Source organism: Photobacterium satsumensis (assembly GCF_050336935.1).
Lineage (GTDB): Bacteria > Pseudomonadota > Gammaproteobacteria > Enterobacterales > Vibrionaceae > Photobacterium > Photobacterium satsumensis.
Genome location: NZ_JAKJSK010000010.1, coordinates 1 through 57,671 on the forward strand (window position 1 = coordinate 1; position 57,671 = coordinate 57,671).

General features: G+C 45.5%; 49 protein-coding genes and 1 pseudogene (1 of these 50 running past the window's edge). 18 read left to right on the forward strand and 32 right to left on the reverse strand.

The window, feature by feature from the left end; genetic code table 11:
• Positions 1 to 168: 168 nt before the first annotated feature.
• The 3 genes from L4D79_RS20020 to L4D79_RS20030 all read right to left on the reverse strand — a co-directional run bounded on the left by L4D79_RS20020 (position 169) and on the right by L4D79_RS20030 (position 5,480).
• Positions 169 to 816 (reverse strand): murein L,D-transpeptidase catalytic domain family protein, encoded by a 648-nt coding sequence (locus L4D79_RS20020; protein WP_428653629.1) that lies wholly within the window; start codon positions 814 to 816, stop codon positions 169 to 171.
• A gap of 531 nt (positions 817 to 1,347) precedes the next feature.
• Positions 1,348 to 4,497 carry a chitinase C-terminal domain-containing protein gene (locus L4D79_RS20025; protein ID WP_428653631.1) on the reverse strand — a complete coding sequence of 1,050 codons (3,150 nt, stop codon included), beginning with the start codon at positions 4,495 to 4,497 and terminating at the stop codon, positions 1,348 to 1,350.
• 326 nt (positions 4,498 to 4,823) lie between these two features.
• Positions 4,824 to 5,480, reverse strand: coding sequence for a YccT family protein (locus L4D79_RS20030; protein WP_428653633.1), 657 nt, complete (start codon positions 5,478 to 5,480; stop codon positions 4,824 to 4,826).
• Between the two features lie 212 nt (positions 5,481 to 5,692).
• On the opposite strand from L4D79_RS20030, the gene L4D79_RS20035 reads away from it, so the two are divergent.
• On the forward strand, positions 5,693 to 6,454 hold the full coding sequence (locus tag L4D79_RS20035) for a sulfite exporter TauE/SafE family protein (protein ID WP_428653635.1): 762 nt from the start codon (positions 5,693 to 5,695) through the stop codon (positions 6,452 to 6,454).
• Positions 6,455 to 6,522: 68 nt separating this feature from the next.
• Here L4D79_RS20035 and L4D79_RS20040 read toward each other — a convergent pair whose 3' ends face one another.
• Positions 6,523 to 7,713 carry a class I SAM-dependent methyltransferase gene (locus tag L4D79_RS20040; RefSeq protein WP_428653637.1) on the reverse strand — a complete coding sequence of 397 codons (1,191 nt, stop codon included), beginning with the start codon at positions 7,711 to 7,713 and terminating at the stop codon, positions 6,523 to 6,525.
• A 124-nt stretch (positions 7,714 to 7,837) separates the two neighbouring features.
• Positions 7,838 to 9,238 (reverse strand): methyl-accepting chemotaxis protein, encoded by a 1,401-nt coding sequence (locus L4D79_RS20045; protein ID WP_428653639.1) that lies wholly within the window; start codon positions 9,236 to 9,238, stop codon positions 7,838 to 7,840.
• A gap of 90 nt (positions 9,239 to 9,328) precedes the next feature.
• Here L4D79_RS20045 and yccX point away from each other — a divergent pair, with 90 nt between their 5' ends.
• Positions 9,329 to 9,601, forward strand: coding sequence for an acylphosphatase (yccX, locus tag L4D79_RS20050; RefSeq protein ID WP_428653641.1), 273 nt, complete (start codon positions 9,329 to 9,331; stop codon positions 9,599 to 9,601).
• 119 nt (positions 9,602 to 9,720) lie between these two features.
• Here yccX and tusE read toward each other — a convergent pair whose 3' ends face one another.
• The 11 genes from tusE to L4D79_RS20105 all read right to left on the reverse strand — a co-directional run bounded on the left by tusE (position 9,721) and on the right by L4D79_RS20105 (position 25,616).
• A complete protein-coding gene (tusE, locus tag L4D79_RS20055) occupies positions 9,721 to 10,050 on the reverse strand; it encodes a sulfurtransferase TusE (protein WP_428653643.1) in 330 nt (109 codons plus the stop codon).
• Between the two features lie 117 nt (positions 10,051 to 10,167).
• On the reverse strand, positions 10,168 to 10,833 hold the full coding sequence (locus L4D79_RS20060) for a Bax inhibitor-1/YccA family protein (RefSeq protein WP_428653645.1): 666 nt from the start codon (positions 10,831 to 10,833) through the stop codon (positions 10,168 to 10,170).
• A 268-nt stretch (positions 10,834 to 11,101) separates the two neighbouring features.
• A complete protein-coding gene (locus L4D79_RS20065) occupies positions 11,102 to 11,827 on the reverse strand; it encodes an amino acid ABC transporter ATP-binding protein (RefSeq protein ID WP_428654095.1) in 726 nt (241 codons plus the stop codon).
• Positions 11,828 to 11,916: 89 nt separating this feature from the next.
• Positions 11,917 to 13,014, reverse strand: coding sequence for an amino acid ABC transporter permease (locus L4D79_RS20070; RefSeq protein ID WP_428653647.1), 1,098 nt, complete (start codon positions 13,012 to 13,014; stop codon positions 11,917 to 11,919).
• 12 nt (positions 13,015 to 13,026) lie between these two features.
• Complete coding sequence (locus tag L4D79_RS20075) at positions 13,027 to 14,193, reverse strand: amino acid ABC transporter permease (RefSeq protein ID WP_428653649.1); 1,167 nt, start codon at positions 14,191 to 14,193, stop codon at positions 13,027 to 13,029.
• Positions 14,194 to 14,285: 92 nt separating this feature from the next.
• Entirely contained in the window at positions 14,286 to 15,506 is a 1,221-nt protein-coding gene (locus L4D79_RS20080) for an amino acid ABC transporter substrate-binding protein (protein WP_428653651.1), read from the reverse strand.
• Positions 15,507 to 15,817: 311 nt separating this feature from the next.
• Positions 15,818 to 18,214 carry a cytochrome-c peroxidase gene (locus L4D79_RS20085; protein ID WP_428653654.1) on the reverse strand — a complete coding sequence of 799 codons (2,397 nt, stop codon included), beginning with the start codon at positions 18,212 to 18,214 and terminating at the stop codon, positions 15,818 to 15,820.
• A gap of 457 nt (positions 18,215 to 18,671) precedes the next feature.
• A complete protein-coding gene (locus tag L4D79_RS20090) occupies positions 18,672 to 19,895 on the reverse strand; it encodes an L-lactate MFS transporter (protein ID WP_428653656.1) in 1,224 nt (407 codons plus the stop codon).
• 333 nt (positions 19,896 to 20,228) lie between these two features.
• On the reverse strand, positions 20,229 to 20,465 hold the full coding sequence (locus tag L4D79_RS20095; protein ID WP_428653658.1) for an HP1242/YdcH family protein: 237 nt from the start codon (positions 20,463 to 20,465) through the stop codon (positions 20,229 to 20,231).
• A 166-nt stretch (positions 20,466 to 20,631) separates the two neighbouring features.
• Positions 20,632 to 21,855 carry a sodium/glutamate symporter gene (gene gltS, locus L4D79_RS20100; RefSeq protein WP_428653660.1) on the reverse strand — a complete coding sequence of 408 codons (1,224 nt, stop codon included), beginning with the start codon at positions 21,853 to 21,855 and terminating at the stop codon, positions 20,632 to 20,634.
• A gap of 626 nt (positions 21,856 to 22,481) precedes the next feature.
• Positions 22,482 to 25,616: a sensor domain-containing protein gene (locus L4D79_RS20105; RefSeq protein WP_428653662.1), complete on the reverse strand. Its 3,135-nt coding sequence runs from the start codon at positions 25,614 to 25,616 to the stop codon at positions 22,482 to 22,484.
• Between the two features lie 472 nt (positions 25,617 to 26,088).
• Between L4D79_RS20105 and galE the strand changes: the two genes are divergently transcribed.
• The 7 genes from galE to L4D79_RS20140 all read left to right on the forward strand — a co-directional run bounded on the left by galE (position 26,089) and on the right by L4D79_RS20140 (position 32,681).
• Positions 26,089 to 27,099: a UDP-glucose 4-epimerase GalE gene (gene galE / locus L4D79_RS20110; protein WP_428653664.1), complete on the forward strand. Its 1,011-nt coding sequence runs from the start codon at positions 26,089 to 26,091 to the stop codon at positions 27,097 to 27,099.
• 103 nt (positions 27,100 to 27,202) lie between these two features.
• Positions 27,203 to 28,270, forward strand: coding sequence for a UDP-glucose--hexose-1-phosphate uridylyltransferase (locus L4D79_RS20115; RefSeq protein ID WP_428653666.1), 1,068 nt, complete (start codon positions 27,203 to 27,205; stop codon positions 28,268 to 28,270).
• A 33-nt stretch (positions 28,271 to 28,303) separates the two neighbouring features.
• Positions 28,304 to 29,467 carry a galactokinase gene (galK, locus tag L4D79_RS20120; RefSeq protein WP_428653668.1) on the forward strand — a complete coding sequence of 388 codons (1,164 nt, stop codon included), beginning with the start codon at positions 28,304 to 28,306 and terminating at the stop codon, positions 29,465 to 29,467.
• Positions 29,468 to 29,496: 29 nt separating this feature from the next.
• Positions 29,497 to 30,582 (forward strand): galactose-1-epimerase, encoded by a 1,086-nt coding sequence (gene galM, locus L4D79_RS20125; protein ID WP_428653670.1) that lies wholly within the window; start codon positions 29,497 to 29,499, stop codon positions 30,580 to 30,582.
• Between the two features lie 261 nt (positions 30,583 to 30,843).
• Positions 30,844 to 31,545: a DUF899 domain-containing protein gene (locus L4D79_RS20130; protein ID WP_428653671.1), complete on the forward strand. Its 702-nt coding sequence runs from the start codon at positions 30,844 to 30,846 to the stop codon at positions 31,543 to 31,545.
• A gap of 180 nt (positions 31,546 to 31,725) precedes the next feature.
• A complete protein-coding gene (locus tag L4D79_RS20135) occupies positions 31,726 to 32,283 on the forward strand; it encodes a hypothetical protein (protein ID WP_428653672.1) in 558 nt (185 codons plus the stop codon).
• A gap of 197 nt (positions 32,284 to 32,480) precedes the next feature.
• Positions 32,481 to 32,681 carry a hypothetical protein gene (locus tag L4D79_RS20140; RefSeq protein ID WP_428653674.1) on the forward strand — a complete coding sequence of 67 codons (201 nt, stop codon included), beginning with the start codon at positions 32,481 to 32,483 and terminating at the stop codon, positions 32,679 to 32,681.
• Positions 32,682 to 32,770: 89 nt separating this feature from the next.
• On the opposite strand, the gene L4D79_RS20145 is transcribed toward L4D79_RS20140, so the two are convergent.
• Complete coding sequence (locus L4D79_RS20145) at positions 32,771 to 32,959, reverse strand: hypothetical protein (protein ID WP_428653676.1); 189 nt, start codon at positions 32,957 to 32,959, stop codon at positions 32,771 to 32,773.
• Between the two features lie 496 nt (positions 32,960 to 33,455).
• On the opposite strand from L4D79_RS20145, the gene L4D79_RS20150 reads away from it, so the two are divergent.
• A complete protein-coding gene (locus L4D79_RS20150; protein ID WP_428653678.1) occupies positions 33,456 to 34,595 on the forward strand; it encodes a patatin-like phospholipase family protein in 1,140 nt (379 codons plus the stop codon).
• 75 nt (positions 34,596 to 34,670) lie between these two features.
• Here L4D79_RS20150 and L4D79_RS20155 read toward each other — a convergent pair whose 3' ends face one another.
• On the reverse strand, positions 34,671 to 36,302 hold the full coding sequence (locus tag L4D79_RS20155) for a methyl-accepting chemotaxis protein (protein WP_428653681.1): 1,632 nt from the start codon (positions 36,300 to 36,302) through the stop codon (positions 34,671 to 34,673).
• A gap of 371 nt (positions 36,303 to 36,673) precedes the next feature.
• On the opposite strand from L4D79_RS20155, the gene L4D79_RS20160 reads away from it, so the two are divergent.
• Entirely contained in the window at positions 36,674 to 38,059 is a 1,386-nt protein-coding gene (locus tag L4D79_RS20160; RefSeq protein WP_428653683.1) for a serine hydrolase domain-containing protein, read from the forward strand.
• A gap of 66 nt (positions 38,060 to 38,125) precedes the next feature.
• On the opposite strand, the gene L4D79_RS20165 is transcribed toward L4D79_RS20160, so the two are convergent.
• Entirely contained in the window at positions 38,126 to 38,842 is a 717-nt protein-coding gene (locus tag L4D79_RS20165; RefSeq protein WP_428653685.1) for a GntR family transcriptional regulator, read from the reverse strand.
• 232 nt (positions 38,843 to 39,074) lie between these two features.
• Here L4D79_RS20165 and L4D79_RS20170 point away from each other — a divergent pair, with 232 nt between their 5' ends.
• Positions 39,075 to 40,499: a glycoside hydrolase family 1 protein gene (locus L4D79_RS20170; protein WP_428653687.1), complete on the forward strand. Its 1,425-nt coding sequence runs from the start codon at positions 39,075 to 39,077 to the stop codon at positions 40,497 to 40,499.
• A 24-nt stretch (positions 40,500 to 40,523) separates the two neighbouring features.
• Here the strand turns inward: L4D79_RS20170 and L4D79_RS20175 are convergent, their stop codons facing one another.
• From L4D79_RS20175 to L4D79_RS20185, 3 genes are all read right to left on the reverse strand, one after another.
• Positions 40,524 to 41,876 carry a heavy metal sensor histidine kinase gene (locus L4D79_RS20175; protein WP_428653690.1) on the reverse strand — a complete coding sequence of 451 codons (1,353 nt, stop codon included), beginning with the start codon at positions 41,874 to 41,876 and terminating at the stop codon, positions 40,524 to 40,526.
• Between the two features lie 10 nt (positions 41,877 to 41,886).
• Positions 41,887 to 42,567, reverse strand: a complete 681-nt coding sequence (locus L4D79_RS20180) for a heavy metal response regulator transcription factor (protein WP_428653692.1) — start codon at positions 42,565 to 42,567, stop codon at positions 41,887 to 41,889.
• A 101-nt stretch (positions 42,568 to 42,668) separates the two neighbouring features.
• Positions 42,669 to 43,049, reverse strand: coding sequence for a DUF3316 domain-containing protein (locus L4D79_RS20185; protein WP_428653694.1), 381 nt, complete (start codon positions 43,047 to 43,049; stop codon positions 42,669 to 42,671).
• Positions 43,050 to 43,177: 128 nt separating this feature from the next.
• Between L4D79_RS20185 and L4D79_RS20190 the strand changes: the two genes are divergently transcribed.
• The 5 genes from L4D79_RS20190 (at position 43,178) to L4D79_RS20210 (ending at position 45,993) form a co-directional block, all read left to right on the forward strand.
• Positions 43,178 to 43,606 (forward strand): VOC family protein, encoded by a 429-nt coding sequence (locus L4D79_RS20190; protein ID WP_428653696.1) that lies wholly within the window; start codon positions 43,178 to 43,180, stop codon positions 43,604 to 43,606.
• 25 nt (positions 43,607 to 43,631) lie between these two features.
• Positions 43,632 to 44,027 (forward strand): GFA family protein, encoded by a 396-nt coding sequence (locus L4D79_RS20195; RefSeq protein ID WP_428653698.1) that lies wholly within the window; start codon positions 43,632 to 43,634, stop codon positions 44,025 to 44,027.
• 12 nt (positions 44,028 to 44,039) lie between these two features.
• Positions 44,040 to 44,246: a DUF3565 domain-containing protein gene (locus L4D79_RS20200; protein WP_428653700.1), complete on the forward strand. Its 207-nt coding sequence runs from the start codon at positions 44,040 to 44,042 to the stop codon at positions 44,244 to 44,246.
• Positions 44,247 to 44,409: 163 nt separating this feature from the next.
• On the forward strand, positions 44,410 to 45,159 hold the full coding sequence (locus L4D79_RS20205; RefSeq protein WP_428653702.1) for a DUF481 domain-containing protein: 750 nt from the start codon (positions 44,410 to 44,412) through the stop codon (positions 45,157 to 45,159).
• Between the two features lie 525 nt (positions 45,160 to 45,684).
• Complete coding sequence (locus L4D79_RS20210; RefSeq protein WP_428653704.1) at positions 45,685 to 45,993, forward strand: hypothetical protein; 309 nt, start codon at positions 45,685 to 45,687, stop codon at positions 45,991 to 45,993.
• Between the two features lie 146 nt (positions 45,994 to 46,139).
• Here L4D79_RS20210 and L4D79_RS20215 read toward each other — a convergent pair whose 3' ends face one another.
• Complete coding sequence (locus tag L4D79_RS20215; RefSeq protein ID WP_428653706.1) at positions 46,140 to 46,733, reverse strand: HD domain-containing protein; 594 nt, start codon at positions 46,731 to 46,733, stop codon at positions 46,140 to 46,142.
• Between the two features lie 37 nt (positions 46,734 to 46,770).
• Positions 46,771 to 47,769 (reverse strand): substrate-binding domain-containing protein, encoded by a 999-nt coding sequence (locus L4D79_RS20220; protein ID WP_428653708.1) that lies wholly within the window; start codon positions 47,767 to 47,769, stop codon positions 46,771 to 46,773.
• A gap of 356 nt (positions 47,770 to 48,125) precedes the next feature.
• On the opposite strand from L4D79_RS20220, the gene L4D79_RS20225 reads away from it, so the two are divergent.
• Complete coding sequence (locus L4D79_RS20225; RefSeq protein ID WP_428653710.1) at positions 48,126 to 49,400, forward strand: DUF5666 domain-containing protein; 1,275 nt, start codon at positions 48,126 to 48,128, stop codon at positions 49,398 to 49,400.
• A gap of 256 nt (positions 49,401 to 49,656) precedes the next feature.
• Here L4D79_RS20225 and torA read toward each other — a convergent pair whose 3' ends face one another.
• The 8 genes and pseudogenes from torA to punC form a co-directional block, all read right to left on the reverse strand.
• The gene (gene torA / locus L4D79_RS20230) at positions 49,657 to 52,119 is read right to left on the reverse strand and encodes a trimethylamine-N-oxide reductase TorA (protein WP_428653712.1); all 2,463 of its coding nucleotides are present in this window, start codon (positions 52,117 to 52,119) and stop codon (positions 49,657 to 49,659) included.
• 22 nt (positions 52,120 to 52,141) lie between these two features.
• Positions 52,142 to 53,326, reverse strand: a complete 1,185-nt coding sequence (torC, locus tag L4D79_RS20235; protein WP_428653715.1) for a pentaheme c-type cytochrome TorC — start codon at positions 53,324 to 53,326, stop codon at positions 52,142 to 52,144.
• Between the two features lie 45 nt (positions 53,327 to 53,371).
• Complete coding sequence (gene torE, locus L4D79_RS20240; RefSeq protein WP_428653717.1) at positions 53,372 to 53,548, reverse strand: trimethylamine N-oxide reductase system protein TorE; 177 nt, start codon at positions 53,546 to 53,548, stop codon at positions 53,372 to 53,374.
• Between the two features lie 537 nt (positions 53,549 to 54,085).
• Positions 54,086 to 54,757 (reverse strand): arginine ABC transporter permease ArtM, encoded by a 672-nt coding sequence (gene artM / locus L4D79_RS20245; protein WP_428653719.1) that lies wholly within the window; start codon positions 54,755 to 54,757, stop codon positions 54,086 to 54,088.
• A gap of 92 nt (positions 54,758 to 54,849) precedes the next feature.
• Positions 54,850 to 55,518 (reverse strand): annotated as a pseudogene (gene artQ / locus L4D79_RS20250) (arginine ABC transporter permease ArtQ); the annotation flags it as partial.
• A 3-nt stretch (positions 55,519 to 55,521) separates the two neighbouring features.
• Positions 55,522 to 56,253 (reverse strand): lysine/arginine/ornithine ABC transporter substrate-binding protein, encoded by a 732-nt coding sequence (locus tag L4D79_RS20255; protein ID WP_428653721.1) that lies wholly within the window; start codon positions 56,251 to 56,253, stop codon positions 55,522 to 55,524.
• Between the two features lie 77 nt (positions 56,254 to 56,330).
• Positions 56,331 to 57,059, reverse strand: coding sequence for an arginine ABC transporter ATP-binding protein ArtP (artP, locus tag L4D79_RS20260; RefSeq protein WP_428653723.1), 729 nt, complete (start codon positions 57,057 to 57,059; stop codon positions 56,331 to 56,333).
• Between the two features lie 416 nt (positions 57,060 to 57,475).
• Positions 57,476 to 57,671 carry the 3' end of a purine nucleoside transporter PunC gene (punC, locus tag L4D79_RS20265; protein WP_428653725.1) on the reverse strand. Its footprint extends 1,013 nt past the window's final position, so only the last 196 of its 1,209 coding nucleotides appear in the window; its start codon lies off the right edge, out of view; the stop codon is at positions 57,476 to 57,478.

Genomic DNA, 57,671 nt, shown 5'->3' on the forward strand with positions numbered 1-57,671 from the left:
CCAATAGCCAATAGCCAATAGCCAATAGCCAATAGCCAATAGCCAATAGCCAATAGCCAATAGCCAATAGCCAATAGCCAATAGCCAATAGCCAATAGCCAATAGCCAGATATAAAAACAGCAGCTTATTTAAGCTGCTGTTTATTGAACATTATTACAGGAGAGACATTAAGCGTGGGCGTAGATAACACTGCCGCCTTTAATTATGTCGATAATTTCCCTAGAAAGGTTAGTCGGCAATGCGGGACACCCCCAACTACGACCTAAATACCCATGACGGTTAATAAAGGACTTGGTCGCGTAATCTGCTCCGTGGATAACGATGTAGCGCTTCCTCGCTTTGTCATTAACACCGGGTGTCAAACCATCAAGGCGAAGTGAGTAACCATTACCGCCATAGTAGGTGGTATCTGTTAGGAAGGTCCCCAGAGATGTCTGGCGAGAATTGACGGTGTTAGAAAAGCGAGTTGCATTTTTACCACCGCTGTTGACGCCGTGTGAAACAAAGGTGCGATAGAGCAACTTATTCCGTTGCAGGTCGACGACAAAGAACCGCTCTTTTGTGGAGGGTAAGCTGTAATCAATGATAGTTAGGACTGGTTTCTTGCGTCCTTTAGTATTGTAATAAGCCTCGTAGGCCTCTTTAAATACTTGATAATTAATCACTCCATTTAATTTTGCTTTGTTATACACATCTTTAACTAAGATGTCAGCGTGTTGGTTATTAGTATAAGGCTGACTTTTTATAACACTGGCAGTCGCCTGCAATGGCAGAATGATTAATGCCAATACAAATAGTACGGTTAGCTTTTTCATTGTCCCTGTAAAATGTTCAATTTTGTTGTGTGGTTGGTTGAGGCTGACTTTAACACAAAAAAAATGACATTTAATGCTATGTCATTCGAGGTCGGGGAGAGTGGTTAAAGCAAAAAAATCCTGTTTTATTGTTTGTGTCTGCTCAAAAAATAATGGATTACAAGTAATTAAAAGCGATTGTCATTTTTATATGAAATATTGTCTCAAAGGTGAAAAAATCATCCAAATCTGTCATTGTTACAATTGTCAATAATATAATGTGTTGTTTGTAATAACTAAATGGGGTGTCATATTTTGAAAACAAAGAAATGTTAGCGCTTTGACTGTTTGGTTGAAAAATGAGCGCCTTATCGCAGTTTTTTACTCCTTGCCTGCTGGAAGTATTCATTGCAAGAATGAATGTTGTGTCCAAAGCGTCAGTTTTGCATGACTTATATGTTCTTTTTTAAATGATGATCTCACTGTTTTTGCAAATATTTGGAGAAAAAATGCGCAGGAAAAGCCCTGCGCATTATATTTATCGCTTAATGGTTAAATTGCACACACGGTTGACCAGCTGCCGTCACTGCCTGGTGTTGAACTGCTCCACCAATTGGCTTGGTACACCACACCGCTATGGATGATCTTATCACCTTGGTTAGCATGGCTTGGGTTACCCGCCCAATCGGTTTGTGGCCAGTTAGGGTAAGTGTTGATACCCGTTGTGTTACAGGTTCCGTCGCCACCACCAGTATTGCCCCCGCCATTACCGTTACCGATAGTGCCAAGTGGTAAATCAGGCTGCTCAGACTTGAACGCGTAATCCTTGCCATTTACGCTAACGCTATAGTTGGCTGGGCCAGAGATCGGTAGGTAGTACACCATATCAAGCTCATAGGTACCGCCTGCAGGAAGGCTCTTCCAAGCCGGGAGGGTGAAGGCGACTCGGTGCATCACGCCGTCGAGGCCACCGATGTTATCGGCACGGCTATGACCTGATGCAATCACGGCTAAGCCACCGCCAGATTGATCCTTAGCATTATCTGGTGCCGATGTTGGGATATCGAACTGGAATTCAGTTCCTCCAGGGATATCTTGACCGGTGTTATTGGTAAAGGTCACTGTAGGGTTGATCGGGTAGTTTTGATCGCCCACCTTAAAGCCTGATACGTTTACAGCGATATCGAGTGCCTCAGTCGGGATAGCACCAGTGGCAACTTTGTTGCCGTATGGTGTTGCAGACTTGAACTTCTCGTAGATGGCTTTGGTCATGGTATTACCCATGTGGTATTCACCATTGCCCGTTTTACACGCATTCTCTGTTGTATCGATAGATGTGCGGTTGCCGTTAGCATCGAAGACGTAGCAGTTATAGTCCCCAGCAAGCTCCCAGAACATGATCCCGCCGATTTCCTTGTCAATAACATAGTCCGCTTTGACATTGATGGATGCTTTGTCTTCTGTCGATAGGAAGACTTTTTTGTCTGCATTCCATAACCATGGTGCGACGGCAACGCTGTCATAGTGGCGGGTATAGTTCCCCGTTAGCTGATGAGCTGGATTGTTAGCTGGGTCAAGGTTGTAAGCTGTGCTGTAGCTACCGAAAATACCTTGGGCAAGGTTCATAGCATGCCACATTGGATTTGAACCCGCTCCCATTTCATCACCAGCAGCATTCTTGTCATGCCAAAGGTTATCTATGCCCTCGGCACCGTAGCCACAGTTGTTCTTTTCACCTTCCCCGGTACCTGGTGCACACTGAGACTGGTTAGGCAGTGCTGCTCGGCCCCATAGTCCGTTATCGCCACCAGTTACACCTTGCCAGCCTCGGGTATAGTAAGGTACCCCGATGTTGATACGGCCTGCTGGCATAGATCCACGGAAATAGTGGTATGCCCAATCAGTGTTTAGATAGCCAATACCGCCATAAGCGGCAGTGCCATATACGTTCCACTGTGCCAACTCGGAGTCTTTACCCGTGTCAAACAGTGCCGCATTGTGGCCGACGTGATCGTTCCACGCACCATGCAGGTCGTACGACATGATGTTGACATAGTCGAGGTACTTAGTGACATCAAAGTCTTCCATGCCACGCAGCAAGTAACCTGACGAAGGTGCTGCGATCGTTAGCATGTAATGGATACCATCCTGCGATGATGCACTATCCAGTTTCTGGCGAAGTACTTTCATTAGCTCTTGATAAGAAGCCCATAGATAAGCACGACGAGGTTCCATAAAGGCTTTGTCATCAGGGTTACCGGCACCAGCCATAGAGGTTGGGTATTCGTAGTCGATGTCCAGACCATCGAATTGGTACTGACGCATCATTTCAACCGCTGAGGTGGCAAATTTCTCGATACCCGCATGGTTGATAGAACCATCCGCATTAGTGGTCATCGTATAGAAACCACCGTCAGCAACCCGGCTACCGTCAGCGCCGAAATGACCACCGGTTTCAGCCCAGCCACCGATAGAGATCAGAGTCTTGACGTCATGTTTCTTTTTGTAGGTAGCGAGCGCACCAAAGTGCCCTTTGAAGCCTAAAGTGGGGTCAATTTCTACCCCCGGCCACTCCTTACCTGTTGCCGGGTTGGTAGGATCGGCAATATTACCGACATTCACTTTGCCATCGCTGCCAATACTGACAAAGGCGTAGTTGATATGGGTAAGTTGATCCCATGGAATATCATTGACTAGATAAGCCGCTTGCGGATCATCGCCACTGCGCCAGCTGGTGAAGTAGCCGATGACACGACGTGGGTGATCGGCACCCATGATTTCACGGCCTTGATCATCATAAATTGTACAATATGGGACCGTGATCCCTTCAGTTTGATATAAACCGTCAGGTCGACAACTCTGCGTAGTTACCCCTCCGTTAACGGCTAGGGTTGCCGAGCTAGAATCCGACGTTGCGCCAAGGTTGTCAGTGGCACGGGAAAAAATGGTGATATTGCCAGATTGAGATGGCGTGTAGTCCAGCGTGTAAGGGGCGGTGGCAACGGTGCCGACTAAGGCGCCGTTGGCAAAAAAGTCGACCTTCTCAATAGTACCATCGGTGTCATCAGCCGCGGAGCTAAGGGTAATTGAGCCGCCAAGTTCGATAGTGGATGCAGAGAGGGAAAGGTTGACCGTTGGTAGGCTATTAGCGGTTTCTTGCACAGTAACGGCAACTGATGTTTCGGTTGAGCCACCTTTGTTATCAGTCACAATCGCCCTGAGTAGCTGGTTGCCAGTGACGGCAGTCCAGTTAATTTGATATGGAGGCTGGATTGCTGAGACAAGCTTTGATGAACCGACATAGAAGTCAACACTTGCGACTGTCCCGTCTTGGTCAGCCGCGTCAGCCGCAATGGTTACGGTGTCTCCCGTAGTGATTGCTGTGTTAGCGCTAGGAGAGGTTATCGTGACGGTGGGAAGCTGATTCGTTGCACCAGTTGTGCAGTCATCGATAAACGACCACTCTTGGCTTGGACCGGAGTGGGCGGAAGGTGTATTCCCCTTAGTCCACCAGTTTGCTTTATACACTTTATTCGCTTCTTGAACCTGAGCACCGCCACTATAGGCCACGGCGCTATTCCATGTTTCGATGGTTTCACATTCCATTGCTGCATGGGCATTTATTGCTGCCATGCATGAAACGGCGAGGGTACTGAGCTTAAGTGCCCTAGTTATCGCCTGTCCTTGTCTCAGGTGTTCCATTGAGTATTTCCTTTATTATTGAAACGCGTTAGTTGAATTGATTACGGCATCTTGGTCTTATGTTGCGCCGTGAAAAAAGTATAAGGGGAATATCAAGGTTGGCAGGGTAAATTGTTATAAATCACATGTTGTCTCGCAAAAAACTGCTTGATTCATGTAATTTAAATCGTGTTATTTTGCACCGATAACTAAATTTCAGGCGAATTCTGTTTAGTGTTAGGTAAAGGTATCGACCGTTGAGCGTAGCTTGGGGGAAGGTGCCGAGATGACAAATAAAAAAAGAGCCCGAAGGCTCTTTTTGTCGCAAGTATTACACCGTAGGCGTCTTACTCTTGGTTGATTTTTGCCTTGAATCGCGCTTTTGTCGCTTCGTCTGCTTGCTCGTACCAGTAGTTCAGCATGTTTTCAGCGACATTGCGTGTCTGCTGCTGATCGACAGGCGGTTTTGGTGATGTAGATGACGGGGTAGCGGCTGGAAGTGTTACAGGTACTACCGCTGCTGCAGGCGCTGTTGTTACCACGGCAGCGACTTTGCCTGATTGGTTATAAACCGCAATTTCCTTTTCAAAATCGCGGCCAAGCTGTAGACCTGATTTAATCAGTTTATCCTGCTCAAAGCTGACTTTTTCTCCATTAGCCGCAACCAATGAGAACTTCGGCGACTTATTAAACTTACGAGCATCTTGTGCAGTGCGTAGTTTTGGAAGATCAAGCTTTAAGGCTTCATCACTGGCATCAAACTTAAACACGATAACGTCAGATTTATACAGGTAGTCATCGCCATTATTACGGAGCGAGTCAACATAAGTAAAGGCCAACTGGTTGACACCATTTGGTAGCGTTAATGTGTCGTTGCCGTCTTGCTCTACGCCATTAACCAGAACAAGATCAGCTTGGTATGGGAGGTCAAGCTTAACGTCAGCAAATGAGGAGAAGCTGATGCCGCATGCTGCAATAGCCATTAACGCGGTACGAAATTTCATAGCGGTTCCTTGAAAAACAATGTCCGAATTAGATTGTATTTATCGGTATTATCCCAGCAGTTTGTCGCTTGGAGGCTGAATAAGAGCTGAATACTGACTTTGATGCCCTGCTAATACTCAATAAATTAATCGGTAAATATAACATTTTGTTTAGTGTATTGGGTATATTGGTTATAGACAAAATACGTTACTGCTATGGATAGAACAATACAATGGATATGTCGTTATTGCAGGCCTGCTTGCTGATTGGAACCGGGTTCCTGGCAGGGATCATCAATACATTAGCGGGTGGTGGCTCTAACCTAACCTTACCGGCATTAATGGTCATGGGCATGCCAGCAGAAGTGGCCAATGCGACCAACCGAGTAGGGGTTGCGGTGCAAGGCTTAACAGCCCTGTTTGGCTTTCGCCGGCATGGTAAGCTCGATACATCAGATGCTGGTCCTATCTTATTACCAACAATCATCGGTGGCTTGTTGGGGGCGGTGGGAGCAGCTTATGCCCCTTCAACGTGGATCAAGCCACTGTTGCTTGGCACCATGTTAACCATGGCGCTGGTGATTTTACTCCGTCCTTCGATTGTTGCTCCTGCTATGGGCACGGAGCCCAGAAAAGTGAGAAATACCCCAAGCTCATGGTGGGGACTGTGTTTGGCAGGCTTCTATGGTGGCTTTGTTCAAGCTGGGGTTGGCTTTGTCTTGTTGGCAGCGCTGGCTGGTACGCTTCGTTATGACTTAGTGCGAGCAAATGCGTTGAAAATGCTATGCACGCTGGTTTTTACCGCTGTTGCTTTGGTTCTTTTTGTCGTAGAAGACCTGGTTTTGTGGGGGCCGGGTCTGATTTTGGCGGGGGGGACAATGGTGGGATCGCATCTTGCTGTGAAAATGGCTATTTCAGCGAGGCCGGAAACATTGAAGTGGTTTTTGTTCTTGATGACGCTATGTGGTTCGGTTGCGGCGATGTTAACAGACTAAAAAAATAAGAAGCCAGCATTATGCTGGCTTCTTTAATGTTGCTTATATGCGGTAATGCTAAACCACGATTACTTCACGTAGCAGGCGAAACCTTTCAGGTAGAAACCTTCTGGGTATGCACTGTCTAGAGGGTGATCAGCGGCTTGGCCGAAACGCTCGATAAACTGTACTTCACGCTTAGCATCAAGGGCTGCATCAGCGATGATCTTCTGGAACAGGTTGTTGTCCATCAGGCCTGAGCAAGAGTACGTCAACAGGGTACCACCCGGCTTTAGGATCTGCATCGCAAGCATGTTGATGTCTTTGTAGCCACGGCACGCGCCGACTAGCTGGGATTTAGACTCGGCAAACTTTGGTGGATCCATGATCACAACATCGAACTGCTCACCGCGTTCACGGTATTCACGTAGCAATTTGAACACATCAGCATTAAGGAATTCAGCATTCTCAAGCGGGTAGCCGTTAGCTTCGGCGTTCAGGCGTGCTGTATCGAGAGCGGGTTGCGAGACATCTACGTTCACGACATTGCTTGCGCCGCCTTTTAGTGCGTACAGGCCAAATCCACCGGTGTAACAGAAGCAGTTAAGAACGCGCTTGCCGTTGACATATTTAACAGCGGCTTCGCGGCTGTCACGTTGGTCAAGGTAGAAACCTGTTTTGTGACCACCAACGATATCGACATTGATTTTAACGCCGTTTTCTTCAATGGTGACAAACTTAGGTGGTTCCTCACCAGACAACACACCAGTGCGTTGCTTAAGGCCTTCCTTCTTGCGTACTGACACGTCCGAACGCTCGTACACGCTACATTCTGGGTAGCAGATGTTAAGCGCTTCAACCAATGCGTCTTTCTGTGCTTCAGCACCTGCACTCAGCAGCTGACAGACGAGGAAATCCTGATAGCGGTCAATGGTGATACCCGGTAGGCCATCAGATTCAGCGGCGATAAGGCGGTAACCGGTCAATCCGTCACGGGCAGCAAGAATATCACGCAGGCCCTGAGCGGATTTAAGGCGGTTGACGAAGAAATCCACATCGATTTGTTCATTTCGAACAAAGGTCCATACTCGAACACGGATCTGAGATTGCGGAGAAAATGCACCGCGTGCTAACCACTCACCGTTGTGGTCGAAGATATCAACGGTTTCGCCAAGCGATGGTTTACCTTCTACGCGTTGAATACCGCGTGAGAAAACCCAAGGATGGCGGCGGCGAAGTGATTTTTCACGGCCTTTAACCAGATAAATTGAAGCTGTCATGACTTGCCCAGTATGGAGTAAGGAATGGGGGCGTATTATGTTGTTGAAACCACATAAAATCAAATTTATATGGTCTATCAATAGCGGCAGTGCCTATTGAAGAGGCACTGCCCGACGGGAAGGGTTAGGCTTTCAGGCCTCGCATCAGCGACTCTAGCATTTCAGCTTGTTTGTTCAGCTGTTCGATATCATTGGCTGAGGCATTGATCGCTGTGCAAATTTGGTGTGATTGGCTGCGTACTTGCTCAACATTGGTGGCGATGTCGTCAGCGACGGCACCTTGCTGCTCGGCGGCAGCGGCGATTTCGGTGCTGCGATCCGAAATATGCCTGTTACGCTCGGTAATATGTGATATCTCACTGTCTACCGACTCCATCAACGTTTCGCTGTTCTGGGCATTATCAACGGTATTTTTCATTACCGACATTAGCTGCTGGCTATTTTGCTGGAGCGCTTCGATCATCTGCTGGATTTCAACGGTCGCACTTTGGGTTCTACCTGCCAAAGTACGCACTTCATCGGCAACAACGGCAAAGCCCCGGCCTTGTTCTCCGGCACGAGCGGCTTCGATGGCGGCATTTAAAGCCAGTAGATTAGTTTGCTCTGATATGCCATTGATGGTGGTAACCACATCATCGATTTTGGCGGCGTTGGAATCCAGTTCGGCAACAGCATTAGCCGCTTGACTGATTTCTTCACTTAGCTGGCTGATGGCATTGCGTGTTTGGTTGACTTGGACACGACCTTGTTCCGACACATCCTGCGTTTCGCGGGTTTGCTCAGAGGTTTGATGGGCGTGGGTCGCGACTTGGCGGATGGAGGTTGCCATTTCTTCGGTCGCACTGGCTAGGGAGTCAAGGTGCTGCTGTTGTGAAGTAGAGAGTTGTTCACTGCCTTGGCTACGCTGGCGCAAATTACTGCTGATTTGCTGCATTAAAGCTGTAGCTTGTTGGGATGCCTGTACCAGTTGCTGTTCCCGCTCGCTAACCCGATCAATGGTAATTGCGATGGTACTAAATTCATCGCGAACCTTGAAAAAGTTGAGGCGGTTAGTTAAATCACCATCAGCAAGGCTTTGCAGCGCTTTGTTAGTAGTAAACATCGCACCGCCAATAAAGGTCATGATGTAATATATCGCTGCCAGTGTGACGAGCAGGATAATCGCCATGATTGCCCATTGGCCTGAGCTGACATGTGAAAACAGGCCTGCAGAGGTATCTGAAGAGATGCTGTAATTCATACCACTGACAAATACGGTGTTATCACCTTGGCCAACGTGAAGGTTGGTGTTAGATAATAGCTGGTACGCTTCTGATTGGCTAACTTGTTGCTGAGAGAGGAGGGAGGCGGTAGTTTCTAGTTGTTGTGTCGTGATTTCAATACGTTGTTGACTAGCGCTATCAGCTAATATTGTTGTTACGCTTATCAGCGCAATAATTGGCAGCAGGAATAGTAAGTAGAACTTTTCCTGCAAGGTGATATGGATCAAGTAGCGGTCAATCCATCTAAAGGCAACTTCTTTCATATTAATTCCTAAAAACAAAAGCTTAAAGCATTTTTTTGCGAGCAATATTATATTGTTATCGGGTGAAAAGCAGGAAGCTTGAGGTGATATATGTCACAAACTTGTGTAAAGGCGTTAGTTACGGGCATGGTCCAAGGTGTGGGGTTTAGATTTCATACCGCACATGAAGGGCTGAAGTGTGGTTTGACAGGCTATGCCAAAAACTTGCCCGATGGTAGTGTCGAGGTAATGGCTTGTGGAGCAGAGGAGCAAGTAAAGCAACTGCTTGATTGGCTAGAAACAGGGCCAAGGACATCCAGTGTCGACAGTGTGAGCTGGGAGCAACTTGACTGGCGACATTATGATGGCTTTGAGATTATGTAGCCGAGGCACGAACAGGGAAATTACGCTGTGGTGTGTAAGGTAATGAGGTGATAGGCGAGAGGATACCGCTCGCCCATATTCGCTATCACCTGTAAATATTAACTATCACCTGTTAGAGGTTAGATACACTTTACAGGCTTTGGCAGGCCGGCTAGCTTCGTTGCTTGTTTTGCTGGTCCTTTCGGAAACAGTTTGTACAAGTAGCGTGAACTGCCTTTTTCTTCGCCGTATTTTTTAGCCATCGCCTTCACCAGCATTCTAATGGCCGGTGAGGTATTGAATTCCTGATAGAACTCGCGAACAAAACGGACGACTTCCCAATGGGCTTCGCTCAGGGGGATCCCTTCTTCTTCAGCCAAAAGAGGAACCAGAGCCTCGCTCCAGTCGTCGGTGTTTTTCAGATAACCGTGGGCATCGGTTTCTATTTGTTTACCTTCAAATTCAAGCATGTTTGCCTCGCATATAGAACGGCCAAAGCATAGTGATATTCAGGTTTGGCTGCAAGGTTGCAGCGACAAAAAAAGCGCCTTTCGGCGCTTTTTAGTTATCTATGACTGAATCAGAGATTAGTCGTTGCTACCCATGATACCTAGGATTTGCAGTAGGCTCAGGAATAGGTTGTAGATAGAAACATACAAGGTAACAGTTGCTGAGATGTAGTTTGTTTCACCGCCGCGAACAATGTTCTGTGTGGTAAGCAGGATAGCTGCTGACGAGAACAGAACAAACATACCGCTGATGGCCAGTGATAGCATTGGCAACTGTAGGAAGATGTTTGCAACTACCATAACGATAATGGCTACAAAACCTGCCAATAGCATACCGCCAAGGAAAGACAGATCACGCTTCGTGGTCATTGCATATGCTGAACACGCCATGAAGGTCAGAGCCGTACCGCCTAGTGCAGGGACAATCGCGTGACCCATGCCAGCACCAATGTACATATTGAGGATTGGCCCCAATGTGTAGCCCATAAAGCCAGTTAGCGCGAAGGTGAATACGACACCCAAGCTGTTGTTACGGTTTTTCTCTGTCAGGAACATCAGACCGTAGAAGCCAACCAGTGTGATGATTAAACCTGGGTGAGGCATATTCATCGCCATTGCAAAACCTGCAACGACAGCTGACCATACAAGCGTTAGAGACAGAAGAAAATAAGTGTTACGTAGAACCTTGTTCGTAGAAAGTACGCTTTCGTAAGCTGTGCCACGATTGACCATACGATCGTTCATAAATAGTCCCCTCAGGGTTAGATATGTGATTGCTAATATAAATGTATATTGGGGCATTTCATCGCTATTGCAAGCCGTTTGTCAAATTAATGTGGCTGTCCCCAAACAATAATCACTAGTGTAACGATATGACCTGAATGATACTTAACAATTCCTTATCTTTGTGGTCAAAGTTGTAAACGAATGTTACAGCACATACTTGTTGCGCCTCAGTAAGTGTCTGTTTTCCCTTAGACTCAGGCCTTTTTGGTATCAATTTTTATACGGTTCAGTGCAGGATCTGGTTCAAGAACAGCTGTGTTCTGTCTGATTGTGGGTTGTCGAAAAAGGCTTGCGGGGTGTTTTCTTCAATGATCTCACCCATATCCATGAAGATAACCCGGTCGGCTACCTGGCGGGCAAACCCCATTTCGTGGGTGACGCAAATCATTGTCATCCCCTCATTGGCAAGCTCAACCATGACTTCCAGTACTTCCCGAACCATCTCCGGGTCTAGGGCTGATGTCGGCTCATCAAACAGCATTATCTGAGGCGTCATGCATAACGATCGTGCTATGGCAACGCGTTGTTGCTGGCCGCCAGATAGCTGTCCGGGGTATTTGTTCGCTTGCTCTGGTATTTTCACCCGCTCAAGGTATTGCATGGCGATTTTCTCGGCGTCTTTCTGCGGCATTTTCTTTACCCAGATGGGAGCTAAGGTGCAGTTTTCGAGTACAGTGAGGTGCGGGAAGAGGTTAAAATGCTGAAAACACATGCCCACTTCACGACGAACCAATTCGATATTTTTCAAGTCACTGGTGAGTTCGTTGCCAGCAACGATGATTTGCCCCTGTTGGTGCTCTTCAAGGCGATTAATGCAGCGGATCAACGTGGATTTCCCTGAGCCAGAAGGGCCGCATATCACTATCTTTTCACCTTGTTTGACAGAGAGGTTGATGTTTTTTAAAACATGGAATTCGCCATACCATTTGTTGACCTCATCCATGGTGATCATCGTTGTGGAGTTATCTATCGGTGTACTACTTATTGGGGTACTGATGTTTGGATTACTGCTGTCTGTCATACCAAATCCCTCTTGATGACTTACCGTTTATGACCGGTATGAAGTTTGTTTTCCAAATATATGCTGTATCGTGACATACCAAAGCAAAACACCCAGAACACGAGTGCGACAAAGACATAGCTTTCTGTGGCAAAACCCAACCACCGAGGGTCGGTATTGGCTGCCTGACCGATGCCAAGCACATCGAACATACCGATGATGAGCACCAAGCTGGTGTCTTTAAACAGTCCGATGAAGGTATTAACAATAGCGGGAATACTGATCTTCAGTGCTTGAGGCAATACTATCAGGTACATTTTCTTCCAATAGCTCAGCCCGAGTGCATCGGCGGCTTCATATTGCCCGGAAGGAATGGCTTGTAACCCTCCTCGTACCACTTCTGCCATGTAGGCCGCACTGAACAAAACAACCCCAATCAGTGCCCGGAACAGTTTGTTGGTCTCGGTTTCAGCGCTGAGGAATAGCGGAAGCATCACGGAAGCCATAAAAAGAACGGTGATAAGCGGTACGCCGCGCCATACCTCGATATACACGGTGCAAAGACTGCGGATCACCGGCATATTCGAACGTCTACCCAGTGCCAGTGCGATACCAATGGGTAGCGACACGACAATGCCGACAATGGCAATGATTAAAGTGATCAGCAAGCCGCCCCACAGGTGGGTTTCAACGATGGGTAATCCGAAAATCCCGCCGTAGAGTAAACCAGCAATAATGAAAGGGTAGATGTTGACGAAGAACAACCATATCCATGTGCGTCCCGGTGTCTTCTCATAGGCCAGTAGCGTAATGAATATCGCGAGGGTGAAGTAAAAAAGCTGAGGCCGCCACAGCTCTTCTTGCGGATAAAAGCCAAACATGAATTGTTCGAACCGAACTGAAATAAAAACCCAGCAGGCCCCATTTCGTTGGCAGTCGTCTCGGGTAGTACCTACCCAGTCAGCATTGAGAAAGGCCCAGTCAGCGATATTCCAAAGGGCTATGATAGCGAAGTAGGTTAGAACAAGCGTTAGGCATGTGTTAATGGTATTGGAAAACAGGTTTTTGTGTAACCAGCCGATGATACCAACAGTGTTGGCCGGAGGAGGTAAGTCTGGGCGAAATTGGTGTTGATGCATTCCCTCGTCCTCCTAGCGCTCGACCAGCGCAACTTTGCGGTTATAGATATTCATTATCAATGAAGTCAGTAGGCTCAGCGCAAGGTAAACGGCCATGGTCATTGCAATGATTTCGATGGCCTGCCCGGTTTGATTGAGTGTGGTGCCAGCAAAAACTGATACCAGATCCGGATAACCGATAGCCATTGCCAAGGATGAGTTCTTGGTCAAGTTGAGGTATTGGCTTGTCAGTGGTGGAATAATAATCCGCAAAGCTTGTGGGATGACCACCAAGCGCAGGGTTTTACCTTGGGGTAGGCCTAGCGATAAGGCAGCTTCTGTCTGTCCGTGGCTAACAGCATTGATACCTGCACGAACTATTTCAGCGATAAATGATGCCGTGTAGACACTCAAGGCAAGTAGTAAAGCTGCCAGCTCGGGAATGATGCTGATCCCCCCTATGAAGTTAAAGCCTTTTAGTTCAGGGGACTCCATGTGAACAGGCTGCCCACTGGCGAAATAACTGATTAATGGGAGAAGGATCAGTAGGCCTAACGATACCCAAAGAATTGGGGATTGTTTTCCTGTCGCTTTTTGTTTTTGCTTTGCATAAATCGTGTAGCCAATACTCAGGACTATCGCCGCGAGAAGTGCAATGCCTATCCAGTAGGCATCTTGCTCGAAAACAGGTTTGGAAAAATACAAACCTCGAACATTGAGGTAGACACTTTCGCCGAGGCTGATGCTGTTACGGGGAGAGGGGAGCGCTTGTAATACAGCGAAATACCAAAAGAAGATTTGTAGCAACAGGGGAATATTACGGAACGTCTCGATATAAACTGCCGCAAAACGGCTAACCAACCAATTAGAAGAAAGTCTAGCGATACCGATAAGGAACCCAATAATCGTGGCAAGTAAAATACCCAGTACAGAGACCAGAGCAGTATTGAGCAAACCGACAAAGAAGGTACGTCCATAACTATAGGTTTCATCGTAATCAATTAGACTCAACCCGATACCGAAACCCGCTTGTTCCGTGAGGAAGCCAAACCCAGTTGCAATTCCACGCTGCTCCAAATTGACCAATGCATTGTTGATAATTGAATAGATAAAAAAGGACAGCGCTGCAGCGGCAAGTGCTTGAAAAAGTATTGCACGAAAAGTGGGGTTATATATCAGGTTAGTTTTCTTCGCTGCCAAAACGTCACATCCTGTGTCGGTGATTTTTGAAAGGTGGAGAGAGGTTTCCTCCACCTTTGGCCGCTAATATTTTTTATTTGCAAACTGGGCGGTTAGCGAATTGGTGGAGCATACTGCATACCACCGTCAGTCCATAGCGCGTTAAGCCCGCGTTTAATTTCAAGTGGGGAGCTCATGCCGACAGTACGTTCAAAACTTTCGCCGTAGTTACCGACTTGCTTGATAATTTGGTATGCCCAATCATCATTAAGCCCAAGTCCTTTACCTTTAGGACCATCGAGGCCCATAAGGCGGCGGATATTAGGATCATTTGATTTATTCATATCATCGATGTTGTGGGAGGACACACCTAACTCTTCAGCATGGATCATGGCATTGAGTGTCCACTTCACAATATTAAACCATTGATCATCCCCCTGGCGGACCGCCGGGCCTAAAGGTTCCTTAGAGATAATCTCTGGCAACACGACTGCCGATGATGGATCTTGTAGATTCAAGCGCAGGGCATAAAGTCCCGATTGGTCTGTGGTTAGAACATCACAGCGGCCAGCTTCAAAGCCTTTGACTGTTTGAGCGGCTGTATCGAACACAACAGGGGTGTATTTCATTTCACGATAGCGGAAGTAATCGGCCAGGTTAAGTTCGGTGGTGGTGCCAGACTGAACACAGACCGCGGCGCCATCGAGATCTCTAGCACTCTCCACTCCGAGTTCTTTCTTGATCATGAAGCCTTGGCCGTCGTAATAGTTAACACCAGCAAAATTGATACCCAAGGCGGAATCACGATGCAGGGTCCAAGTTGTATTACGGGATAACAGGTCAATCTCACCAGACTGAAGGGCTGTGAAGCGCTCCTTGGCGGTCAGTGGAATATATTTCACCTTGGCTTTATCACCGAGTGTTGCGGCGGCAACGGCTTGGCAAAACTCGACATCGATACCCTCCCATTCGCCTTTCTCATTCGGGTTTGAGAAGCCTGGTAAACCCGTCGTCACACCACACTGGATGTAACCCTGCTTTTGAATTTGAGCTAGCGTGTCAGAACTTGCTGAAGTTGCTGGCGCACTACCATCAGACTTGCCCGCAAGTTGCTTTTCAAGTTCAGCAATTTTCGCTTTGAGTTCTTCTGCTCCTGACTCAACGGCAGCAACAGTACCACCTGAAGCTTGGGCCAGCTGCTGCTCAAGTGTTTCGACTTTGTCTTGTAGCGATTGGATCATTTCTTTGTCTTGGCTGCTACCACCGCTATCACAGCCACTAAGAATGAGAGCAAGAGTAGATACTGCCAAGGTAGAGGTAAAGGTTCGCTTCATAATTACGTCCTGTTATTCCTTATCAAGAGACATTGACGTTTCTTATCGTCGTTATCAGCAGTTTTATCTAAAAGGGTACCACCGTGCTTTATCCATCTAATAGGCACTTTCTTTCAGTTGTAAAAAATAACTGCCTGTTTTTGTGTCACTATTTAGTATAGAAACACTTTGAAATAGTTCTAGTAAATAAGTTGTTAACGATTAGGTTGGGAGAAAAAGCTCGTAAGGATGTTAGTCGTGGATAAGATAAGAAAGCCCCGCACAGGGCGGGGCTTGAGGTTGTTGAAGCTATGTTATTTAGTCAGGACTAACTAGCGGTATACATTAAGGTTGATAGTCGCTACGTTAGATTCATAACCGCTGCTGTCTTTGACAGAGTAGGTAATGCTCATATCGTAGTCCTTCAGTGGTGTCACAGTAATGCTACCGTCAGTATGGATGTAGTAGCGGCAATCTCGGCTGCTAGGTGCATTGTGAATCACAATACTTCTAGGATCGATGTCGTAACTACCCACTACATCATTATCTAGCGGCTTGATGGTTGTTGAACGGCCGTATCTGGCTGAGTAAGAATCATCCTTCGCCTCTAGGTAGCTAGGAGAAGGTGTAGAGCCTGAACCGTTATCATCGTATGATGAATTAACACCATCTAGGAAAGGTTTCAGTGGTGCTAGACCTTTCGCTGCACGACCGTAAGCGCCGACCATTGGGATTTCAATCCACTCTTCGCGAGATGAACCGTTAACGTTGGTTTCGGCATAGTTCTCATCACCTTCAACACCATTCGGAACGAAGATTTGTGGGTGATCAAACGGTGCTTTCTCTTGGCGTACACGTTCATCCGTTAGCGCTTTCATGAAGGCTACCAGTGCTTTCTTCTCGTAATCCGTCAATTCTAGGCTGCGAATATCTGGGTCAAGGTTAGAAGAAATATCACCAAAGCCTGATGAGTCACCAGTACCTTCGCTGGTACGGTTACCACCACGGTTGTAGAACTCAACCACTTGCTCAAGCGTTGCCATACTACCATCGTGCATGTAAGGACCGGTTAGCTCAACGTTACGAAGCGTTGGGGTCTTGAATGCACCATCGACAGCACTCTTCTCTTTTCCTTTGATCAGTCGGTTTCTCAAGCGATTCGTTTGCTTAGTTGAATTACAAGGGTCTTGTTCAAACACTAGCGCTTCAAAGGCCTTACATGGGTCAACCTCGAAGTCATCATGCACGTCTTCACCTAACAGTTTTTGAAAATACTGCTTGGTATGTGACAGTGGATTACCCCATGGGTCTTCACCACCTAAGCCAAGGTCTTCTTTGGTTGGTGTTACACCGATGTTGTAGAAGCCGTTATCGTAGAGCGAAATGGTTTCATCACCCATGTGCATCCGCTCGACTAGCCCTTCTTCTTGCTCTTCGGCAATCAGGTGTGTCATGGCTTTCGAGAACTCCGGACCACTGTGACAGTTAACACATTTACCTTTGTCGACAAACACTTCCATGCCGTACTGTTCAAGCTCATTGAGTGCATAGCTGTCGCCATCCATGAAACGGTCAAAGCGTGAATCATCAGAGATTAAGGTTTTCTCGTATAGCTGGATAGCCAAGCCCCAGAATAGGCTGAAATTCTCTTCCATCTGGTTGTAACCATCAAAGTCTTTATTAGAGCCCCAGTACTCAATGTTGAAGGCATCTTTGATCATGTCTTCATATCGATTACGAAGCCCATCGTTTGGATAACTTGAGTGAGGCCCCAATACACTGTCTGAACGGTCAACTTGCTGTAAGCCAAGAGGTTTCAAGCCAAGTAGCTTTTTACCCATGTCTTTGAAGGCTTTATCAGCACACGTCATCTCGAACGCACTGCCTGGAGGCCCAACAGCTTGTGAAGCGGCACTGGAGTTGATGAGGTTCACCTCTTTCAGGCTGACATATTCGGTGTAAGGGTCGAAATGCAGTACTCGCGCATCGACGTTACGGCGTCCGAATGGGTCAACGCCATTGAAGGTGTTATTAGCACGGCCGTCCAAGAAGTTTCGGAAGTTGAAAATAGCATTGATGACGGTCGGTGTATTACGTGGCTCGACCCTGCGAGTGCTCACCCCTCCGACATGGAAGATATCTGTGACTAATTCACAGCCTTCACGTCGGTCGGAGTACCTTGGGTCACCATAAGTACCGCCATAAAGCTCATCGAATACCGCGCCAAATACACCTTGTGAAGAGGCGACATCGTCGGTATCGAATAAGACTTCTGAATCGCGATCATCCGGATCTGCATAAACACGGAATGGGAAGTCATTAGCTACTAGGTTGTAGTTTGGTCCTCCAGCCCCAGTCCGTGTCGGATCGAAAATCTCACGTTTAGCCGGGTCGGTATGGTTTAGCCCCGGGCTGATTTGGTTTTTAGTTCTGTTATCGGCACCTGCAGCGAAGTGGCAACTACCACAGGCTTGCCCTTGGCTACCAGCCTGCATGTCCCAAAACAATGCTTTACCAAGTAATACTGCTGCTTTTTCGTCTTTTACGTATTCATCGAGCCCTGGTACAGGCGCCGGATTAATGCCTTTAAGGGAGCCGATTCCAGAAAAATCTGGAGCTTCGACCTCTTCTTCGGCATGAACACTGGCGATACCGGTAGCCAACCCTAACATTGAAGCTGCTACTAAGGCTGTTAGTCGATGACGTTTATATAACGTTTTGTTTTTCATCACTCACCCCTAACGTCCATTGCGATATGTTGCTTTTATGTACGAGAAGTTCTCGTGCAATAAAGATGGGCGAAATTTGAGGTCTTAATTATCACTTTTGTGAAACTCATAAAGGACAAAAAAAACGCTCTAATACTTTTGAGCAAGTGGGGGGTCGTAAATTGGAATACAGTATAAAAATGATACAGTTCTTAAAAATAAACGAAAGAAATAGCAAAGAAGTGCAAAGGATATATGAATGAATTTATGGGGGGTAAAGATATAAAGTGCAATTATAACAATAATCTAATTCAAACTTGCCTTAGAAGTGGCACACAGGTGTTGAATTTGCACAATTAATATTTGATACAAAAGAGAAGAAATTATCTTGAAAGATTGAATAGGAAATCTTGAGTGAGAAAGAAAAACAAAAAGCACAGCGAAGCTGTGCTTTTTTTATGCTTGTGTACCGAAAAGATTAGGCGTTTGCTAATTTCTTCTCTAGTGCTTCAGCATCAACAGGCTTAGTGATGACAGAAAGCAGCACGTTAAATGCCAGCATTACAGCACAGATTGAGTATGCAAGGGTGTAGTTGCCAGAAGCGCCCATGGCGATAGCCGTGATTGCTGAACCGATGAAACCGCTCACGCCCCATGCAGTGTATAGCACACCGAAGTTCGCGCCATAGTTCTTCAGGCCGTAGAACTCAGCCGTTAGCGTTGGGAATACCGCCAGTAGCGTACCGTAACCAACACCCGCAAGGGCAGCACCAATCATTAGTGTGAAGCTAGAGTCAAAGCTAGCAAACAGTGCCATGTTGATACCCTGCATAATGAAGGCGATAGTCAGTGTACGCAGACCACCAATTTTGTCAGCCAGTATACCAGCAACAACACGGCCACCTGAGTTGAAGATAGACAGAACAACAACCAGGAAAGCGGCTTCAGTAATGTTTGCCTGCTGTGAAGCAATCAGAGTGATATTACCGATAACCATTAGCCCTGCAGATGACGCAAGAGCGAACATTACCCACAGTGAGTAGAACTGAGGCGTTTTCAGCATTGCACGCCACTGGATGTCTACCGGCTTACCTGCTTTCGCTTTGTAGTTAGCAGGTACTTGTGGTTTGTAGCCTTCAGGTGGGTTGGTGATAGTGCTTGCCAGTGGAACGGTAATAAGCAGGATCGCTACGCCTAGGATCAAGAAGCTGGTGCTAATGCCGAAAGAGTCAATTAGCAGAGATGTTAGCGGTGCAAGGTATACTGCAGCCAAACCAAAACCTGCAGCGATTAAACCGTTCACCAAACCTTTCTTAGAAGGGTGGAACCACTTCATTGCAGAAGGCGCAAGACATGCGTAGCCAAAGCCGATACCTGCACCAGTCATTAGACCGAAAGTGATAAGCAGCAGCATTGGGCTAGTTGCGAAGCTTGAGATGATCATGCCTGAACCAACTAGCGTAGTACCCAAGATAAGGATCTTACGCGGGCCCATGCGGTCTTGAAGTACGCCAGCGACTAAAAGAGATAGAGCAAATGTGATGACAGCAACTGAGTATGGCATAGAAGCATCAGCATCTGACCAGCCCATATCTAGAACTAGCGCCTGCTTGAATACACTCCAAGCATACAGGATGCCCATACATAGGTTGATACAGAAGCCTGCCAGCAGGATCTGTTTTGCTTTATCGAATTTAGTCATTGTTTTCTCTGTCACTACAAGGGAAACAGTATGGGTCACATACTGTGCTCAAAAAATTTTTGTCTTTATTAACAAAAGTTGATTGTCACTAAAGGTGCGCGGATTCTATCAACATTTTTTGAATAGGAAACCACTAGAAATATCTGGTTACAAATGTTTCTGTGGTGATTTTGTCTATTCACATGCTGTTAATAATGATTTTGTCATTTATTCAATGGCTTATGTGTATTTTTGGCAGGCGTTTCATATTGGTAGGAAAGTGTGAATATATGTCCAGTTCACAGATTGTAAATCAGTGAACTGGACATAATAAGCAATACGCACATGGTAGGATCAGTGTGAAAGAATACTGTAGATTTTATCTTTCAATTGGACGCGTTCTAATTTCAATTGTGAGAAGTGATGATCGTCGGTGGGAATGTTGCTACCTTCGAGGCCTCTAATTTTATGATCCAGCTGGTGGTAACGGTCAGCCATTTGCTTGAAGTATTGGTCGGATTGTTTTAGCTCCTTAATTCTATCTTGATGCTCAGGGTATTCGATAAACAGTGCATGATTTTCACCTAACATATTGATACTCCCACGCTCTTTACGGTCCTACCGAATTTGACGATAGGCACAGATTCAATATTCTCACCACAGAAGCAGCAGTAAGAAGAGAGGCCAATAAATTAATAATAGCTTGGAGATGCCGAACGGCAAAGCCGGGCCTTGTTAGGCCCGGCAGAAGGGAAGTTTACTGGATGAAGCTAATGTAGGTCTGCAGTACGATCAGGTTAGCAATGTCGATAAAGAAAGCGCCGACGATTGGCACGACCATGAATGCTTGTGGTGATGGACCATTTCGAGAGACAAGCGCACCCATGTTCATCACTGCAGTCGGTGTTGCACCCATGCCGAAACCACAATGGCCGCCTGCAATAACCGCCGCATCATAGGTTTTACCCATCAGTCGGAAAGTGACAAAATAGGCAAAAGCAGCCAGCGTGATTGTCTGTACCGATAGGATCACAATCATAGGCAAGGCAAGGCCAAGCAGCTCCCACAGTTGTAGACTCATTAGCGCCATGGCCAAGAACAGGGACAGCGAAATGGTACCGAGTGCATCGACGGTTTCATTATTGATCTTGTAGACTTTGGTTGTCTCACAGACGTTAGTAATGAAAACACCGATAAAGAGGGCGTACACAAAGTCAGGAATACGCAGCCAGGTGATACCAAAGCTGTCGACGAGATCCTTGACGTGTGCAGCACCGGCAACACAAATCAGCAAGATAAAGAGTACTTCAATGGTGTTCTTGCCGGTAATGCGATCTTCTTCGTTATCACTGTATGTGACTAAGTCTGGGTGTTCGATATGGTGTTTTTCACCGGTACCAAATTCAGACTTTAGTGAGAACTTGTTAATTAGGCGCTGTGCGACGGGTCCACCGATGATGCCACCCATGACCAAACCAAACGTTGCTGCAGCCATAGAGAGCTCTAGGGTATGCAGGCCATAGATATCGGCAAAGGTCTGTGACCAAGCAGCACCTGTGCCGTGCCCACCTGACAGGGTAATAGAGCCTACCATCAGCCCAAGCAGAGGATCGAGACCTAGCATGGTGCTTAGGCTTACACCAACCGCGTTCTGGATAATGATGTACAGTGTTGCGATCGCAAGAAATAAGAAAACCCGCGAGCCACCTTTGGCCAACAGCTTAAAGCTTGCCGCCAAACCAACCGTAGCAAAGAACATCTGCATTAACGTGTCTTTGAGGCTTAGCTTGAAGGTAATGTCGATACCTTGAGTATGTAAAACTGCAATTAGTATGGCAACAATCAAACCGCCAACAATCGGCTCTGGAATATTGTACTTCCGGAATACCTTTACTTTGCTATTAATGAAGTAGCCAAGAAAAAGCACAATAATCGCAATGAGAAACGACTCAAGTTCGCTTACTTGTATAACTGAATTCATGATTATGTCTTTTCATTGTTTTTTAGGCGTTAATTTTACCCCCTAAAATGGCGACTGCCTATATTGCCATTTCAACTCCAATAGTGTAGACCCGTGGTTGCGGGTTAGTTGTTTATGTTTTGATTATGATGTTTATGTGTATTAACTGACAAAGCCATTGGGTGCTTTGTTATTGGTATGTTCTTATTGGTGGGTTGGTGGTTTTTTATTGATAATAAGGTTTAAAAACAAGAAAAGTCTCATAGCAAAAACATGTCTGCTTTAAAATCAGCAGGCTAATACTGAAATGATGAATATCCATACGAAAAAAGCGGAATATATAAACCAATAATTATTGTAATTAATATGTTACAGCACTAAATTTGTCGACTATTTAGTAAGCAAACTAGAAGGTTGGGCTTAATAGTCACCTTTACGAATGCTTTTTTATCGATATTTTTTTGATTTTTTTTATCTAGGGCTCTCTATAACCACTGCTTTGATTGTTTTATTGGGAGTGCTGATTAATAAAACAGCGTATATAATCTGCATGAGATCAATTTTTTTGCTGTTTTATGGCTACCAAGGGTTAGAATTCGAATAATCAGGCTATTGCCGCATATTATTTATGCGGCAATAGCCTTTCCTTACACTGTGCTCTTATCTTTGTGTAGATAATGTTGTTCAAACTCACGAACAGGTTGGGGGCGGCCGAAGAAGAACCCTTGGAATTCTTCCACGCCGACACTGGTTAAAAAGTCACATTGGGATTGTGTTTCGACACCCTCCGCAACGACCTGCATATTCAGGTTGTGGGCCAGTTCTACAATTGAACGGGTGATGGCAATGTTATCTTTATTCCAGGGGAGATCTTTAATGAACTCACGATCAATTTTGAGTATATGGATAGGGAAACGGCTAAGGTAAGCCAACGAGGAGTAACCGGTGCCAAAATCATCGATTGCAATCTTTACACCCAGTGCCTCAAGTTTTATTAATTTGTCGAGAGCGGTATCGACATCTGACATGATCACGGTCTCGGTGATTTCTACTTCGAGATACTGCGGATCACAACCACTCTGGATGATCGCTTTATCAATAGTCTCGACAATATTTGAGCCTAATAGCTGTTGGGCTGAGATATTAAGAGCAAAATTGAAGTAAATACCATTGGATTGCCACGCTTTCAATTGACAGCATGCTTTTTTAATCAGGTACTCTCCAGCCTCAATAATGACACCAGAGCGCTCAAGAATGGGAATAATATTAAGTGGCGACTCATGCTCACCATATTCATTGCGCCATCTAAGCAAGGCTTCCACACCGCATACACTATGATCACTGGCATTCACTTTGGGTTGGTAGAAAAACTCATAGCGATCTGAACCTACCGTACGACGAAGTTCTGACTCCAGTTGAATTTGCAGAACACTGTTAACCCCCATTTCTGGTGTATAGAAACAAAACTGATTGCGTCCTTGCTCTTTTGCTCGGTATAGGGCGATATCGGCATACTTGCTGAGATTTTCTGCCACATCAGAATCATCAGGAAAGAAGCTGATACCGATACTTGTGGTCAAGAATAGCTCTTTGCCTTCAATGACCAGAGGGGCAGAAATGTGCTTAAGGATACGAGTGGCTATCGTGGTGACATCCTGTAGGTTGGCACTCTGTGTTAGCAAAATAGCGAACTCATCACCACCGAGCCTAGCAAGGAAATCCGTTTTTCTTAATAAGCGCTGGATACGCATGGCTGCAGTTTTGATCACCTTATCGCCAACGGCATGGCCTAAGGAATCATTGATCTGCTTGAAGTAATCCAAATCCAGCGAGAGAAGGGCGATATTTTCACCCGTGTGCTTATTGCATTTCACTGCTGCGCAGAGTTGCTGTTGCAATAGAGTGCGGTTTGGCAATTCAGTCAATAGATCGTAGTGAACCAATCGATGTAAGCGGTTTTCGAACAAGACGCGCTCAGTTATATCCTTACCTGTGGATATATAGTGGCTGATCTTTCCTCGACTATTTCGGATAGGGGCAATGGTTTTCTCTTCGTAGATGATTTGATCATCACCTTGCTTATGCGCAATAACCCGCTCGATGACATGACCCTCTTTTAATTGCTTTTGGACATGTTTGACGTCGTTGAGGTTATTGAGTGTATTTCTCAGCAGTTCAATAGACTGCTTGCCGATAATTTCTTTAGATGTTATCCCGTTATGCCTTTCGAAAGAGCGGTTTACATATTCCACTACGCCTCTTCTGTCTGTAATGATGATGGCGTCATTACTTTGTTCAAGTGCCCGAGACATGCTCTTGAGCTTCTCTTCCCGTTCAATCCAGTAAGTCACATCTCGAAGATTGAGCAAAATTTCCCGGCTTGAACTGTAGGTTGTTTCAGTGGCGATAATCTCTATATGCTTCGTTTTCAAATTGTTAAATTGCAATCGGATCTTAATGGTTGGCTGCTTCTTCTCCCGCAACTGGTGAAGTTGCTCAATAATGGCTTCAACCTGCCGCCTTGATTGCGTCCCGGGCAATAGTTTTGTCAAGGAACAACCGAGGATCTCTTTATTGCCAAGGGATAGGATTTGTCTGGCAGCGCTATTGGCGGTGACAATTCTCATGTCTTGATCAAGCGTCATCAGACCGTCGGGAACATGGCGCAATACCGTTGCATACTGCAAGGCTGTGTCTTCTATCTTTAGCGTCATCTTACGCTGTGCATTAAGTAGTTGAGACAAATGCCAAGCCAATACCAAGCAACCAGATGCCAAGCTGATGATCAATCCCGTGAAGATGACCAGCTTTAATATTCGCTTTTTTGTAAAAGCCAATTCGGTGACCGCTTCTGTCATGTTGACGCGTGAAATGATCGTCCACGGTAAATCCGAGCCTTGGAAAGGTAGGGTGAAGCTGTCTTCACCACTGAAAGCAGCGCCGGAAAAAAAACGGGTAAAGGTATAGAGGTGATCATCAATAATGACCTGCCCCGAATCTTTAAGGTTAATGTCTTGCCATAGTTGCGGGTAGCGGGTGTTGAAATCTTGCTGTTCAGGCTTGCTGAGAGAGGGCATGAACTGCCATGCACTATCGGATGTAGGCCCCAATAGCCATTGCCCGTGGTTATTCACCAACCAGTTTTGTACTTGGTCCCAACCGTATTGCCCCTTGAGCTCTTCAAGGTAGTCCATACCCAAATAATTGAGGGTTATTAGCCAGCTTTGCCCATTAATTTTGAAATGGCTGACAAAGCGCAGCATAGGCTTATGGGGTAATTCGATTTGGCCATTTTCCTGGTTCAAGTCGAACTGGGATGTGTAAAAGCCGCCAGGCTGGACCTTTAACGCTTTTTTGACATAGTCACGCTGGCTTTTATTTTGGAGTTCACTGGGAGGGACGGCTGTTGCCGTATCACCGACCTTATTGACCCGGATAATTTCCTGGCCCTCGTTATTGAGGAGCCGAACCTGATCGTAATAATGGCGTGTTGTTGACAGGCGTTGGAAACTGGCAGTCAAAATCTCGTGTTGTCTTTCTATGCTTAATGACGTCGTGGAAAGTTCTCTGGCTTTCTCTGTCAGGTATCTCAAATCCTCAATAATCGGAGCGAAATGCAGGCGGGTAATATGCAACGAGGACTGATGACGGCTGTTTTCTCGATCTTGGATGCGGTGGTTGAGCTGGTTTAAGTCTTCACTATATATATAAAAGATTGATGCTGACGTAATAGTCAGTAGGGGAATAAAAAAGAGTAAAAAACGTATTATAGCTGTCTTCATAATTCACCATGACGCACATCAACCAAGTTAGTATAGCCTTTTTGTATTTTTAGGTGCATATGAGTAAGTAAAATTAGACATACTCATCGAAATGCATATTTTTGGTGTGTAAATTTGTCTGTCGCGTCACTTTTTTGACTAATAGGGCGCTCACTTTCTATCATGGTTAATCGTTTTCACTTTTCCTTACTGCCTATTTGTCGGATTAAATCTGATTTCTTGCCTTTGCTTGTATTTAAGTGCATGTATTTTAAGTTTTTGCCGTTCCAGTCTACCTTTTCTTCTGATTGCTGAGACCTTGGATGGTGATGATAGTAGTGAAAATCTGTGGAAACGTTTACACTGTGTGGCGGTGATCACAGATTTCATTTTCAGCTTGTTGGTAGAATTGCACGCAGTTGAGAACAAGAAATTGTGATTTCTGAAGTGACTACCACAGAGTGAGTCACTGGCAGCGAACTGGGAGAGAGTGATGAAGGTATTAGTAACAGGTGGTATGGGCTACATCGGCAGCCATACCTGTGTACAAATGATTGAAGCAGGTCTTGAACCCATCATTTTGGATAACCTTTGCAATAGTAAAGAAGCCGTACTTGATCGAGTTGAAACGCTGACCGGAACAAAGCCCGCTTTCTATCATGGCGACATCCGTGACCGTGAGGTTTTAGATCAAGTCTTCTCTGAGAATGATATCCGCTCTGTTATCCATTTCGCAGGTTTGAAGGCGGTAGGTGAGTCCGTTGAAAAGCCGCTTGAATATTACGACAACAATGTTCACGGTACCTTGATGCTGGTGGATGCGATGAAGCATGCTGGGGTTAATAGTTTAGTGTTTAGCTCATCGGCAACGGTTTATGGCGATCCAGAAGAAATCCCAATCAAAGAATCCACCCCAACAGGTCAAGTGACCAACCCCTATGGCCGCAGTAAGTATATGGTAGAAGAATGTCTGCGCGATATTCAGTTGGCAGTGCCGGAAATGAGTATTACGTTATTGCGTTATTTCAACCCAGTCGGTGCCCATCCATCAGGAACTATGGGTGAAGACCCGCAAGGTATCCCTAACAACCTCATGCCGTTTATTGCCCAAGTGGCCGTAGGCCGTCGCGAATACCTTTCTGTCTTTGGCAATGATTACCCAACCCCGGATGGAACCGGAATTCGAGATTATATACATGTTATGGATTTGGCCGATGGCCACATAGCAGCATTGCGAGCAGTCGGTGAACAGGCTGGCCTTCACATCTACAACCTCGGCACAGGTAAAGGTAGCAGTGTACTTGAGATGGTTGATGCCTTCAGCCAAGCATGCGGCCACGATGTCGCTTACAAAATCTGCCCTCGCCGAGCCGGTGACATCGCTGAATGTTGGGCTGATCCTGCAAAAGCACGCACTGATTTGGGATGGGAAACCAAATTTGATGTTAGCGAGATGGCCGCTGATACATGGCGCTGGCAATCGGAAAATCCGAACGGCTACTAGTTCCCATTAGATTATTTCGGGAGCAGGTAGCGTTTTATCTCCCTGTGTTTGCCTGCTCCAGCCTGATTTTTTTGCAGTAAACCTGTAATTGCGAGTTTTGATAATGTCTGAGCAAAAGTTTAATCCAGTTGATCATCCTCATCGTCGATATAATCCTTTGACGGGCCAGTATATTTTGGTTTCCCCACACCGAGCCAAGCGTCCGTGGCAGGGGGCTGATGAGACCCCAGAACAAGCGGAAGACAAAGCGTATGATAGCGAGTGCTTTCTGTGCCCGACCAATACCCGAGTATCGGGTGACAAAAACCCTGAATATGCCGACACTTATGTGTTCAATAATGACCATGCAGCCTTAACTCAAGATACGCCAGATGCACCAGCGTCTGGCAACCCACTGTTTCGTTGTGAAAGTGCGCGCGGCTTGAGTCGTGTTATTTGTTTCTCGCCCGATCACAGCAAGACACTTCCTGAGTTGCCTGTAGGCATGATTCGTAAGGTCATTGATACCTGGAACGAACAAATTGAAGAGCTAGGTGAAAAATATGTTTGGGTGCAGGCGTTTGAAAACAAAGGCTCTGCTATGGGCTGTTCGCAGCCACACCCACATGGTCAAATTTGGGCAAATAGCTTTTTACCGAATGAAATTGCTCGTAAAGACGACAACCTACGCGCTTATTACCAAGAGCAAGGCTCAAACTTGCTGATGGATTATGCAAAAGCTGAAATGGTCGATGGGTCACGCACTGTGGTTGAAACAGATCATTGGATTGCTGTTGTACCTTACTGGGCGGCATGGCCATTTGAAACCATGCTAATGCCGAAAACGCATATCCGTCGTATGAACGACCTAACTGACGAACAACGTGATGATCTTGCGGTTGCGATTAAAAAGCTAACTAGCCGTTACGACAACCTGTTCAAGTGTTCATTCCCATATTCTATGGGCTGGCATTATGCACCTTTCTTTAAAGAGGGTGATACCTCAACGGATCACTGGCAGCTTCATGCAATTTTCTACCCGCCACTGCTTCGTTCAGCCACAGTGCGAAAGTTTATGGTGGGCTACGAAATGCTAGCCGAAAGTCAGCGTGACCTGACTGCAGAGCAGGCGGCAGACAAATTATGTGCCCTTAGCGATGTGCACTACCGTGAAGCCAAAAATCAAAAATAATAAAGAACCCAGATAGAAAGATAGGAACATTTTATGTCTAAAACACAACTGCTTATTGACGCTGTTAATACCTCATTCTCCTCCGTATTGGGTTATGAAGCGACTCACCTGATCCAAGCACCGGGCCGTGTGAACTTGATTGGTGAACACACTGATTATAACGACGGTTTTGTATTACCGTGTGCGATTGACTACCAAGCGGTCGTTGCTGCTGCCCGTCGTGATGACAACATCGTGCGTGTTGTTTCAGTTGATTATGCCAACCAAACCAAAGAGTTTGATCTAACCGCTGATATCACTTTTGATGAAGACTGCATGTGGATTAACTACATCAAAGGGGTCGTGAAGTGCCTACGCGATCGTGGTTACGAATTCGCGGGTGCCGATATCGCGGTAAGCGGAAATGTTCCACAAGGTGCTGGCTTGAGCTCATCAGCTGCGCTAGAAGTGGTCATTGGACAAACGTTTAAGACACTGTTTGCACTGGAAATTAGCCAGCAAGAGATTGCGTTGAACGGCCAGCAAGCAGAAAACGAGTTCGTCGGTTGTAACTGCGGCATTATGGATCAGCTGATCTCTGCTGAGGGTGAAGCAAACCACGCATTGCTAATTGACTGCCGCTCGCTAGAAACCACCGCGGTTTCTATGCCAGAAGATATGGCTGTGGTGATCATCAACTCTAACAAGAAGCGTGGGTTGGTTGACAGTGAATACAACACCCGTCGAGTGCAGTGCGAAGAAGCGGCGCGTATTTTCGGTGTGAAAGCGCTACGTGATGTCACCATTGAGCAGTTCAACGCCCGTGTTGATGAGTTGGATGAGATGGTTGCTAAACGTGCTCGCCACGTGATCACCGAAAACGACCGTACCGAAGAAGCTGCAATCGCCCTAAGCCAGAGTGACATCAAGCGTATGGGTGAGCTGATGGCTGAATCCCATGCATCAATGCGCGATGATTTTGAAATCACCGTCCCTGAAATTGATTTTATCGTTGATATTGTGAAAGACGTCATCGGCGACCAAGGTGGTGTGCGTATGACCGGTGGTGGCTTTGGTGGCTGTATTGTTTCTATTATACCACCGGCACTGGTTGATGAAGTGACAGCCGTACTTGCTGAAAAGTATGAAGCGAAGACTGGGCTAAAAGAAAGCATCTATGTGTGTAAAGCAAAAGCTGGCGCTGGCGCGATTGCCTAAGTTGAGTTTGCTCAAATAAGGAATAATAAATGACACTACCTCATAAAGTGTTAGCGCTGCACGAAACCATGACCATGGAGGCGGCCTTTGATGGCCGTCCTGCTAACCTATTTACCCTGATCAATGCTTCAGGAATGACCGCAACCTTCATGGATATCGGTGCCACTTGGTTAAGTTGTACTGTGCCGGTGAGAGGAGAATATGGTGAGAATAGCGAAGCTCGTGAAGTGTTACTAGGTTGTTCAACCATGGCAGAGCACCAACAGCAAAGTGCTTACTTTGGTGCGACAGTCGGGCGTTTCGCCAACCGTATTGCGCAAGGTCACTTCACCATTGATGGTAAAGCATCCCAAGTGGCTATCAATCAAGCCGGTAATACACTGCATGGTGGCCCAGAAGGTTATGATAAGCGTCGCTGGACTTTAGATTTCCAAAGCAACTCGAAACTGGTGTTTAGTTTGCTATCGGAAGATGGCGATCAAGGCTTCCCGGGCAAGCTTGAAGTGAAAGTAACCTTTGAACTGACAATAGATAATACGGTAGCTATTAGCTATCAGGCGGTTTGCGATAAGCCATGCCCGGTGAACTTAACCAATCACGCGTACTTTAATTTGGCTGGTGAAGACTCAGATCAAGATTGTCTAAACCATCATGTAACGTTAGCTGCTGATCATTTTGTACCGACATCCGACGTAGGTATCCCTACAGGGGAGCTGAAATCAGTCGAACATACAGGTTTTGATTTCCGAAAAGGTAAAACCATCGGATGTGATTTGCTGGTTGACCCTGAGCAAGAATTAGCTAAAGGGTATGATCATGCCTTTATTTTGCTACCTGAAATGACGGATGGGATCAGTGATTTTGCCAAAGTCGTCTCACCTGATCAGAAAGTGACAATGACGGTACAAACCACCAAGCCAGCGGTACAACTTTATACCGGTAACTTCTTGTCTGGTACTAAAGGAACATCTGCGGAATATGGCATTCACCAAGGTTTTTGCATAGAGACTGAATATCTGCCTGATGCACCGAACCACCCTGAATGGCCTGGTGATAGCATTTTGCGCCCAAATCAAACCTATGCTCATTCCACCGGTTACCGATTTACCTTTTAATTGTTTTGTTTTACGTTGTTGAAATTGGGGTTTGCCCGCTCAAATGAGCGGGCTTTTTTGTGCTTGCAATACATTGAAGCTCAAACAAGGGTGTAATGCTAGGTAGAGAGCATATGAAGTTTCAGAGCCTCACCTATGAGGTCAGTTCAAGGAAAATAGCCGAATGTAATAGCCTATTTCGAGGGTATTTGTATATAACTATGGACTAAGATCTAAAGCAAATATGAACGTTGATATTGATGACCTCGCTGGGAGGAAATAATGAAAGGAAACGTTGCCAATTATGATATTTGGTTAAAAGCCCGCCTTGAGCTTTTAGAAAAAGAGAAAGCGTACTCCCGGCTTCGTGATGAGCTGACCCGGGAAAGGCAAGCCTTACCGTGGGTTAAGGTCGAGAAAGACTACGTCTTTAACTCAGAACAAGGCGAGGTTCACTTAGGTGAACTTTTTGGTGATAAGTCGCAGTTAATTGTCCAGCACTTTATGTTTGAACCTGACTGGGAGGCTGGATGTAAATCATGCTCATATATGGCTGATCATATTGATCCGGCCACCGTGCATTTGGCACAGAGGGATACTGCATTTGTTGCTATATCGATTGCCCCAATTTCCAAGTTGAGTGACTACAAACGCCGAATGAACTGGCAGTTCAACTGGGTTTCTTCACAGCATTCTAGCTTCAATAGAGATTTCCAAGTGTCGTTTAGCGATGAAGAACGAACAACACAGCAAGTCACCTATAACTATCAAGAACGTACGTCATTCCCATGTAATGAAGCGCCGGGTATCAGCACCTTTGTCCGTGATGAGAACGGTGATATTTTCCATACTTATTCGGTATATGGCCGTGGGCTTGAAAAAGTGATGACAGCTTATGATTTGTTAGACATGGCTCCTAAAGGCCGAGATGAAGGCGGAAAAAATATGTTCTGGTTACGGCGAAAAGATGAATATGGTGAATAATAGTTAACATCAATGGAGAAGAAAGACATAGTGGTATTCTACACTTAGCTTTATGTAACTAACTCACTGATACTGTTGAGATATTGCTTTTGATCGCATATTTGAATGCAGTTATTTGCTCGTAAAGGGGCTGTCTTATAAGGTGAGGCCTATTTTTGCTTTCAAGTGAGTTAGTTAACTATGAATTTATTAAGAATATCAGCCGTTGTAATAGCCGGTTCACTAATGTTTGGTTGTGCATCACCGGCCAAAGTAGAAAATATGAAAATTGACGATTCTGTCAATATGACATTTGATGAACAATTAACGAACTCTATTGCGGTAAATGATGTTGGTGGTGGAGAAGACACTAACCCAATGTGGACTTCAGAGATCGGTAATACTGAATTTGAATCTGCATTAAAAGACTCACTTCAGTTACTGTACTTGATTTCAAAAGATGACCAACCTGAATATGAACTATCTGCTCAATTAATGGAAGTCGATCAGCCTTCATTTGGTTTGGATATGGAAGTGACGTCATCGATACGTTATGTGTTGGTTGATAAGAGCAGTAAAGAAGTTATCTTCGATGAAGTTGTGGTTGCCCCATATACGGCCACATTTGGAGATGCATTTAGTGGGGTTGAGCGATTAAGAATGGCAAATGAAGGTTCCGCAAAGTCGAATATTACTGGCTTCCTTGAAAAATTGTCAGCGTTAGAAATCGATAAATCGAAGGTCGAGCTAGTCAATTAATACACTTTCAGCATAAGTTTGTACTAGCAAGTTGTTCAAAGCCGAGTACGGTCAAGAGTTATTCGTTTTATTTCAGGGCATGGTGAGCTATCTAAGTCGCGATGCCCGTCATACGTACAGCTCAACGTTGTGTGAATTTCTCTACCACAGGGTATAATCACACATTGATATTTTGGGTACTGTGTATTGGTTGATGAATGAAAAAAAACACGATGACTTTCATCGTCACTTTCGTGTCGGTGTTTTGTGCAATAACGGCTAAGAACTTCCTTGTTGGTGCATTCTTAGGGGCGAGTGAGCTACACTTTGTGCTCGATACACTGATACTACTTGTGATTTATGTGCCTATTTACTTCGCTTTCACGAGGCTAGGTAAACGCTTCGTGAGTAATGAATAAACGAGCTCTTCGTTGTTAAACGGCACAAGCTGGTACTTTCATTTGAGTACCAGCTATATAAGGTAATAAGTCATTCTCTTCGGTTGGCCTTAACTGCGATTAGCATGACTGAGAAGGTTAATGAGCTCGTTTTCGGTTTTTGGGGTTTTGTCTAATTGGATGTGAGGGGAAGAACCGCCCCAAAGCATGTAGGCTGTATCGGTACAATGGTCATGGTGGAACCATTTTCCGTCTATACAGATGTCGGTATAACATCTTGGATCTTGAATAAGCTCCATATACACTCGTCCTTTTGTGTTTAACATGTTTCCAACATACGACCAACTGACATGCAATAAATTGATCTCAGTCATTAACGCATACATTTTTTGTATTAAACGCCTCGGAAAGCACTTTGTAACTTGCACTCATAGACAGTGAAACTATTCCTATAAACCCTTCTTCTTAAAGTTATTAATGGATTTGTATTAGCTTTTAATTCAACGGAATGAATATATGCTACAACGTAACGCAAGGTGTACCTGCGGAAGCATGGCTGGTTTAGCTTTTCATGTGATCTAGAAAAGTGGCATTAGTCCGCTCAAAACCGGTACCAGATAGTTGAAAACAGGTTCAATGCTCTAATATATGGTAGATCTTTGAAAACAGCCCCCTACAAACTGTGATGGTTTTTCCGTCGTTGATCTTTGACTAGAAATCTTAATGGTTGCCGCTAATTTCTTGAGCTAAAGACAAATATGATTTTTTTGTGTTTATTTACTCAAGGAAAAGAGCATGGCAAAGACAACAAGTATTGGAAAAAAGCCCAAGGTTTGCTTAGTACTGCAAGGGGGCGGGGCGCTGGGGGCTTATCATATCGGTGCCTATCAGGCATTGGAAGAAGCGGGCTTCACTCCGGATTGGTTTGCAGGTATCTCGATTGGGGCTTTAAATGCCACCATTCTGGCTGGAAACGAACCTGATAAGCGGCTTACACAGCTAGAAACATTCTGGGAGATGATTTCAAGAGCGGGGACGGATATGAAAATCCCAACCGAGTTTGCCTCGGCGTTTAATATGCTTAGTGCCTCGTCAGCGTTAGTTTTTGGCCAACCGAACTTTTTCTCTCCGCGGTTAATCAATCCTTGGATTGCTCCTCCTGGTGAAGGAGCGACAAGTTTCTACAATACTGCACCGCTGTTTGGCACTTTGGATGATCTCTCTGACTTTGACTTGATCAATAGCAATCAAGTGCGTCTCACTGTGGGGGCGACGCGGGTGACTGATGGTGAGTTGGTATTCTTTGACAGTCAATCCGATACCATGGCACCAGCCCATGCTGTCGCGAGTGGATCCCTGCCGCCGGGATTTCCTGCCACAAAGATCGGTGAAGATCATTATTGGGATGGCGGGGTGGTGTCCAACACACCCCTTACCGGTATTCTCGATTTAGCACAAGACGAAGATTTATTGATTTTCATGGTCGATCTTTGGAACGCCAATGGTGAGCTGCCCAAAACGATGGCAGAAGTAATATGGCGCGAGAAAGAGATTCAATATGCGAGTCGTACCTGCGAGCATCTCGAAGCGCTGGTGGCCAAACGTAATCTCGATCATTTAAAACAGACAGTGCCTGAATTAATTGCGAGTGCTCAGGTGCCGGATGTTACCGCTTTAAAAGCGGGCAGTAAAATTGATATTGTTCACATTACTTTTGATCCTTTACAAGGCCATATTCCACTTAGTGATACAGAGTTCTCTCGCCGCTCTATTCGGTTACGCCGCGAGTGTGGATATGAGGACATGCAGCAGGCTTTGAAAGAAGCACCATGGACCCAAGCTGACGATGTATTACCAGCGCATTTTCACCCACGTCATAAAGATGGCTCTTGGCTAAAACAGAGCAAAGTGAAAAAACTACAGAAAGTCTCTTAACAAGTTGACGTTGCTCTAAATAAGAAGCCCTGCATTGCAGGGCTTGATCTAGGTGAAGATAAAAGCCGTTAAAGGCTAGCTTGCCGAGAAGGTAAACTTGCCAATAGAGTTGTGGAATGCAGCGACTAGGTTATTGACTTGTTTTACAGCCCCTTGAACATCATTGGCTGAATGCTGGTTGTTGGTCGCCATCTCGGCAATTTTCTGCACACGTTCAGCCAGCTCTAAGTTTGCGCTGGACTGTTCATGCAATGAGCCGGTGACTTCATCGATCAATAACATTAGATCTTGTGACATGCCCTGCATCGAACGCACTTTTTTTTCTGCCTCCACGGTTTGGGCCATGTTTTGTTCAACCGCACCGACACTGACTTCTATATGGCTGACTGTTGATTCAATCCCAGATCGTAGCTCTTGTATGGTTGAGGCTATTTGTTTGGTCGAGTCGGATGTTCTGACGGCAAGGTGCCGGACTTCATCGGCGACAACCGCAAAACCACGGCCTTGATCACCAGCACGTGCAGCTTCGATAGCTGCGTTGAGGGCGAGGAGGTTGGTCTGTTCGGCAACATCATTGATGACATTGACAATACCTTCAATCTCTTTGGAATGGTAATCTAACTCAGAGACGGCATCGCTTGAACGACGGGATTTTTCCGACAATACACTGATATTGTCAATCGCTTTCAGCATCGTTGAGGCACCGATATTCGCTTGCTCTCCACTGTCATTTGAGAGGGACTTTATTTTATCGGCATCGAGTGAAATGGTAAGAATGCTCTGGCTGAATTGCTCAACAACCGCGGCGATGGAGCCGGTATCATCTGATTGGCGATCAGAGGAACTGACAATGTGGTTGGCTAGTTCATCAAGTTTTGCCGCTTCTTTGTCGAGTGCTTCGGCTCCGTTCTGAACCCCTTGCAACGTATTTTCAAAAGTGACCATCAGGCTATTGAATGCTAAGCCAACATCAGATATTTCATTGTTGCCTTGTTTGGGCACTCGTACGGTGAGATCAAGATTACTTTCTGCTTGTAGAATAAGTGACTGCAGCCTTGCCAGTGGTGAGGTGATGCTTTTGGTGATGTAGAGCGAGACAGCAATAAGCCCGATAGCCAAAACCGCAATCAATACCAGGAGATCTCTTATGTTTTGGTAAAAGACGGTATCAACATCATCGACATAAAGCCCGGTGTTGAGTACCCAGCCCCAAGGTTGAAAAGGGAGTGAGTAGGCAATTTTAGGATAGGGAGTCTCATCTGCCCCTGCTTTTTGCCAGTGGTAAGTCACAAATCCTCCGCCTTGTTTGGCAGCCTCGACTTGCTCACTGACAATAAGTACACCGTTGATATCTTTTAGGTTTGAGAGATCTCGACCGTTTAAATGTGGGCTAATAGGGTGATGTATCATGGTGCTTTTCATGTCATACACCATAAAGTATCCATTGTCGCCATAGCGCATGGCATTAAGTGCCGATATTGCCCTTTTCTGCGCTTCTTGAACTGTTATTTTGCCTTGTTGAGCTTGATTATAGAGATCCGAGACGAGAGTTTCAGCTGACTCGACAAGGACTTGGATTTGATGTTTACGTTCACCAAGCATGCTGTCTTTCTTGTCAAACAGTGCAAACAAGGTGGCTGTAATGAGGGATACGACCGCGATCAGAATGATCAGCATCAAGCGTTGTTTAATAGATAGAGTGTTCATGGTTTCCTCCATGTCCCCATAAAATGTAAGTATTTTATAAACTTATTGTCCAACTCACTTTAGTCTAGCAATGCAGACATGAATTGCTTGATATTTGGATGTTAATAATCCCGTGGTAATTAATTGACTAGCCTGGATTGAGTGCTGGAAAAAGCATTGGCTGTACTCAGTCACTTCACTCGTTGCCACCTACCTTCAAGTTCCGAGTAACAAATTGCTCAGTTGTAATTTCCATATTTTCAGTGATTTGCGCTGTAATTTTGAATAACGTTAAAGCTATTTATTGCTTTGTGTGTAAAGTCGGGGGAAGTGGGTTTATTCAAAACTATTTACCAATTTTATTAAGACAGAAATTTAGAGGATTGCTAGGTATGATGGTTGGAAAAAGCTATTGGTATCGTGTTAGCAGTATGATTGGCTGCGTGCTTGTCTGTAGTTTATTGGTGTTTTCCTATTTAGCATTCGCCGATAGTAACTTTGATAAAGGAAAAATGGAGCGTTATCTAAATTCTTTAGCCGCTAATGATAAAGCTGCCTTGGGTGTGGTTATTATTGATAAGGGTAAAGAGGTATACAGTTATCAAACAGCCATTCCCTCATCGTTAAAGAAAGAACAGTCTAACTTTGATAAAAAATATAAAGCAGGGTCGATTACAAAAACATTTACATCCACTCTAATTTTTCAATTAATAGAGCAAGGTAAAATTGAATTATCTACACCTCTTTCAAAGTTCTATCCTGAGTTTGATAACGCTGGTGACATTACAATCGGGCATATGTTATCTCATCGTAGTGGACTTTATAATTATACTAACGCTACAGAGTTCATAACATATTTTAATACGTACCAGACCAAAGAAGCGATGTTACAGCGTATCGCCTCTTATCCAGTGGCTTTTCCTCCAAATAAAAAGCATGAATACTCTAATACCAACTACCTTCTTTTAGGTTACATCCTTGAAGATGTAACGGGTAAGAGCTATGGCGAAGTCGTAAAGGAAAACATCATTGATCGGGTCGGGTTGGAAAACACTGAATATTGTGCGAGTGAAACCAGTTGTGGGCAAGATCTGGAGTCTTTTTACTTTTCTAGTAATCAATGGTTTAAGTCACCATCATGGTCTATGAGTGTAGCGTCAGCTGCCGGTGCTATCATTTCAACACCATATGATTTAACAACATTCATTCGTGCGCTTTTCAATGGCGAGTTGGTCTCTGAGGATTCTCTTAAGCAAATGAAAGGGACCTCAAATTTGTCGAGTAAGGGATTATTTAGACTACCGCTGTACTCTAAATATTCTTATGGCCACCGTGGCTTGATAGAGAGTTTCAACTCTGATGTGAGCTATTTTGAAAGTGACGATCTGGCTGTGGCAATCAATGTCGATGCGCTAAATTATAACTTCAATGACATCACAACAGGCATATTGAGCATTTATTATGGCATGCCATTTACGCTCCCTGACTTTGAGCGCGAGCCAATGACTGTCGCGGTTGATAATTTAAAAGGGTATGAAGGTAGTTATACGAGCCCTGACTTTGATTTGGATATTAATCTTTCAGTGAAAAACGGGATTTTGATGTTGCAAGCGACGGGTCAAGAGGCTATTCCGTTGGAAGCCTATAGCGAACATGAATTTGAATTCAAGCCTGCCGGTATATTGTGCAAGTTTGGAATGACCGCATCGGGTGATATTGACTACTCTAAGTTTGCCCTGCATCAAGGTAATTTGACGTTTGCTTATCAACGCCAGTAGCCCACTCTGTACTTTTAGGTCACTTGGGTATAGTGCCTCGTTGGGACAGTACTGTGGGCGGCCTAACTACTTCAGCTGTAGTGATTTCACATAGGTCGTCGATAGCTTGAAAGAGTCGCAGGTGTGTTTGGCAACGGAGTGTTCAAAAAGCTGTCCGTTATCCAGGTAGGCGCGCTGAGAGACGGTAACTAAATGCTCGCCCTCAGGAATAATTAACCATTGGCTTTCTTGTTTGTTGGCTTGATCCACGGTGATCGTCAGGTTTGCACTGTGGATCCCTTGGTTTAGGGTGTCGGTTATGTAGCCGTAGATGGAATCTTCAGCTTGTTCAAGAGTCAGTCCTGTCACCACAGCAACGGGCATATAGGTATATTCAACGATAGTTGGCTGGTCATCTAGCGAGCGTAACCTAATGATTTCATAAAGGTGATCACCAAGCTGCCCACAGACTAATTCTGCGGTATCAGTATCAGCTTCGATAATACGAAAGTGCTTGACCTGTGTGGTGACTTTTTTCCCGGTGCCCTCGTAACGTAGCTTAGTGCCTTGTAAGTGGGTATCAGGTTGCTGAGGAGGGGTACTCTTAATAAACGAACCGGCCCCTCTTTTACGGACAACAATACCTTCCTTCACCAGGATATCCATCGCTTTTTTTAGGGTGATTTCACTGCATTCAAACTCGGCGGCGAGTTTTTTCCCTTCAGGAAGTTTCTCTGCAGCGTTGTATTCACCAGATTGAATGCGAGCTTTAAGTTGCTGATAGATAGCCTGATATTTGTTCATTGTTGTTTCATACACGTTAGGGATTGGCACAAGCAGAATACCTTAAATAGCTCTTTATAACAGCGGCTGATAGTGTGTTTAATGTGATCTATGTATGGTTATTGGTTTTCGTTGAGTGTAAAACCATATGGTTTTGGTTAGGGTCTTGCTATCAGCGTTGTTTGCACTAGGTGGTAACGAGCGACTTTTTGCAAACTGAATACATTAATGGCTAGCCTAGCTAGGGTGAAATATGAGTTTTCAAAAAGAGTTTTTGTGGGGGAGTGCATCTGCCGCTTACCAAATAGAAGGTGCATCAAATCTTGATGGTAAAGGCGATTCAATCTGGGATGTTTATTCTCGTGTACCTGGGAATACTTTCAAAAATACGACTGGTGAGGTCGCGATTGATTTTTATAACCGCTTTGAGGAAGACATTGCTTTAATGAAGGAGATGGGTCTACAGGCTTATCGATTCTCGGTATCTTGGCCACGAATCATGACTGATGGTCGTACGGTTAACCCACAGGGTGTGGAGTTCTATCATAAAGTTATCGATGCCCTGATTGCTAATGGCATTACCCCTATCTTGACGGTTTACCATTGGGATTTACCTCAGGCACTGCAAGATGAATATCAAGGGTGGGAAAGCCGCAAAATCATTGAAGATTTTACCCGTTACTGTGAAGTGTTGTTCGAAGAGTACGGTGACAAAGTGCCGTATTGGGTCAGCCTCAATGAGCAGAATATTTTTACCAGCTTAGGTTACTTGCAAGCAATTCACCCGCCGAAAGTGTCTGACTTCCAGCGTTTTATTAATGCCAACCATATTGCCAATCTGGCTAATGCCAGTGCGGTGAAGAAATTCCGTGAAATGGGCATCAACGCCCAAATTGGCGCCAGTTTTGCCTATAGTCCAGCTTATGCGCAGTCAGCGAAACCTGAAGATGTCATTGCGGCGGAAGATGCCCAAGAGCTGCAAGATCTGTTCTGGATGGATGTGTATGCCAAAGGCCGTTATCCAAAAATTGCCTTGAAGCGATTGGAAAAATTAAATATCCACATCGACTTCCACCCAGGTGATAAAGAGCTATTGGCTGCTGGTGTATGCGACTTCATGGGGTTGAATTACTACCAGTCTGCGACTTTTGTCGCGGCAGAGAATAAACAAACTACAGCCCAGACCGGTAATGCCTCTCAAGTATCAGTTGTTTCTGAAATCAGTGAAATTCCAACCGATAAGCTATTTGCTCGCGCGGATAACGAATATCTGGATATGACCGATTGGAATTGGGCTATTGACCCAAATGGCCTGCGTGTCGCACTGCGCCGAATTACTTCCCGCTATGAGCTTCCTATCCTTATTAGCGAAAATGGCCTTGGTGCCTTCGATACGTTGACGGAACAAGGCAAGGTACACGATGACTACCGGATAGACTTCCTGCGCCGCCATGTCGAAGCGATTTCAGATGCTATTGATGATGGTTGTGAGGTTATCGGTTATTGTACTTGGTCCTGCCAAGACCTATTCAGCTGGTTAAACGGCTACGCTAAGCGCTATGGTTTCATTTATGTCGACCGTGACGAAGAGAGCGAGAAAGAGCTCAAGCGCTATAAGAAAGACAGTTTCTACTGGTATCAAAAAGTCATTGAAACGAATGGCGAGCAGTTAGATTAAAATATTACCCCAACGTTTGTTTTGTCAGCCCATGCAACCGCGTGGGCTTTCTTTTGGCACTGATAAAACAAAACTGGTAATGCCATTATCGGACCGCACCAGAATGTCACCGTGGTGGATTTTGGCAATAGAACGGGCAATTGCAAGTCCCAACCCAGCGCCAGCTGTGGCTCGATGCATTCGGGCTTTATCAACCCGGTAGAATCGCTCGAAAATATAAGGAAGGTTTTCAGCAGGAATCGTTTCCCCTTTGTTGATAACAGCGACTCGGGTCGCGGTGTCAGTCTCACTAATTTGGATCGTAATGGCTTCGTTATCATCACTGTGCCTGACCGCATTAGATATGAGGTTACCGATGGAGCGTTTAAGCATCTCTTTGTCACCGTGGATCCATCCACAACCTGATAGGTTGATGGTTACGCCTTTCTCTTCCCCGGCAAGCTCATAATATTCAGCCAAGTCTTCCACTAGTGGGCTAAGAGCAATATCTTCGTTGGCGGTTTGCAGCAAGTTATGCTCAGACTTGGCCAGATACAACATATCGGTAATGGTTTTGGTTAAGCGGCTTAGCTCTTCTGAGGTGGAAATCAAGCTTTCCTGATATTCGTCAGTTGTACGAGGGTGGGCGAGGATCACCTGAGTTTGGGTCATCATATTGCTTATTGGGGTACGAAGCTCATGGGCGATATCGGAGGAGTATTCGGACAAGCGCTCAAACTCTTTTTCAAGCCGTGACAGCATGTCATTAGAGACAATAACCAATTGTTGAAGCTCGCTGGGAAACAATGCAGGTTCAATACGTAAATCCAACTTCTCGGTCGAAATTTGTTGCATGTGTTCTTCGAGGTGTTTGACTGGTCGCATACCTTTTTTAACGATCAGCCATCCGAGGAAGCCACTGACGATACTGGCAAGCAAAGTAGTCCAAATGAGTACGGTAGTAAAGCTTGCCAAAAATACACGATGGTAATTGATATTAACTCCCAAAATGACATCGACGCTGGGCTCTTTATCAACCGGAAAGCGAAAGGCTCGGTAGTGGACGTCGTTTTCTTGCCAGGTGAAGCTCTTGACTGAGCGGTTGTTGAGGAAAGTGTCTGGCAAAGCAACGTCTTCAGTTTGATATTGGATTTCACCGTTGTTGATTAACCACAGCTTGGTTTCGCCAAGTTCAAAGAAGGTGCCGTATTTGGCAATAAAATCATTCTGTAATTGTAAAATATTAATGGTTTTGAATTTTTGCTCGAGGGTATATTGGTCTTGCTGATGGAAGTGGTGTTTCAATTGGTACAGGATGGCGGTACTTAAGGTACAAAGCACAAGAAGAGAGGCCGTAAAAAATGAAACGATGAGCTTCGCTGACATCGAATTGAACATACTACTTCCTTTACCCTTGTTCATCTAGCATGTACCCCATTCCACGAATGGTGTGGATTAGCTTGGGTTCGTATCCCTTGTCGACTTTTCCTCGTAGCCGTTTGACGGCGACATCAATAACATTGGTATCACTGTCAAAATTCATGTCCCATACAATTGAGGCGATTTCAGATCGCGATAGTACTTCGCCTTGGCGACGCATTAGCAACTCAAGCAAAGAAAACTCTTTGGCTGTCAGAGTAATACTGTCACCGGCACGGGTTACACGGCGTTTGAGTAAGTCTAGGTGAAGGTTGGCCACTTCAAGGGCGAGTTCTTTGGATACTGAAGGCTGCTTTCGGCGAAGGGTATTTTTGATGCGAGCGACCAGCTCAACAAAGGCAAAAGGTTTAACAATATAATCGTCTGCGCCCAGTTCAAGGCCTTTAACCCGGTCTTCGACCTGATCTCTAGCGGTCAACATAATGACCGGTGTTTCAATGTTACTGGCTCGCAGTGTGGTTAATACTTGCCAACCATTGAGTTGTGGCAACATGACATCAAGGATGATGAGGTCATAATTGGCGCTGGTGGCTTGGTATAAACCATCAACGCCGTCTGATGAGAGGTCGACAATGTAGCCCGCTTCGGTTAACCCCTTTCTGAGGTATTCACCGGTTTTGGGTTCATCTTCAATCAGCAGTAACTTCATTTTCGCCTCGACTCTTTATCATCTGGTCATTAGGGGTGGGTCCTTCAACCCCTTTTTTGCATGCGCTGTTTCAGGTATATGCGCTAGATAATTGATACCTATTAGTTATTATCGTAGCGGAAGTGCTCGTAGCGTACATTGACGTTGGCACGATATTCGATATTTCCATCAGAATTCATCATTTCATCGACGGTGACATAACCGTTGTCTTGAATGCGCAGGCTAGAAATTTCTTTCGGGCCCCATGCCATCACGCGCAGCATCTTGTGTAATTCAGCAGGTTTGCTGGTTTCCAGCACATTCAGTACATGCTGGCCTTCAGCAAAGGCAGCCTCACGTGTTTCGAATGTTTCGGTACTGACCACTCGGTCATTGCTTTGCACGCTATATTTGCTACCTGCAACCAATGGGGTTGAGGCCATTGATGGTAGACTGAATAGGACAAGTGTGGTGGCGACGGCGATAGATTTGAATGATTTCATGGTGTTTTCCTCTCTGTGTTTGACTTTACGTTAGAGAGAATAACGAATTGATCCTGACCTAATCCGGACGCCAAAATGACATTTTTGTCATGTTGAATTTATGATTGATAACGCTTTTGGAGGAAAGGATGGAACCACGCATTAGTATTATCACACTGGGTGTAACCAGCCTTGAGGCATCGTTTGCGTTTTATAGCAAGTTGGGGTTTCCATCATCGAAAACGCCTGAAGATGGTATTATTTTTTTCAAAACAGGTGGGGTTTGCCTAGCACTATATCCATTGGAAGCATTGGCTGAGGATGTATCGCCTGATTTCAAAGCAGTAAAAACCGGATTCGCCGGTGTCACGTTTGCCCATAATACCCGCTCGAAGGAAGAGGTGGATGCAGTATTAGCGCAGGCTGAGCTGGCCGGCGGTAAAGTCGAGAAACAGGCTCAGGATGTGTTTTGGGGCGGCTACAGTGGCTATTTCTCTGATCCCGACGGGTATCTATGGGAAGTTGCCTATGGTGACTGCTGGGAGTTCAATGACGATGGCAGCTTAGTGATCGACTAGAGCTAGATCAATACAAGGAAGAAAGATGATCAGACAAGTCGGTGAAACGGAAATTCAAACCAAGCATAAGGCAAGTTGTCATTGCGGGGCAGTCGAAATAGAGTTGAGTCTACCCAATGGGATAGAAAATCCCCGCCGCTGCGATTGTTCAATATGCAGGCGTAAAGGGGCAATAGTGGGGTCGGTAAAACTAGATGGTATTCGTATAATTAAAGGCCAAGATGTTCTTAAACTTTACCAATTCAATACCCATATCGCCAAGCACTACTTCTGCTCTGAATGTGGCATTTATACTCATCACCAAAGACGTTCAAATCCAGAAGAGTATGGTTACAACATAGGGTGTCTGGAAGGCGTCAACCCCTTTGAGTTAGGTGATGTGGTGACTAATGATGGTGTTAACCATCCTGCTGATAGGTAGCGGAATCAATTTATGCAACAAGCGATCTCTGGCTATCACCAGGATGAAGAGAATCACTGGGTGGCCGAGTTAAAATGCGGCCATAACCAGCATGTTAGACACCAGCCTCCGTTTATATGCCGCCCGTGGGTCAGCACTGAAGTTGGCCGAACATCAATGCTCGGATTCATGCTTGAGTGCAAGAAGTGTGATGAAGGTGCACCAGCTGATAACGGATAAGAAATAACCGGGATAAATGATTGGTCATCGTGATATTTAGTCGGTGATTTTCCTAGCAGTTTCTGACCTATTTTTGATTATTTAATAACAAGTTGCTGACAATTGAAGCATATCGCTTCATACAATGGGCGTTTCATTTTGTTGCTCAGGGTTGTCAGGGATTATGAAATCACAGGTTGCTATCGCGCTATCAGGTCTACTACTTGTTGCCACTCATTCTGTCGTTGTACACGCCAGTGATGAAGAAGAGTCAGGCCCATGGAGCGGTAATGCCAAACTGGGGTTTATTTTTACTGAAACCACCACAAGCTCGCTCTCTGTAAACTCAGGCGCCAGCCTTGCCTATGACTTTAATGACTGGCAACAAAAGGGTGAGGTGTACACTTACTACACCAGCGCAAGTGAGGGCGAGGATGGCACTAATAAGTACAACTTGAGCTATGGTTTGCGCCATTTCGTTAATGATGCTTGGTTTATTTATGGCAACAGCAAATACGAACATGACCAGTTTGCGACCTACCGTCACCAGCTCACGCTTGCTTCAGGTTTTGGTGCGACATTAATTGATACCGATGACACTAAACTAGACATAGGTGCAGGTCCTGGTTATCGATTTTCCCAGCGCCAGACCTCAGACCCTGATCTGCCGAAGAAAAAGGAAGATGAAGTGATTGCCAATGCCTTCGCAGAAGCCAATACCAAAATCAATGACAGGTTTGAGCTTGGAGGTCGTCTTGGTGTGGATTATGGTGAGGCGAATACTTCGACCAATCTAAAAGGTTTTATCAAAAACCAATTGATGGAGGACATCTCGCTCCAATTGGATTTGGAGTATATCTACAATTCTACTGTTGCCTCCGATCAAAGTAATGATGAGCTCTACAGTACGATCAGTCTAAATTATGATTTTTAAGGCGGAAGTGTTTATATACAGCTTTTTAAAAGGGAATACCCTTCCTGCAAACCTTCGCCTTGCATTGAATGAGCTGGCAACCCTCTGAATCCTGCATCTTGAGGTTAATTGGGTATACACCTGTGTAAATTATCTTTACATACGAGTAATGAAATACTGTTTGATTGACGGTGGTTTACCTTATTTTACCTATTATTTGTATCAATTTTGAGAATTCGAACGACTTAGATGATTTTGATATCTTTTATACTCTATAGATTTATAGGGAAGATAAAGAAATGAAGTCGTTAAGATATGAATGTTACCATATATTGGGTTTTGGCAACGTATTGCCCTTTACTTTCCTGTATTTTAGATGCTTATGTTGTGACTGAGGGTTGAACGCTAAAGTGTAAAGCACTGTCAGGCTGGTAAAGTATGTTCGAATTATTCGAACGACATGTTTAATTCTTAATGTTTATTTATCTTTATGTTCTAGCTAAATTTAACTCCGAGCCCAAACGAATAATTAAATGGAGAAAAGATATGCTTAAACTTACAGGTACTATGATTGCTGCGACTGTATTACTAAGCTCACCAGTGATGGCCGATTTAGACCTCGATGTTACACCACAGAATGAAGGTGCATGGGTAAAAGTGAGTGAAAACGGAGCACCAGCTAGTAACATTACCATTACTACCAATGTTCCTGGCACAGGCTCTTTCACCACGGATGAGCATGGCAGGGCTTATGTGACTATTGCATCTAATCGATCAGGTAGTGTGAAATTCAGAGCAATGGATGCAGAAGGTAACCTTGCTTACAAATCGGCGCTAATTAGCAAAGATAAATAACCGAATCAAATCTTTATGGAAGAATTGGAAACGGATATCCACCATGCCAAACGTGATATGGCTACTGTAAATGATTCAACAAGAAAAAGGCCGGAAAGACATTCAGCAGTCTTTCCGGCCTTTGTCATTTACTACTAAGAAAACGATTAGTCGTCGACAAGCCAGCCATTCGTTACGGCTAAGTCAATTTGTTCGCAAGCATATTGCCATAGCTTAGGTGTGACTTTTTCCAAGTATTCATTACGCTTGAGTACCTGTTGCTTGGTCACTGTGTGCTTTACCCAGCTGCCACCTTCGTTGGCCATGTTTTGGATAAGAGGCAAAATGCGATCCATGGCTTTAGCAAAGCGGGCATCAGCGGTTTCAGCCTGTTCGAACTCCATCCATAAGGACTTCATTTCATTGAATTGTTCGTCTGGTAACAAGCCGAACAAACGGTTGGCTGCTGCGATTTCTTTTTCTTCTTGTCCGTCAAGCTCATGCTGCTCAGCAAACGCAAATGTATCACCTGCATCGATTTCAACAATGTCATGGATCAGTAGCATCATGACTGCACGATTCACATCAACAGGTTCTTCAATGTAGCCTTTCAATACTTGTGCCATAAGAGCAATGTGCCAGCTGTGCTCTGCACTGTTTTCCTGACGGTTATTATCCGGCTTTACCATGGTTTTACGATAGATCGCTTTCAGGCGATCTAATTCATTGATAAAGGCCAGTTGTTTGTCGAGATTAAGCATACATTCCTCTTATTGCTTTTTAATTTTTGTGATGGCGTTATTTTTGGGTGACAGACAAACGTCGCACGAGGGTGGGGACAAACATCCGGGTACACGTCTTGTTTTCTTCACCTTTGGCTAATGACAGTGACAGATTCGCTGCCTGTTCAGCCATTATGTTGATCGGGTAGCGAACTGTGGTCAGTTTCGGGCTCAAATACTTGGCAATGATACCATCATCAAAACCGATCAGAGAGATATCTTGTGGTGGAGTAATGCCATTTTCCTCCAATACCGATAAACACCCTGCGGCCATATTGTCGTTGTAGGCGGCAATTGCCGTAATCGGCAAATTCTTGGAAAGAAGATTCATCATCGCATGCTCGCCGCCAGCTTCATCGGGGGAGCTGTATTCGATGTAATTGTCATCGGCTGGCAAGTTATAGGCTTGCAGTGCATCAAGGTAACCAGCACGCCGTTGCTCGGTGTCTTCGATATCATGGTTTGAACAGGCATAGCCGATATGCTGGTGACCGTTCTTGATCAGGTATTCAGTTGCGAGATATGAACCTTTATGATTATCGAGTGCAATACAGCGGTGGGCTATTTCAGGAATATAGCGGTTGATAACCACCATTCCCGGTACCTCATTGGCAAAATCAATCAGTTCCTGGTTACTCAACCCTTTGCTGTGAATGATCAGTGATTCGCAGCGGCTGTTGATGAGTAGTTCAATCGCTTCTTTTTCGGTTGTGGCGTTGTGGTAGCCATTGCCGATAAGGATTTGCTTGCCATTTTGACGTGCTATTTGGTCGATAGACTTGAGCATCAAGCCAAAGAAGGGATCAGAGACATCGCCGACAACCACGCCGATGGTATTGGTCGATTGGCTAACCAGCGCTCTGGCATTGGCATTGGGGCGGTAGCTAAGTTCTTTCATCGCTTGGGTAACCGATGAAATAGAGGCTTTACTGGCTTTGGGAGATTTATTGATTACACGTGATACCGTTGCAACGGAAACACCGGCCAGTTTGGCCACATCCTTAATCGTAGCCATGGCTACACATCCTAGCTCAAATCAAACTTGGCGCCTATTAAACACCGACAGTGTAATTGGTGCAATCATCTTGCAGTAAAAAGTCAGTGCTATTGATCATATTTATTAAAAATCAATGACAAAGATTAGTGTAACCGTTACCAACTAAGCGTCGAGGTTGTCCGGTTTCGCTTACATTTTTGGTTTGGATAAGAAGGCAGTGATTATTAGTGTTGAGGCAGGTTTTAAGTCGATGGACTCTATAATTAAAGTCAATATGTCGATGGCCAGAAATATAATAATAAGGCTTGCTGTATGGCGATAAGTTCAAACTAAGGAATTATATCCAAGGACATGAGTTGGTTATAGGTAACTCTATGAGAAGGTTAAGCTTGATTTCTTTAGCTGTTGGATTGTCCCTCGGAGTCACAGGCTGTGGAGGGGATTCTGATTCAAGCTCGTCTGGAGGTGGTGGTGAAAGTGCTCCGCTAGAGCGGGTGAGTGGTACGGTTGATTCTATCTCCTATCCTGATGAAACTCTCACAATTAATGACCATGAGCTCGATGGATCGCAGGCAACTATTACCTACGATGAAAATAGTTATACCTTTGATGAGCTTGAACAAGGGATGCAAGTTGAGGTTGAGTATCAGAATAGCCAAGCACAGCAAGTCTATCTACAACCAGCGGCAACTGGACAGGTGACCGCTGTTTCAGAAAACAGCCTATCGATTAATGGTATCAGTTACGATTATCCCGGTGCAGGGTTTAATGTCGGTGACTGGGTGATGCTGTATGGCTTGGTTGAGCCGGATGATAGCTGGAAAGTGACAGCAGTAACCGCAGTAGATGCTCAAACCACCGCTGAAATTGAGGGGGCAATTTCTGGGGTAGATCCGAGTCAAAATGTGTTCACGCTAGCAACTGTATTGGTTGATTATGCTAATGCTGCGATTGAAGATAACCGGGCATTAGAGAATGGGTTATGGGTAGAGGTGTTTGGTCAGTTTGAGGGTGACAGGTTTATTGCTGCAAATATTGATATTAGGGATAACGACGATGTGCGTAATACCGAGCTGGAAGGGATCATTACGTGGGTGAGTCCAGATCAAACCAGTTTCGACATTGGTGGTAATGTTCGGGTGCATACCAATGGCAATACTTCCTTTGATGATGGGACTCAATCAAATTTGGAAATCGGTGTCATTGTTGAAGTTGATTTGATCGAGCTTGAGAATAAGCTGTTTGCAACCCGAGTCGATTTCCAAGATCAGATCAGTGTACCGGATAATTTGGAGCTCAATGTCGAAGGGGAAGCGAGCTATGACGGCACTACGCTGAGCATAAATGGCATTACCTTTGTTATTGACGTTAATACGGAGTTTGATGACGGTATCAGCCTAGCCAATGTTCACGGGCAGTGGGTTGAATTGGACGGTAAGGCTAGCAATGGTAATTATGTGCTCAAGGAAGTAGAGCCTGAGCGTAAAGATAACGAGATTAGCCTTGAGGGCCCAGTAGAAAACAATGTGATGTGGGGCTACACCTCTTCAGATCAATCTCTGGCTCAGTTCAATGGGCAGTGGGTTGATATTGAGTGTCAGCGAGCATCAGATAATGATCTGACGTTGTGCCGGTTAGATCCAGATTGAATCAACCAACTATCCGAATAGAAAGCCTAGAGCTTAGCCAGCTCTGGGCTTTTTTATGTCACCAATTACAGTATATAATACGTCATTCTGTATGTGGGTTTATTAAGGATAATAGGATGGCTAAATCAAATTTTGAACGCCAGCGAAAGATGTTGAGGTGACGTTCAAGTGAAAGAATATCTCAGGCAGTGCCTAGTAATATAAGAAGGGGGAGTAGTCATTGACTGCTCCCCCATCGCGTTCCTATCAGTGAGGATTAGCTCACTTCTATCGGCCCACCGAACGAGGTGACCGGTGGAACGGTACCGGTGAACTTCTCAAACTCGACTAAACATGTGTTGGCACTGGTTGCCTGAGCCAGTTCTGAAGATGGAATATCCTGAGTCAGGGTATTCGGATCGCCATAGGTATCAATAGCGCCCACTTTTTCACTCAGAGGGCCATACCACGCACCTTCTTCGATACGCACCACGCCCGGTGCATAGCTGTCTGTTAGAACAGCACCAGCCAGTAATTGACCTCGGTCGTTGTAGACGCGAACCAAATCGCCGTCTTGGATGCCTTTGGCTGCTGCATCTTGCGGGTTGATGTAGATCGGCTCACGGCCTTGTACCGCGTAGGTGGCACGGAAGTCATCTGATTCACACATCTGCGAGTGCAAGCGCTTGTCAGGGTGGCAAGACTGCAGCCAGTACGGGTGTTTATCAGATCCCGGACCACCATGCGAACGCTCGCTCTTCTCGAACCACATAGGGTGGCCCTGACAGTGCTCGTAGCCAAAGCGGTCAATCTTACGGCTGGTGATTTCGATAAAGCCAGATGGGGTACCCAGTGGGTTGATCTCTGGATCTTCACGGAAATCGGCATGGCGAACCCAAGGCTTACCTTTACCTGCATCGAAGTAGCCCTGAGCCCAGAACTCATCGAATTCCGGCATATCGAATTTGGCTTTGTTGGCATCACGGCATTCGCTGTACAGCTTGCGAACCCATTCCATCTCGTCCATACCACGGGTGTATTCTTTGTGTCGACCGAAACGACGGGCCACTTCTTTCATGATCTCAAAGTCGGTCTTTGACTGGAATAATGGGTCGACCAGTTTCTGCATCGCAATCAGGCCACGGCCACTGTATGAGCCGTATACATCGATATCGTTACGTTCCCACTGGGTACAGGCAGGAAGGACGATATCTGAGAAGCGGCAGCTGGCTGTCCAAGCAAAATCAATGGTCACAACGGTTTGCAGTGCTTTGAAAGCTTGCTTCATTCTGTTGCGGTCTTGATGGTGGTGCCAAGGGTTACAGCCACTGATCACCATCATCTTGTAGTCTGGCAGGGTAACTTTTGAGCCGTTGTAGCGGATTTGTTTGCCAGGCTCTAGTAGACAGTCAATCCAGCGTGCAACTGGAATGGTGCTACTGTAACCGTTGAAGTCGTTGTTATCCCATTTAGGTTTCTGGCCTTCGTCTGGGTTACGCGGGAAACCGCCCGGTGCCGCGAAGCCTGTCGAAGGTACACCAATTGAGCTGTAGTGGTGGCCGTAAGAGATACCACCGCCCGGCAGGCCAATTTGACCGACCATGGCAGCAATAACCGCGCCCATCCAATATGGCTGCTCGCCATGCTCCTGACGCTGGATACACCAGCCAAACAACATCTGGGTACGGCCATTGACCAGCATGCGGGCGAATTCGCGGATCTTATCGGCAGATACGCCACAGATCTCTGCTGACCATTCTGGTGTTTTCTCGATCTTATCTTTGGTTTCGCCCATCACATACTGGATGAAATCATCAAAGCCCAAGCAGTACATCTTGATGAAGTCTTTGTCATACAGCTCTTCGGTGTAGAGGGTATGAGCCACACCCAGCATAAACGCCACATCAGTTTGTGGGTTGATGAACAGGTGATCATTGTTTAGGTATTTCTGGGTTTTGTTCTTTACCGGATCAACAGAAAGCACATTGATCTCGCCTTTGGCGACTTTCTCTTTCAGCTGCTCCAAATAGGCGAAAGACTCGTGGGTTTCACAGTTCCAGCCTACCTGTAGGTTTTTCACCGGATCGTTAGCCCACAGTACGATATTGTCACTGTTTTCCAGAATTTCAGACCATGAAGTACCCTGAGCATACACTTCGGTTGAGCCCAGTACGTAAGGCAAGATGGTCTGGCCTGCGCCGGTCGAGTAGTCACCGACTTTCTTGATGTAGTTACCGTGCATACCGACAACACGCTGCATGTGGTTACCACAGCTGTGGAACTGACCAGTTTGACGCCAACCGGTTTGACCGGCATGCAGTGCCCACGGACCGTAATCTTTCTGAACGCGCTCCAATTCGCGGTAGAACAAATCGATCGCTTCATCCCATGTCACGCGAACAAAGCGGTTGTTACCACGGGTTTCCGCGCTGTATTTGTGCTTCTTCAGCCAGTCAAGGCGAACCATTGGGTAGCGCACACGTGATGGGCTATAGAGAATGCCCTTGATGCCATTGAGCATCTCGGTTGGGTGCTTATCGAGCTCCAGTGGCTTGATTTCTTGTAGCTTGCCACCGTAGATATGGGCACGGAATGCGCCCCAGTGAGAACCCGATACTTTCCAAGTGCCAACGGTTTCAGCTGCCATGGCTTTGTTCGTGCCCAACAGGCTAGGACCAATCACTGATGCGGCGCTGGTGGCCACCATACCTTGTAGGAAACGTCTTCTGCTTACAGACATATTCAATTACTCCGTCAATCGCTTAGTGGTGGCCATCTGCAAAGTCAGATGAGTGTTTCTGTAGGTACTTCAGCACCAAGGCTTTACTGTCGGTATCGAAGTTAACGAATGCCATCATGCCGTTGAACATGCCTGGCCAAGTGTTGGCATCAAAGTGCGCTTCATCCGGCTGGGTGTGACACACAGAACAGTTGGTGTTGTAAGACTGTCGGGCTTTGTCCCAAATAGGTTGCGCATCGGCCATCAGTGCTTCTTTCTTCATCCATACCGTCGCGGTAACGCGCTGCCAAGGCAGGCCGGTAAGGTCATCTTCTTTACGCTCGAACTTCTCAACGACCTGATCATTAGTCGCTGACTCTTTCAGCAGTGAGGCAACGGCTATATTCATGCCGAAATCTTCCTGGATAACTCGGCCAAAGCCTTTGTCTTTACGCCAACCTGAGACTTCGACTTCAATAGCGTCAGCGGATTGATCAATGACTTTGACGGTTGATGCAGGGTTTAGCAGGCCAGCTTCTGTTGTTAGGGCTTTCTCTTCATACAATGGCAGGTGGCGGACGCTGATATACTCTTGGCCTGTTTCGAACTTAGTGCTTGATGCAAGTTGTTCTAGTTCACCAATCATGCCGCCGGAGCTATCCATGTTATTCGGCAGGTTGTGGGCAATACCTTTGTGACAGTCGACACAGCTTTGGTCGCGCTCAGCCGCTTGTTTCATCTGGATACGTGCCGTCGGGCGCATGTTGTCGAAATCCATGCTGTCGTAGTTGTGGCAGTTTTTGCACTCCAGCGATTTATTGGCAGAGAAACGATCCCATTCATGCTGGGCAAGAGCAACGCGGCGTTCTTCGAATTTTTCTTTGGTGTCTAAGTCACCGAATACTTGGGCGAACACTTCTTTGCTGGCCTGCATTTTGCGGGCAATTTTGTCGGTCCAATTGTGAGGAACATGACAGTCTGGGCAGGTGGCGCGAACACCTGAGGTGTTTTTCCAGTGCACGGTTTCTTGTAGTTCTTGGTATACATTATTTTCCATGGTGTGGCAGCCAATACAGAATTCTTCGGTATTGGTCACTTCCAATGCGGTATTGAAACCGCCCCAGAAAATAACCCCGGCAATAAAGCCGCCAAGGGTTAATACCCCAAGGCTGATATGGACACTTGGCCGAGAGAAAGTCTGCCAAGCTTTAGTGAGAAATGCTTTCATGTTGTGTACTCAATGTGTGTTTATTTGATTGTTGTTATATCGGTTTTATCCCATGTGGCCTGGAGGCCCCATGAAGAAGATCTGCATCATCCATACAAAAAAACCGTAGCCACCGACAGCGGCAACACTGAGGATGGGAAAGAGAAATACTGTGATGAAAAAGAAAGCACGCCACTCACGTTGCTTTTCATCCTTAGCAACTGTGCTGATTCCATTGTTCATAGATTTACCCGTTCTACTTTGTTAATTGAGCTAAAAGAAAAGTGTTAACAAATGTTTTAATGGGATCTTAAAATATATTTACGCGGTGATTCAATTGGACAAAAGGTATTGATTTAACCTAGTTAGTCCTTTTTTGATCTGTAACGGAAAGATGAATGGGATGCGATTTTATATAACTATTTATAGGTAGTTGTGAAAAGTTATTAACAGCTGCTGATGTTCACTTTACGTTAAATTGGTTTGTTTTTTGTTGCGCCAATGATCTCGTTCTTTAAAACAACTCGCTATACCAACAATATTGTTGGCATATTGATCGATTTAAAGTGTGATACAGATCTATATAAATATTAATGATGTGAACTAAGAGGGTATTAGATTTCGATTTGTTGGAGACAAATAAGGGATTAAATATGTTTCAGTGCGGCCTTGGTTAGACACGATTTATTACAGACTTTGATTCTATGATGATGGCTGAACCGAAATAAAAAAGCTGGCGTGTGCCAGCTTTATAGTAAGAGAACGCTTATCTTGATCTCGTTATCGTGCCACTTCGAAAGCGAGTGCTTTCTTTTCTACCTGCCTGAAAACAAGGGTAAGCATGCCATTGACCGTCAAATAAAAAACACCCGCGACGCTAAAGACCATTAACGTATCGTAGGTCTGGGCGTTGATTCGCTGTGCATACCCCATGATATCCATGATGGTAATGGTGCTGGCAAGTGATGTCCCTTTGAATACCAGAATCACTTCGTTGGAGTAAGCTGGAATCGCGCGGCGAATCGCATAAGGCAGTAATACCCCCAGCGTGGCTTTGGTATTCATTCCCAAGGCTTTACAGGCTTGCCACTGGCCGGAAGGGATGGCATTAAACGCCCCCTTGAACAATTGCGTGCTGTATGCTGCCGTGTTGAGCGCGAGCGCAAGCATTGCACAGAACCAAGGTTGGCTTAGCCAGTGCCACAATACGCTTTCACGAACCCACTCAAACTGGCCCGGGCCGTAGTAAATCAAAAAGATCTGTACCAGCAACGGGGTGCCGGTAAACAAGGTAATGATGCCTCGGCTGAGCCAGTGAAGGCCTGGCGTTTTCAAGATAAGCGTTAATGTCATCAATAACGCCAACGTACAGCCAACGATCAAGGAAACGGCTGTCAGTTCAAGACTGACCACTAGCCCTTCGAGCAGTTGCCAAACATGCTGTTCATTCATGCGTTTGCTCCTTTTACTGGGTTACCTTGTGCCGGTTTACGTAGCAATGAATTGTTTTTTATGGACCGGTTTGGTGCCGGTTTGCTTTGCACTGAGCCGCCATCTTGCACGCTAAACTTCTTGTCTAACTGCTTAACAACGCGTTGAGTGATCAATGTTATGACCAAATAAACAGCTGCTGCGCAGGCATACCAAGTAAAACTTTCGTGGGTAGCTGCTGCTGTCAGCTGAGCTTGTTTGAGTAGATCAGTAACGCCAATCAAAGAGACAAGCGCAGTGTCTTTGAGCAGTACAAGCCATTGGTTAGTCAAGCCTGGCAGGGCATGTCTAACCGCTTGTGGCAAAACAATCTTAAAGAACGCCCGTGACTTGCTGATCCCCAGTGCACTTGCCGCCTCACGCTGACCATTAGGTACAGCCTTTAGGGCACCTCGTAATGTTTGAGAGGCATAAGCGGCAAAAATAAGGGATAAGGCAATGACGCCTGATAGAAACGGGCTGACTTCGATGAAATCTCCGGTCAGCAAAAATAAGATTTGCGTTGAGCCGAAGAAGATAAACAGTACAACCAATATTTCAGGTAAGCCCCGAAGCACGGTGACCAGCGCCGTAGTAGGCCAAGCAATGGCACGAAAACGTGACGTTTCACCGCCGGCGAACAATACTGCCAAGACTAATCCAACAGTGACGCTGGCAAGGCTAAGCTGGATAGTCACCCAGCTCGCCTCAAGTAGCGTCAGAGCATAACCTGATAACGCCATAAATTACTCACCAAAGTACTTGTCGAAGATCTCATCGTACTGGCCGTTGGTTTTAACGGTTTTCAATGCTGTGTTCAGCTTGTCCAGTAGTTCTTGGTTGTCTTGGTTGATAGCGATACCAAAACCGTTACCGAAGTATTTTGCGTTGGTCACTTGATCACCGACATATACGAGGTTGTCGTTTTTCTTAAACCATTCTGCAACCACGGCGGTATCACCAAAGATAGAATCGATACGGCCATTCTGCATGTCGATAAATGCATCTTGGTAACTGGCATAAGGAACGGCAGTAACGCCATCAAGCTGTTCTGTCAGGTAGCTTTGGTGCGTTGAACCATTTTGAACACCGACACGCTTACCTTTAAGGGCTGATTGGTCTGCAACTTTGCCGTCAAGTGCAACAAAAGCGGCAGAGTTGTCGTAGTAAGCATCGGTGAAGTTCACCACTTGCTGACGCTGTTCAGTGATATCAATACCCGAGATAGCTGCATCATAACGACGGAATTTCAGTGCAGGGATCAGGCTGTCAAAAGGTTGGTTGTGGAAAGTACATTTTGCCTCAATCACATCGCACAGTGCATTGGCCAGATCAACATCAAAGCCTTGAATTTCGTTATTCTCGTCAACGTATTCAAATGGGGCATAAGTTGCTTCCATCGCAAACTTAATCTCTTCCTGAGCGGCGGCGCTAGCTGAAGCCAAACCTATTAATGTAGCCAATACAATCTTTTTCATCGCGATACTCCGTGCGTCGTTAAGTACAGCATCACGCGGGTAGATGATGCTGATAATAAGGTGGTTTAAACTTAAATTCAGTGTGCGAGGTATTCAGCAAACTCCGGTGTGGCCGGTTGGATAAATGCCTCTTTGGTGCCATGCTCCACCATGCGGCCTTTTTCAAGGTACAGCACGTGGCTGGCAATCTTCTTGGCGAAATCCACTTCGTGGGTCACCACCACTTGGGTGATACCTGTTTCACCAAGATCATTGATAATCTTGACAACCTGATTGGTAATTTCAGGATCGAGTGCGGCAGTCGGCTCATCAAACAACAATACTTCTGGCTTCATCATCAGGGCGCGGGCAATGGCAACTCGCTGTTGTTGTCCACCTGAGAGTTGTAGAGGCCAAGCATCCGCTTTATCCGCGAGCTGTAACCTTGCAAGCAAGGCCATGGCTTCATCTGTCGCCTGTTGTTTGGTAACGCCAGCGACTTTAACTGGGGCTTCAATCAAATTATCCATGACTGTTAGGTGAGGCCATAGGTTGTACTGCTGAAAAACCATGCCGACTTTACGTCTTAGTTTAAGCGCTTCTTTTTCACAGATGGCGCTGGAAAAATCGTAGGCTTCATTGGCGACTTGTAACTGACCACTGCTGGCGTTTTCCAGTAGGTTCAGAACCCTTAGCAAAGAGCTTTTGCCGGCACCGCTTGGGCCAAGCAATACCAAGGTTTCCCCTTTGCCGCAGGTGAATTCAACATCATTAAGAACCTGGGTATCACCGTAGAATTTATTAACACTCTTTACTTGAATACTCATGCTGACTTACTGCATTAATCGTCACTTGATGTTTATATTACCCAGAGTGAGATCTTATGCAAGAAAAATGTATAAAAAATCCTGCTCGTTACATTTTTGTTTGATTTTTGTTCTAAATTGTCGCTACTTTTCCATTTAAATCACTGTAATTACACTTCATACGCGGCAGATATGAATGGGGAAAAAAAGTAAGTCGGTGTGATGGGAATAATTAATCATTTTTGAATTTTGTGAAGGTCATAAAATATGAAGGGAAAGGGTGGCTGATTAAGGAAATGGGAAATACGTAGATATGCAGGTAGAGACTACTGAAAAGCCACTTCAATTGAAGTGGCCTTTGAATAGATGCGTAATTTAGTGGGGCTAATTAAGATTGGTTATTTGAGTTGATAACCATTGCTAGCGCTCACTTATATTCATGCAGTTTGTGCAATGTCAGCTGTCTCACGGCGGGCTTTCACGACAAATGCGTAACCGATAAGTGCCACGAACCCAGTGATAAACATCGCAATGGTGACAGTCATCAAGCCGTGCATTGCAAATGCTGATACTAAACCGCTTGCTGCGAAACACACCATAGTTTGCAGGAAGTTAAGCAAGCCGGCTGCTGTC

Bases quoted from the DNA above. Each gene is read 5' to 3' on its own strand.
- L4D79_RS20020 (WP_428653629.1), bottom strand. From the start codon at position 816: ATGAAAAAGCTAACCGTACTATTTGTATTGGCATTAATCATTCTGCCA.
- L4D79_RS20025 (WP_428653631.1), bottom strand. From the start codon at position 4,497: ATGGAACACCTGAGACAAGGACAGGCGATAACTAGGGCACTTAAGCTC.
- L4D79_RS20030 (WP_428653633.1), bottom strand. From the start codon at position 5,480: ATGAAATTTCGTACCGCGTTAATGGCTATTGCAGCATGCGGCATCAGC.
- L4D79_RS20035 (WP_428653635.1), top strand. From the start codon at position 5,693: ATGGATATGTCGTTATTGCAGGCCTGCTTGCTGATTGGAACCGGGTTC.
- L4D79_RS20040 (WP_428653637.1), bottom strand. From the start codon at position 7,713: ATGACAGCTTCAATTTATCTGGTTAAAGGCCGTGAAAAATCACTTCGC.
- L4D79_RS20045 (WP_428653639.1), bottom strand. From the start codon at position 9,238: ATGAAAGAAGTTGCCTTTAGATGGATTGACCGCTACTTGATCCATATC.
- yccX (WP_428653641.1), top strand. From the start codon at position 9,329: ATGTCACAAACTTGTGTAAAGGCGTTAGTTACGGGCATGGTCCAAGGT.
- tusE (WP_428653643.1), bottom strand. From the start codon at position 10,050: ATGCTTGAATTTGAAGGTAAACAAATAGAAACCGATGCCCACGGTTAT.
- L4D79_RS20060 (WP_428653645.1), bottom strand. From the start codon at position 10,833: ATGAACGATCGTATGGTCAATCGTGGCACAGCTTACGAAAGCGTACTT.
- L4D79_RS20065 (WP_428654095.1), bottom strand. From the start codon at position 11,827: ATGATCACCATGGATGAGGTCAACAAATGGTATGGCGAATTCCATGTT.
- L4D79_RS20070 (WP_428653647.1), bottom strand. From the start codon at position 13,014: ATGCATCAACACCAATTTCGCCCAGACTTACCTCCTCCGGCCAACACT.
- L4D79_RS20080 (WP_428653651.1), bottom strand. From the start codon at position 15,506: ATGAAGCGAACCTTTACCTCTACCTTGGCAGTATCTACTCTTGCTCTC.
- L4D79_RS20085 (WP_428653654.1), bottom strand. From the start codon at position 18,214: ATGAAAAACAAAACGTTATATAAACGTCATCGACTAACAGCCTTAGTA.
- L4D79_RS20090 (WP_428653656.1), bottom strand. From the start codon at position 19,895: ATGACTAAATTCGATAAAGCAAAACAGATCCTGCTGGCAGGCTTCTGT.
- L4D79_RS20095 (WP_428653658.1), bottom strand. From the start codon at position 20,465: ATGTTAGGTGAAAATCATGCACTGTTTATCGAATACCCTGAGCATCAA.
- gltS (WP_428653660.1), bottom strand. From the start codon at position 21,855: ATGAATTCAGTTATACAAGTAAGCGAACTTGAGTCGTTTCTCATTGCG.
- L4D79_RS20105 (WP_428653662.1), bottom strand. From the start codon at position 25,616: ATGAAGACAGCTATAATACGTTTTTTACTCTTTTTTATTCCCCTACTG.
- galE (WP_428653664.1), top strand. From the start codon at position 26,089: ATGAAGGTATTAGTAACAGGTGGTATGGGCTACATCGGCAGCCATACC.
- L4D79_RS20115 (WP_428653666.1), top strand. From the start codon at position 27,203: ATGTCTGAGCAAAAGTTTAATCCAGTTGATCATCCTCATCGTCGATAT.
- galK (WP_428653668.1), top strand. From the start codon at position 28,304: ATGTCTAAAACACAACTGCTTATTGACGCTGTTAATACCTCATTCTCC.
- galM (WP_428653670.1), top strand. From the start codon at position 29,497: ATGACACTACCTCATAAAGTGTTAGCGCTGCACGAAACCATGACCATG.
- L4D79_RS20130 (WP_428653671.1), top strand. From the start codon at position 30,844: ATGAAAGGAAACGTTGCCAATTATGATATTTGGTTAAAAGCCCGCCTT.
- L4D79_RS20135 (WP_428653672.1), top strand. From the start codon at position 31,726: ATGAATTTATTAAGAATATCAGCCGTTGTAATAGCCGGTTCACTAATG.
- L4D79_RS20140 (WP_428653674.1), top strand. From the start codon at position 32,481: ATGAAAAAAAACACGATGACTTTCATCGTCACTTTCGTGTCGGTGTTT.
- L4D79_RS20145 (WP_428653676.1), bottom strand. From the start codon at position 32,959: ATGGAGCTTATTCAAGATCCAAGATGTTATACCGACATCTGTATAGAC.
- L4D79_RS20150 (WP_428653678.1), top strand. From the start codon at position 33,456: ATGGCAAAGACAACAAGTATTGGAAAAAAGCCCAAGGTTTGCTTAGTA.
- L4D79_RS20155 (WP_428653681.1), bottom strand. From the start codon at position 36,302: ATGAACACTCTATCTATTAAACAACGCTTGATGCTGATCATTCTGATC.
- L4D79_RS20160 (WP_428653683.1), top strand. From the start codon at position 36,674: ATGATGGTTGGAAAAAGCTATTGGTATCGTGTTAGCAGTATGATTGGC.
- L4D79_RS20165 (WP_428653685.1), bottom strand. From the start codon at position 38,842: ATGAACAAATATCAGGCTATCTATCAGCAACTTAAAGCTCGCATTCAA.
- L4D79_RS20170 (WP_428653687.1), top strand. From the start codon at position 39,075: ATGAGTTTTCAAAAAGAGTTTTTGTGGGGGAGTGCATCTGCCGCTTAC.
- L4D79_RS20175 (WP_428653690.1), bottom strand. From the start codon at position 41,876: ATGTTCAATTCGATGTCAGCGAAGCTCATCGTTTCATTTTTTACGGCC.
- L4D79_RS20180 (WP_428653692.1), bottom strand. From the start codon at position 42,567: ATGAAGTTACTGCTGATTGAAGATGAACCCAAAACCGGTGAATACCTC.
- L4D79_RS20185 (WP_428653694.1), bottom strand. From the start codon at position 43,049: ATGAAATCATTCAAATCTATCGCCGTCGCCACCACACTTGTCCTATTC.
- L4D79_RS20190 (WP_428653696.1), top strand. From the start codon at position 43,178: ATGGAACCACGCATTAGTATTATCACACTGGGTGTAACCAGCCTTGAG.
- L4D79_RS20195 (WP_428653698.1), top strand. From the start codon at position 43,632: ATGATCAGACAAGTCGGTGAAACGGAAATTCAAACCAAGCATAAGGCA.
- L4D79_RS20200 (WP_428653700.1), top strand. From the start codon at position 44,040: ATGCAACAAGCGATCTCTGGCTATCACCAGGATGAAGAGAATCACTGG.
- L4D79_RS20205 (WP_428653702.1), top strand. From the start codon at position 44,410: ATGAAATCACAGGTTGCTATCGCGCTATCAGGTCTACTACTTGTTGCC.
- L4D79_RS20210 (WP_428653704.1), top strand. From the start codon at position 45,685: ATGCTTAAACTTACAGGTACTATGATTGCTGCGACTGTATTACTAAGC.
- L4D79_RS20215 (WP_428653706.1), bottom strand. From the start codon at position 46,733: ATGCTTAATCTCGACAAACAACTGGCCTTTATCAATGAATTAGATCGC.
- L4D79_RS20220 (WP_428653708.1), bottom strand. From the start codon at position 47,769: ATGGCTACGATTAAGGATGTGGCCAAACTGGCCGGTGTTTCCGTTGCA.
- L4D79_RS20225 (WP_428653710.1), top strand. From the start codon at position 48,126: ATGAGAAGGTTAAGCTTGATTTCTTTAGCTGTTGGATTGTCCCTCGGA.
- torA (WP_428653712.1), bottom strand. From the start codon at position 52,119: ATGTCTGTAAGCAGAAGACGTTTCCTACAAGGTATGGTGGCCACCAGC.
- torC (WP_428653715.1), bottom strand. From the start codon at position 53,326: ATGAAAGCATTTCTCACTAAAGCTTGGCAGACTTTCTCTCGGCCAAGT.
- torE (WP_428653717.1), bottom strand. From the start codon at position 53,548: ATGAACAATGGAATCAGCACAGTTGCTAAGGATGAAAAGCAACGTGAG.
- artM (WP_428653719.1), bottom strand. From the start codon at position 54,757: ATGAATGAACAGCATGTTTGGCAACTGCTCGAAGGGCTAGTGGTCAGT.
- L4D79_RS20255 (WP_428653721.1), bottom strand. From the start codon at position 56,253: ATGAAAAAGATTGTATTGGCTACATTAATAGGTTTGGCTTCAGCTAGC.
- artP (WP_428653723.1), bottom strand. From the start codon at position 57,059: ATGAGTATTCAAGTAAAGAGTGTTAATAAATTCTACGGTGATACCCAG.